We start from the raw sequence: 56,424 nt of genomic DNA, 5'->3' as shown, positions 1-56,424 counted from the left end.
ACAAGAATAGCTTGCGGCGGCAGCCCGTCCGCCACCCTGGCGATTTCGGCCGCGCCGATCATTGTTCCGGTCGGGTTATTTGGGTTGGCGATGAACACCAGCTTTGTGCGTTCGGTACAGCCAGCGAGGATTGCATCCACATCGGTGACACGGTCGCGTTCGCGGACCTCGACGGGGGTGGCCCCTGCGGCCAGCGCGCTGATCCGGTACATGGCAAACCCGTGTTCGGTATGCACGACCTCATCCCCCGGACCGGCATAGGCCTGACAGAGAAAGGTGATGATCTCGTCGCTGCCAACGCCACAGATGATCTGCTCGGGGTTCAGCCCGTGCACCGTACCAATCGCGTTTCGCAGTGCCGTGTGGTCGGTGGAGGGATAGCGGTGGATCTGCGCGGCGCTGTTCTGCACTGCTTCGATCGCCTTGAGGCTGGGGCCGAGCGGATTTTCGTTGCTTGAGAGCTTGATGACATTGCTCATGCCGGGTACATGCGCCGCGCCGCCCTGATACAAGGCAATGTCCATGATACCGGGTTGCGGCGTGATCAGGCTCATATCGGGGCTCCCAGAAAATTGCCCCCTCATAGCCTCAGACCGGCCCGGAGAAAACCCGCAAAGATCAGGCGGCGATTGTCCCGTGTCGGAACCGGGCGGTTGCCGGGTCGACTTGGTAGTGGTGCACGTAGTCTGCGGTGGATCGGCTCAGCGCGATGACACTGTCGATGATGTATTGCACGGTGGCGTCATCCATCAGATAGCTGAAGTTAAGCCGAACCCAGCCCGGTTTGCGCAATTCCTTACCCGCTAGCAGCTCGTCATGCAGCGCCCGTGACTCGGCCTCGTCAATGCCCAGCAAGCGGTGGGCATATGGTCCCGCACAAGCACATCCGCCGCGCGCCTGAATGCCATAAATGTCGCTCAGCATCCGGGTAAAGAGTTGCTGGTGGACCGGCGCGCCGACTGCATCGCGCACCATGAAGGAAAAGATCGGTAAGCGGTGCGCTTTGTCAGCGCCCAGAAGTGTCAGATGCGGGTTGTCTGACCATGCCTCCAGCGCCATCTGGTTGAACCGTGCCTCACGCTTGGCGATGGTCTCGGCGCCCACAGCGTCCTTGACGATAAATGCCAGTGCCGCGCGGATATCGCCGACGACGTTGGGGGTTCCTGCCTCTTCGCGGGCGGCGAGGTTGGTGGAGTAGTCATGACGCCAAGGGGACACAAAACTGACCGTACCACCGCCGGGCCAGCATGGGGTCTTGCGCCGTACGGCTTTGGTATTGACGACTAGAACGCCCGAGGCACCCGGGCCACCGGGAAACTTGTGTGGCGACACGACAATGGCATCCTTGCGGACCATTTCACCGTCGGCCATGTCAATCGGCAAGTAAGGGCCAGCCCCGGCAAAATCCCAGACGGACAAGGCGCTATGCTGTTTCAAGAGCCGGGTGACGGGCCCGGTGTCGGTCACGATCCCGGTGACGTTTGAGGCCGCTGAAAAGCTGCCGATCATCAGATCACTGTCGGTGTGCTGTGCCAGCGCGTCGGCCAGACAAGCCAGATCAGGCCCGCCATCTGGACCCTCGGGAATTTCGATGATCGTCGCCTTGCTTTCCCGCCATGGCAGGATGTTGGAGTGATGTTCATAGGGGCCGATGAACACGACCGGATTGACGGCTTCGTTCACGCCGAACAATCCGACCAATCGGTTCAGACCTGCAGTCGCACCGGACCCGGCAAAGATCACCGCGTCATCCGTCCCGGCGCCGACCTGCGTGGCAATCTCGGCCCGTGCATCGGCACGCAGTCGAGTCATGTAAGCGCCGCAATAAGAGGCCTCGGTATGGCTGTTGGCATAGTAGGGTAGCACCTGCGTCGAGATGTAATTCTCGATCTGGTGCAATGCCCGCCCCGAGGCGACGTAGTCCGCGTAAACCAGCGGTACGTCCCCGTTCAGTCCCGGTATCAGGATATTGTCCCCGATAACGCTCTTTCGCAGGCTGTCGTCGTGAGTGGCGGCTTGGATAGTCTTACGAAAATCGGACAGTGACATGATCGGGCCCCTTATTACGAGACCAATATGATGGGGTTTAGATCAATAAGCCGCACCTAATTATCTGGATTATCCTGAATTATTGGGTCATATAATCGGAAATGAAGGAAAAGATAGATCAAATTGATCGGCGGATTCTGCGCGAGCTGCAAGAAGACGCGTCGGTATCGCAACGCGACCTAGCGGACCGGGTCGGGATTTCGCAGAATGCCTGCTGGCGACGACTTAAGGCCCTGACCGATAATGGCGTTTTGGGCGGGTCGACCGCGCGCGTCGATCGCCGCAAACTCGGACTGAGCCTTGTGGTTTTTGTGATGCTGCGCACGCGGCACCATTCGGCGGATTGGCTGCGCGCCTTTCGCCGCCATGTCCTGACCATTCCGGAAGTCGTGGATTTTCACCGCATCGGCGGTGACTACGACTATCAACTCAAGGTCGTGACCGAGGACATGGCGAGCTATGACAAGGTGTATCAGCGCCTGATCGAAGGCGTCGAACTGGACAGCGTGACCTCGTATTTCGCGATGGAGGCCATTGCCGAGAATCGTCCGCTGCCGCTCTAGGTGGCGAGCACGTTCCTGAACTGCCAAGGGTCGGATTCGTCGATATCCTCGGGAAAATGCTCCCACCGATCGTGAAGCGGGGTCCAGTCAGTGTAATGCGCCTCGACCGGGCCGAGATAGGGGCGTTGCACCTCAAGACAGCGGGCATGGTCCATCTCGTCGGTTTCGACAATCCCGGCCTGCGGGTTTTCCAGCGCCCAGACCATTCCGGCGAGAACGGCGCTGGTGACCTGCAAACCCGTGGCGTTCTGATAGGGGGCGAGTTTGCGGGCCTCTTCGTTGGACAGGCGTGACCCGTACCAGAGCGCGTTCTTTTCGTGCCCGTAGAGCAGCACGCCAAGTTCATCGATGCCCTCGACGATCTCGTCTACATCAAGAATTTCGAATTCGGTCTGTTGCCGACCCGACCCGAACATTTCATGCAGTGACAGCACCGCGTCATCCGATGGGTGATAGGCATAGTGACAGGTCGGGCGAAACTCAGGGTTCGCCGGATCGCCGACGGTGTAATAGTCGGAAATCGAGATCGCCTCGTTGTGGGTGACAAGAAATCCGAATTGCGGCCCGGGAGTCGGGCACCACGTATGAACGCGCGTGATCGCGCCGGGCCGGTCTAGCCATATCCCGGCCATACAGCCGGCTGTCGGGCGGTGCCCGTTGTCGGGGAACCAGGTTTCATGGGTGCCCCAGCCCAGTTCGGCGGGCTGGAACCCTTCGGCGATGAACCCTTCGACGGACCATGTGTTGACGAATGTGCCACGTGGGCGTGGCTGGCGGCGGGCTTGCGTGTCGCGTTCAGCGATATGCACACCTTTGATGCCGAGGTCTTGCATCAAGGCGGCCCAACCGGCCTTGTCGGTCGGGGCCGAAACTTCGCGGCCCGTATCCTTTGCCAGCGTCAGCAGGGCCTCTTTGACGAACCAGCTGACCATGCCGGGGTTGGCGCCGCAGCAATTGACCGCCGTGGTGCCGCCGGGATTGGCCGCCTTCTCATCCCGCACCTTCTGGCGCAGGGCATAGTTGGTACGTTCGGCGTTGTCCTGCGTGTCAAAGTAATAGCCGGCCCAAGGCTCGACCACCGTGTCGATATAAAGAACACCCAGTTCGCGGCAGAACTTCATCAGGTCCAATGATGACGTGTCGACGCTGAGATTGACGCAAAACCCATTGCCATCGGGGAACATGCGGCCAAGCACGTCCTTGTAGTTTTCCGGCGTGATGGCGATCTGTTCGTGGCGCACATTGTGCTGCGACAGGAACAGGTGTGTGTCGGGGTTCGGGTCGATGACCACCAGCTTGTCCGCGTCGTGATCGAAATGCCGCTGGATCAGGGGCAGGGTGCCTTTGCCGATCGAGCCAAAGCCGATGATGACGATGGGGCCGTCGATGCGGCCGTAAACTGGGTGCAAGGCGGACATAGGGGGCTCCATCATTTCCGGGCAGAGGCGGGAACAAGAAAGGGGTTGCACCGATTCGGTACAACCCCCTGCTATTGGTTTTGGTGGTGCGTCAGTTCTTGGCGTAGAATTCGACGACCAGATTCGGTTCCATCATCACCGGGTACGGCACATCGCCCAACTGTGGGGTGCGCACGAAGGTGGCTGTCATTTTCGAGTGATCCGCATCGATATAGTCGGGAACGTCACGCTCGGGCAGGCCAACGGCTTCGAGAAGCGCAGTCATCTGCTTGGAACGGTCACGAACTTCGATCACATCACCTTCTTTAACACGGTAGGAGGGGATGTTGACCTTTTGGCCGTTCACACGGACGTGGCCGTGGTTCACGAACTGACGTGCGGCAAAGACGGTCGCAACGAATTTGGCACGGTACACAACCGCGTCCAGACGACGCTCGAGCAGACCGATCAGGTTTTCACCGGTGTCGCCCTTAACCCGCTCTGCTTCGGAATAGATGCGGCGGAATTGCTTTTCGGTCAGGTCGCCATAATAGCCCTTGAGCTTTTGCTTGGCACGCAGCTGAATACCGAAGTCGGACAGTTTGCCCTTGCGGCGCTGACCGTGCTGGCCGGGGCCATATTCACGACGGTTGACGGGGGATTTGGGGCGGCCCCAAATATTCTCGCCCATGCGGCGATCGAGTTTGTACTTGGCAGACGTGCGTTTGGTCACGGCTGATCTCCTTCTTGAATCGAAGCCCGGATGGGCCACTATGAAGGGCGTTGTCCTCTGGATTGCTCCTGACAGGCATCCCCTTGCAGGGGCCACCAACACCAATGAAGCCGCGCTTATAGACGTGGCCTGCGCCGTGTCAACAGCATTCGTCACCGCTTGACATGGTCGCGGCGCGCCGACCAACTGCGACGACCAAAGAGGGAAGGGGCGCTGTATGGGCAAGGTTGTCATTCTGGGGGTCTTTGTTGCGGATGCGGGGTTCCGGGCAGATCGGATGCCACGGATGGGAGAAACGCTGCTCGGCAACTCGTTTTCGCTTGGTCCCGGTGGCAAGGGATCGAACCAGGCAATGGCCTGTGCCCGCAGCGGAGCTGACACGCATTTCATCACCAAGCTCGGTCAGGACGATTTTGCCGAGATGGCGCAGGCGTTGTGGGATAATGCAGGAATCACGGCCCATGCCGAGCGCTGTGCCGACAGCTATACCGGCGCGGCGTTCATCTTTGTGCTGGAGAGTTCCGGGGACAACGCGATCATCGTTTCACCGGGGGCGGGGGCGACGATCACGGCGGCGGATATGGATACGCAGGCTGATCTGATCCGGGGTGCCAGTGTTTTTGTCACCCAGCTTGAACAACCGATGGACGCCGCGATCCGCGCTCTGCACATTGCCAAGGAGGCGGGAGTCGCCACGATCCTGAACCCGGCCCCAGCCGCCGCATTGCCGGATGGAATGCTGGCGCTCTGCGATTACGTAACACCGAACGAGACCGAGACCGAAGCGTTGACCGGAATCGCCGTCGCAACCCCCGAGGATGCGGCGCATGCGGCTGAGCGGTTGTGTGAATTGGGCGTCGGCACGCCGATCATCACGATGGGAGAGCAGGGCGCCTACCTGCAAGGTCATGGGATGGTGCCAGCGATACGGGCCGGAAATGTGGTTGATACCACCGGGGCCGGGGATGCGTTCAACGGTGGTTTTGCCGCTGCATTGTCACGGTGCGAAACGACGTTACGCGCGGTTCAGATCGGTTGTGCCACAGCGGGTCTGTCGGTGACGCGCGCGGGTGCAGCAGCGTCGATGCCAAATTGGGACAAGGTCGAGCGGCTTCTCTAACTCTTGCGGTGTCGGATTACCGGTGGCTCAAACGTATGGACTGGCGGCGGTGTGCCGGTAAAGCGTTCGACCTCAATCAGGCAGCTATGCGCAGTTGGGCCTTGCCCGAGTGACGAGGTGCCCAGATCGCGAGTCAGCGCGTTGGGGTTGCCATGGCGGCACATCCCGTCGTCATCCGGATCCCACCATGACCCGGTGCTCATCTGGACGACGCCGGGGCGAATGTTCTCCGACACCTGTGCTACGCCTAAACATGCACCCCGTTCGTTGAAGAGACGAAGTAGATCACCTTCTGTGATTCCGCGCTGTGTCGCGTCGGCAGGGTTCAGCAACACAGGCTCACGCCCGTTAATCTTGCTGCTGCGGCTGACGGACCCTTGGTCTAGTTGTGAATGCAGCTTTTTGGACGGTTGGTTCGAGATCAGGTGCAACGGATGTTTTCCCACGCTCCCCAGCCATTCATAGGGTTCCATCCAGGTCGGATGCCCCGGACAGTCGGCATAGCCAAAATCGGCGACGGTCTTGCAGAACACCTCAATCTTTCCAGAAGGCGTTGCGAGCGCATGCCCCTCGGGATCCTCGCGAAAGGCCTGCATCATTACGGTGGGCGTGTCGGGCGGCGGTGTGCGATGCCAGCCCTTGTCCTGAAGTTCGTGCCAGTCGGGTAGGCCAAGCCCCTCGGCACCGGCATTCTGGCGGGTCTTGTCATAGAGCCAGCGCAGCCATTCGCCTTCGTCCATCCCGCCGGAAAACTCTTCTTCAAATCCCATGCGCGCTGCGAGACCGCGAAAGATGTCGTGGTCATTGCGCGCGCCTCGCGGTGGCTCAGCGGCCTTTTTCATCGCGATGACATAGGGGTCGCGCAAGGACATCATCAGGTCGTTACGTTCCAGATGCGTGGTAGATGGCAATACGATGTCGGCGCGTCGCGCTGTCGCTGTCCAACACCAGTCGTTGACGATCACGGTTTCGGGCTTTTCCCAGGCGCGGGCGAACCGGTTCAGATCCTGATGATGATGGTAAGGGTTCCCGCCGGCCCACCACACCAGTCTGATATCGGGATAGCGCAGAGCCTGCCCGTCAAAATCAAACCGCCCGCCGGGGTTTTCCAGCATATCGGTGATCCGCGCCACCGGTATGAAGCTGTCGACCGGGTTTTGTCCTTGCGGCACCGACGCGCCGGGCATCTGCCGATAGTCGCCGCCGATGCTGTTGCTGGCGGCATAGCCAAAGGTGATGCCACCGCCGGGCAACCCGATCTGGCCCAGCATCGCGGCGAGGGTGATGCCCATCCAGAACGGTTGTTCGCCGTGATGGGCGCGGGTCAGGGACCAACTGACCGAAATCATCGTACGCTGTTTCGCCATGCGCCGCGCCAACGCGCGGATATCCTCGGCGGAAAGTTCGCTGATTTCTGCGGCCCAAACGGCGGTCTTGGGCTGTCCGTCGGTTTCACCAGTCAGATAGGGCAGAAACTGATCGAAGCCGACGCAATAGCGCTCCATGAAATCCGGGTCATGCAGGCTTTCGGTATAGAGCGTATGGGCGAGGCCCAGCATGATTGCTACATCGCTGTTGGGGCGCGCTGGCAACCATTGGGCGTTCAGCTCCGGAAGCATGTCGCCCGACATTGGGCTGATGTTCACGAACGAGACCCCGGCCTCAATCGCGTTGCGTAGTCCGGCACGTTGCGTATGGGCTCCGACGCCGCCGCTTTCGATCTGGGCGTTCTTGACCGGAATGCCGCCAAAGGCGACCACGAGCTCGCCCGATTGTGCAACCGACCGCCAGCCGGTCGTGGTGTTCATGAACTCCCGATAGCTGCCCAGCACATGCGGCACCATCGCTTCGGCGGCGGCAAAGGAATAGGTGTACAGGGATCGGGTAAATCCGCCTGCACAGTTCAGAAAGCGTTTCATCTGACTTTGCGCATGATGGAACCGCCCGGCGCTGGCCCAGCCGTAGGAACCCGCATAGATCGCCTGTGACCCATGGGTGTCACGCACCCGGGTCAGTTCGTCGGCAACCAGCGCTGTGACCTCATCCCAACTGACTTCGACAAATGCATCTTTGCCGCGCTGATCCGTATTTGAACCCGGCCCGTGGTTTAGCCAGCTTTCCCGGACCATCGGCGCGGTTATCCGGCTGGGTGCGTTCAATGCATCGACGATCCCGTGTCCGATATCGGAGGGATCACCGTCCTGTTCGAAATCATGCAGGGCGGTGACACGGCCCTCGGAAACCTCGGCGCGATAGACGCCCCAATGGTTGGCGGTCAACGGCAATTCCCGTGTCATCTTGACTCCGTGCGTTTCATGGATCGAGTTTCCGCAGATCGCCCGTGGCTTGTCCAGCGGTTTCGGGAACGCTCAGCGATTTGCGCGGCAGCTTGCGGTCGCGCTTTCATCAATCTTTGGGGGCGAGCCATGCAATACAACGCCAAACAGATCACGCGCTTGCTCTGGCGTGTATCGTTCCAGTTCCACGTCGAGGCGCACCGCCTCGGGTGCGCGGGCAAACGGGTCGCCATAGCCGCCACCGCCTGGGGTGCACACATGCACGCGGTCGCCGGGTGACATCTGGATGTCTTGTTCCTTGGAAAGGTGAGCGGGGGTATAGGGTTTGCCGGATTGCCAGACGGTTACCCTGTTTACGCCGCCATCGCCACCACCCTGCACGCCCTGCGGCCCAAATCGGCCATGATCCATGACAAAGCTCGCCGTTGCGGTGCCACGCCGAAGTTCCACTTCGTAGTCAAGGCCAAAGCCGCCCCGGTGCAGGCCTGCACCGGCTGATCCGTCGTGCAAGGCATAGTGATGATAAAGCACCGGAAACGCCTGTTCCATGATCTCGATTGGCGGAGCCTTGGAGATGCCGATGGTGGAGCAGCCATTGGACAGCCCGTCATGATCCGCATTGCCGCCATAGCCGCCACCGGAAATCTGATACATGACAAAACCACGTCCCTTGTCCGGATCTTGCCCGCCAAGTGCAAAATTGCCGCTGGTTCCCGCTGGCGCTGCCGTAACACGATCGGGAAGCGGATCGACAAGTGCGGCAAAGACCGCTTCGGCGATCCGCTGACTGACCTCGGCGGCACAGCCGGACACAGGGCGGGGATATTGCGCATCCAGAAACGTGCCTTCGATGCCGGTGACCGTCAGCGGCTCAAACGCACCCGCACTCATCGGGACCTCAGGGAAAATGTGGCGCATGGCCAGATAAACGGCGCTTAGCGTGGTGGCCCGGACCGAATTCATCGGCCCTGCACAGGGCGGGCTTGAGTCGCTGAAATCAAAGGTCAGCCCGGTGTCATCGCGATCAATGGTCAACCGGATCGCCAAGGGGTCGTTGACCACGCCATCGCTGTCAATCCACGCGGTTGCGCGATAGGTGCCTGCGGGAATTTCGTCGATAAAGGCACGCATCTGGGTCGCTGCACGACGGCGCAATTCCGCGATCGCCTCGGCCACCGTGCCATCGCCATAGCGATCCATCAGCGCATTCAACCGGTCCTCGCCAACCATCAACGCCGCCGCCTGCGCCTTGACATCACCGATCCGCTGATCGGCGACCCGGATGTTGGACGAGATGATCGCCATGATTTCGGGATCGAGCTTGCCCTGTTTGAACAGCCGCACCGGTGGTAGGCGCAAACCTTCCTGCTCGACCGCCGTGGCGCTGGCAGAGAAACCGCCGGGCACTGCGCCGCCTGTATCGGGCCAGTGGCCGGTGTTGGACAACCAACAGAATATCCGTCCCTCGCGGTAAAAGGGCCGGGCAAAGCGCACATCCATTAAGTGGGTGCCGCCGAGATAGGGGTCGTTGACGATATAGATGTCGTCCGGTTGCGGCTCTGCAGCTTTACCATCGCGGATCATGTCGATCAGGATGCGCGTGGATTCCTGCATTGTGCCGACAAAGACCGGCAACCCGCTCGCGCCCTGCGCGATCAGCGCACCGTCATCGGCGGCATAGACGCCGTCGGACCGGTCGTTGGCCTCGGCTATGACCGGGGAAAAGGCCGCCCGGGAAAAAGACAGGTCCATTTCATCGCAGACCTGCTGCAATCCGGCCTGAATGACCGACAGGGTGATGGGGTCGATGCTCATGCGCGGGCTCCGATCCGGATCAGGATGTTTCCGTCGGCATCCCCGGTGGCGGTGTCACCGGGTTCGATCAACAGGGTCGTGTCCATTTGCTGGACGATCGCGGGGCCGGGCAGCGTGAAATCGATGGGCAGATGATCGCGCCAGTAAATCGGCGTGTCGCACCATTGCCCGTCTGTATAGACAGGCCTCGTACCGGTTTGGGCCCGATCCAGTGTGGCTTTGCGCCCTGCGGGATCGATCAGCGCGCCAAGGTCCAGTTCTGCGCGCTTGCCGATGACCGAGGTATTGGCGTTTACCAGATTGGCGCGGATATCCTCCAGTTCGACGCGGAAGCGGCGGAAGTAGGCGGCCTCGAACAGAGTCTGTAATTCGGCTGTGGTGACGTCCGGATTGTCCAGCGGAACCCGCAGCAGGTGGGTTTGACCGACGAACTGCATGTCGACGCTATAGAGTTTCCGGGTGGCCGTGATGTCGATGGCTTCGCGGGCGATCAAGGCCTCGCCCTCGGCGGCCTGTGCGGCAAAGATGCTGGCGAGATGTCCGAGGTCGAGACTGTCCAGCGGCGCGTTGATCGTGTTGACAAAATCATGTCGCAGGTCGGCGACGACACAACCGATGGCATTGGTGATGCCGGGACGGCTTGGCACCAGAATGCGGGGGATGTTCAGCTCGCGCGCCAAAGCCGCCGCATGCAGCGGACCCGCCCCGCCAAAGGCAAACAAGGCAAAGTCGCGCGGATCGGCCCCTAGGGATATCGACACCATGCGGATCGCCCCGGCCATTTTCATATTTGCAATTTCGATCACTGCTGCGGCGGCTTCGTCCGCACTCAGGCCCAATGGTTCGCCCAGCGTGCTGGCGAACACCTGACGCACATGCTCCAATGACACGCCACCCTTGACCGCGTTCAATCGCGCGGGGTCCAGTCGCCCCAGCAGCAGGTTGGCGTCTGAAATCGTCGGTTCTGTCCCGCCTTTGCCATAGCAGATCGGTCCCGGATCGGCCCCTGCACTGTCTGGTCCGACCTCTAGCAATCCGGCGGGATTGACCCGGGCAATCGACCCACCTCCGGCCCCTACCGTGCGCACGTCGACCATCGGCACGTGGATCGGCATGGCGTATTCAATCTCGATCTCGTTTGACACCGATGGCTCGGCATCGCGGATCAGCGCGACATCCGTTGACGTGCCGCCCATGTCATAGGTGATCAGGTTTTCGATCCCGGCCTTGCGCCCTGTATAGGCCGCCGCCATCACGCCCGATGCGGGGCCGGACATCACGGTCTTGGCAGCCTCTTTAGCGACGCGCGCGGAGCTGACCATGCCGCCATTGCCGTTCATCACCAGAACGTCGCCCTTGTACCCGCCGCCCTGCAATTCCTGCACCAGTCGGCGGATGTAGCGATCCAACAGCGGCTGTACCGCCGCATTGGCGGCGGCCGTCACGCCGCGCTCAAATTCCCGGCTTTCTGAAAGCAGGGCGTGGCCCATGGTGATGTGGTCGTTGGGCCAGACCTGTGAAACGATCTCGGCGGCACGGCGTTCGTGTTCGGGGTTGGCGTAGGCATGCAGAAAGTGGATCACGGCTGCTTCGCATCCCGCGTCAAGCAGCGCCTTTGCAGCATCGCGCACGGCATCTTCGTCCAGCGGCACGATGACTGCACCTGCCGCGTCCAGACGCTCCGGCACTTCCAGTCGAAGATTACGCGGGATCAGCGGCGTGAAGGTGCCGGTCATGCCATAAGGCTGCGGGCGGGTGCGGCGGCCAAGTTCCAGCACGTCACGAAAGCCGCGTGTGGTGATCAGCCCGGTTCTGGCCAGTTTACGTTCCAGGACCGCGTTGGTCGTCGTTGTGGTGCCATGTACGATCAGGTCAAGCGCTGCCAGATCGCATCCCGCTTCGTCCAAGGCGGCTATTACACCGTAGGCTTGATTGTCGAGTGTACTAGGCACCTTGGCCAGTCGCACATGACCCGTAGATTGGTCGAGTTCCACCAGATCGGTAAATGTGCCGCCGACATCGACACCCACGACCGCGCCCGAAGTTTTGCCCGCCATCAGGTTTCCCGGCTCCAGAAATTGTTTGTGTGCAAATGGTGTTCGCAAGCAGGCCGTGTTGTCAACGCACGATGATCTCGGCCGTTGCAGAGACGGGCAGGTCATCGACCACATAGGCGCGGTGGTTGTTGGTGTTCAGTGTCACACGCACCTGATGCTTGCCTGGCGGCAAGGCCCCGATCCGTGCCTCTGATTCATACAGCCGCTGAAGTTTGAGCCCGTCCAGATAAAGATGCCCATGACCGGTGCCGGGCACATGCAGACCGTCCACAAGATCGGGTTCAAAGTTGAATTCCTCGGTCAGAACCCGCACGATCCATCCGTCACCATCCGGTTCCACTTCGATTGCGATTTTGGGGGCGGGTTCGCCGTCTTCGACGGTGCAGATATCGCCCAGTCCAAACAGCCCGAAATCAGTCGCGCTTCCTCGGCTTTGTGGGGAAACCAACCTTGCTTGCGTACGAAATTCACCGGCGTTTTCAAACCGCAGGGTCAGGGGGATCATCCTGCCTTCCTGCAAATCGCCGCCCATTCCGTCCATCAGGATAAACGCCCCGTCAGGTGCCAGCGACGGCTCGCTGTCTGCGGGAATGGCAAGCCCGGCACCCGCAACGGCGTGATCAAATCGGGCCCGTTGCGCCACGATGGAACGCGCCGATACCAGCCGGTCCGGCCCGCCGGAATTGTGGATCGTCATGAAAACGCCAACGCTGCCCTTTGCGCCTTCGATTGGCGCTGCGGTGACGTCGGTCAGCAACAGGTCGGTTTGCGCGGCACGCGAAAACAGCAGATATGCCGCAGCGGCGACAGCTATTAGGATAACGATTGCGACAACGGGTTTTGCGGCTTTCATCCGGACCTCCTCCGGGTATCATCGCAGCAAATGAGCATGTTGCAATATAGGTCTCGAATCCTCTGGCTGGCAAATTCAGTTCTCTGGGGGGTGTCATGCGCCACCCGGGCCGATGCGCATGCGTCAGAACAGGGCTTTGTGCTGTTGCTCCCGACCGACATCTATATATCGGCAGGTGTTGCAAGCGTTGCCCTGACGGTCCTTTTGCTGACTGTGCTGCCCGCCCGCAGACTACGCGCGGTGTTTCGCCCCATACCTCTTTGGCGGTGGAGCGCCCGTCCCATTGGATCGAACCTGACGAGTTGCTTGGCCTTCCTGTTGCTTTGCACCCTGATCTGGCTTGGCATGACCGGCCCGCGCGATCCGCTGACCAATCCGCTGCCCTTGGCGATCTGGACGGTTTGGTGGGTTGGGCTGGTCAGCCTGCAGGGCGTGTTGGGAGACCTCTGGCGCTGGGTCGACCCCTGGCGCGGGCCGGTGGCGTTGACCCGCCACGTGTTGTGGCAAGGGCCGCTTCTGCGGTTGCCTGCTGCGTTGGGACAATCTTGTGCGATCCTGACCTTTCTGGGATTCGTGATCATATTGCTGGCTGATCCGGCCCCGTCGGATCCGGCAAGGCTTGCCGGATATGTCGGTCTTTACTGGCTGTTCACCTATCTGGCGTTGCTGGTCTTTGGTCCACGCTGGCGCTGGCGGGGCGAAGGAATTTCCATGCTGATGCGCAGCTATGCGGCGGTGGGCATATTTGGCCGGTATCGCGACCGGTTCGCTGTGGGCGGAATTGGCTGGCAAGCCACGCGCAACCGCACCCCGGCCATCGGCGCGGCGATTTTCATGCTTGTGATGCTGGGCTGCGGCAGCTTTGACGGCCTGAACGAGACATTCTGGTGGCTCGACCTGCTGGGGATCAACCCGCTGGAGTTCCCGGGACGCTCGGCAGTCATTTGGCAGAACATTGTGGGGCTGATCGTCGCGAACATGGCCCTGATCGCGGCCTATGCGCTTGCGATCTGGCTGGGTCTGACGCTCGCTGGCGGCGGGCTAGGCTGGGCGCGGGCGTTCTGCATCTTTGCGCCATCCATTCTGCCGATCGCCTTGGGGTATCACATCGGTCATTACCTCACGAGCATGCTGGTCAACGGGCAATACGCGCTCGCCGCCCTGAACGATCCGTTGGCACGGGGCGACAGCCTGTTGGGGCTTGAGACGTTCTACGTCACCACCGGTTTCTTCAATTCACAGGACAGCGTTCGGGTGATCTGGCTGAGTCAGGCCAGTGCGGTGGTCATCGGGCATATTCTCGCGATCCTGATGGCGCATTTTTCGGCGCTGCGGCATTTCGGAACCAATCGCCGAGCGACGCTCAGCCAGTTGCCATTGGCTGGTTTCATGGTGCTTTACACGCTGTTCGGCCTCTGGTTGCTGGCCGCGCCGCGCGGGTTCTAGCGGTTGCCGTGTACTTGAAAACACTGGACAATGCGCGGGCAGGTCCGCACTCTTGCGGCAAAAGGGATCGGCGAAACAGCCGGAACGAATTTACAGGGGGTATTTCTGATGACCAAAGACACCACAAATCCGGCTGCCACGACGCGTCGCGGCGCGCTGAAAACGCTTGCCGCCGGGGCCGCAGTGGGCAGCCTGCCGCTCTGGGCGCGGTATTCGCAGGCTCAGACGTCTGAACCGATCCGCATCGGGTTTCAGGTGCACCGCACCGGCATCGGCGCGGCCTATGGGCGTTGGTACGACCGGACGACAAATGCTGCCGTCCAGTTGATCAACGACGCTGGCGGCATTAACGGGCGCATGGTCGAGATCGTGGCTGAAGATGATGGTACGGACCCAAAGCGTGGAGCCGAGATGGTCGAAAAATTCGCCACTCAGCACAATTGCGATGTCGGTTTTGGCACATTGTTTTCCCACGTCGTCATCGGGTCTGCCCCACGTGCGGGTGAACTCAAATTGCCGTATTTTGTGGTGTCCGAAGGACATCATGTCGCCAGCGGTATGCTCAACCGGTACACGCTGCAGCCCGGCATCACCGATGTCAAAAGTCAGGTTCAAGCAATGGCGCCGTTTGTGTCGTCAAATCTGGGCAAGAAGGTCACCATGATCTATCCGGACTTTGCGTTTGGCCATGACCACCGCGATTATTTCACCGAAGCCATCGCCGCACAGGGTGGCGAGGTTGTGGCACAGATTGCCATTCCGCCAACAGAAACCAGCTTTACCAAGTATTTCCCCAAGATTCCGCGGGAAACCGAGGTGGTCTATCACGTCATGGTCGGCCCTGCGGTTCTTACTTTCGTCAAGGAAATGGGCGAGTTCTTTGGGCCGAGCCGTCCCGAGATGTTCGGATATATCGACTCGCTTGAGGCTGTGGACCTTGCCAGCCCTGGATTGGAGTTTCTTGAAGGCACCTATTTCTGGGAGGGCATGCCGCGCTATGCGCAGGCCGGCCAGACCGAGTTTGACAAGCATTATCGCACCGCTGTGGGTGTTGACGAAAACGGCGCGTCGGTAAGCGACCCAAAGGATATTTCGACCTATTCGCATATGTTTGGCTGCTGGGAAACGCTGTATACCATCAAGGCCGGGATGGAGACAGCAGGGTATCAGGGAACGGGCGACCGCGCCAAACTGATCGAGGCGGTCGAGGCGATGACCGACATCCCCGCATCCAACGAACATCCGCAGGGGGCCAAGCAGTTCAACGGCAAGACGCATCAGGTGTTTGGCCATCAATACATCAGCAAGGTGGTCGATGGAAAACTGATGCTGCAACACACCACGTCGATCGAAGATACGCTCTATCCGGACGAGGTCGACTATACGCAGCAGAGTTTCTGAACGCGCTCAGTACTGTGGAGGCGGCGGCAGAGTCGTGCAATCGACCTGCTCCGCTCGGGTATAGGACAAGCGATCCAGCACAGCACGCTGTCCGCAGTTTGTCTTCTTGCAGGCGTGGTTGGCATCGGTCACGCGAATCCCGCCCTCGGGCGTGATGCCAAGGCCAAGGCGACAGGCCTGATCCTGATAGGTCCAGCCGTTTGAATTTGGCTGGGCCTTGCCCTGAATGAGACAGGTATGGCCATTGGTCTGCCAGCTCTCGAGACGAAAATCCGCAACGCCGCTGGCACCGACATAGATACGCAAATCATCCGCATCCTTTCGATAGCAATAGCTGCCGGTCGTCGGGGATGCGGCACTGGGGGCGGGTTTCGGTGTGCAGGGTATCAGCGAGACGCGCCAGCCGGGGCCTGCAATGTCGTCGATCCGCATGAACCCGTCCTCGGAAATAAAATCATAAACGATCTGTGCGGGTTGCCCAAAGGTCATAAATGATGCGGTGACGGTTGGTCGATCTGGCTCGCCAGTGCTTGACAGTGACAGCGTGCGTGCAATCTCTTGCGGATCAAGGTCCTGGCCGGGAATATCGAGCGCAAAATCCAGACAGGCGGTGGCGAGATCGTTGCCATAGCTGTCATTTGCCTCAAAGAACGCCACCATACGCCGTGAAAAGAACTGTGCACGCTGCGCCGGTGCTGTCAGGTGATGAATGCCAGTCGAGGGCCCCGTTTGGGCGTGAGACTGATAGACCCAGCGAATGATGTCTTCGGGCGTCTGTGCCAGCGCCGCCGTCGTTGCGGACCCGGCCCAGAGCAGCGCGGCCACCAATCTTGTTTTCCACCACATCTCAAGCGCCCCCTGCCTTTACCGCACCTACGATACCCCGACCTCTTGGCCGAACAAGGGCTTCTTTGCAGGCAGGTTCTGGTTTTCTCGCGGCGAAACCCAGACGCGCTCTTGCCCATGGCGCGTTCCTGGGCAATCGTGCGCGGCAATGGAAATTGGTCCGTATCTTTTGCTCGCCTCGCTGGAAGGTGCCGTTACCGCCGCCGTGCTGGCTCTCACCGCGGTGGGCCTGTCGCTGGTCTTTGGCGTCATGCGCGTGGTCAATGTGGCGCATGGCGAATTCTTCATGCTGGGTGCGGTGCTGGCGTGGTGGATCACCAGCATGATCGCCGGGCATCCGGCCATCGGCTTTGCCATTGCGCTGGTGCTGGTACCTGTGCTTGTCGGTGGACTGGCGGCGCTGGCGGATATGACGATCCTGAAACGCATCACCTATGATCCCGAACGGACCATCGTCGCAACAATCGGGATTCTCTATATTATTCAACAGGTCACACTTATGACCTATGGTCCCGATGCGCGCCCGGTGGAGCCGCCGTTCAACACACGCCTTGCGCTCCCGTGGTTTGAATTTGTTGACGGCAAGCCGCAGCTTTATTGGCCCTGGGGTCTTTCGACGACGACCTACAAGCTCGGCGTGATCGCGGCTGCGGGACTGGTTCTGGTTGGTGTCTGGTTGATCATGGCGCGCAGCAAAATTGGCCTGATCATGCGCGCCACGCAGCTTGACCGTGATATGGCGCTCGCCTTCGGGATCCCGGTCGAGCGTGTCTATGCATTGGTCTTTGGCCTTGGGGCAGGACTGGCGGCACTGGCGGCGGTACTGATCGTGCCGATTCAACAGGCGCATTACCTGATGGGGGGCGATCCGTTGTTGCTGTCGTTCATCGTGGTGATCATTGGTGGGTTGGGCAGCTTGCCGGGCACCGTGGTCGCGGCGATCCTGATCGGCTTGTCAGATGGTATCATCTCGGTGTTCTTCTCGCCAACGCTTGCCAAGATCCTCGCCACTTTGCTGGTGGCATTGGTGCTGGTCTTTCGTCCGCAAGGCCTGTTCGGGGTGCGCAAGGCATGAGCGACGCCACCAAGACGCTGATCCTGCATGGCGGGCTGCTGGTCTTGCTGTTTGCGCTGCAATTCGTGCTGCCCGCGTATCATCACGGCAATCTTGCGCGGATCATGGTGCTCGCCAGCTATGCGATCGGCTTCAATGTGCTCTTTGGCTATACCGGGCTGCTCAGCCTTGGCCACGCACTGTTCTTTGCGGCTGGCATGTATGGCATGGGGCTCGCCGTCCGCCACTTTGGTTTCTCCCCGGCGCCAGCGCTGATCAGCGGTGTGCTGGTCGGGGTGGTCGTGTCCGCGATCGCCGGCGTGCTGGCGTTGCGCACGGTCGGAGTCGGCTTCATGATCGTGACGCTGATGTTCGCGCAGGCGGGGTATCTCACGATACTCTACTTTGGCGAATACACGCGCGGTGACGAAGGGTTCGTGATTCAACAGGCCGAGCGAATGCTCTGGGGTCTGGACCTGTCTGATCCGACCAATCGCTATTATGCCGCGTTCTCCCTGTTCGCCATCTGTCTGTTGCTCACGCTTTGGCTTGTGCGCGCTCCGTTTGGCAAGGTTTTGGTGGCAATCCGGGAAAACGAAGAACGGGCACGCATGCTGGGGTATGACGTGTTCGCGCACAAGCTGGCGGCGGTTGTGGTATCGGGTACGCTTTCGGCGGCGGCGGGCGCGGTTTACGGTCTGCTTTTTGGCTATGTGGGTGCCAGTTTCGCGTCGGTGCAATATTCGATCTTTCCGTTGCTCTGGGTGCTCTTGGGCGGAGCAGGCACGGTGCTGGGACCGTTCATCGGCACCTTGTTCATGTTTTATCTGATCGACCTCTCAAGCGGCATCACCACGGCCTATATGCTGATTGCTGGGGTGGTTCTGGTGGCGCTGACCCTGTTTGCACCACAGGGGCTGATGGGTGAGGTTCGCAAACGCCTGTGGCGGGGACTGCCATGACCCTGTTGGCGACGCGCGGCTTGTCCAAGCAGTTTGCAGGTCTGCATGCGGTCCAAGATGTCGACTTTGATCTGCCAAAGGGGCAAATCCGGGCGCTGATCGGTCCAAACGGGGCGGGCAAGACAACCTTCGTCGGCATGCTATGCGGGCGGATCGAACCGTCGTCAGGTACCGTTCGGTTTGATGATCAGGACATTTCAGCGCTGCCAGCGCATAAACGCATCAATCTGGGTATGGCCTATACGTTTCAAATCACGTCGGTCTTTGCCAATCTCACGATTGCCGAGAATGTCGCGCTGGCCGCACGGCGACGAATGCGCGGCGCAGCGGTGGACGCGGCAGTGGCAGAGGCGCTGGAGCGTGTTGGCCTGAATGAGCCACCCAACCAGAATGCGGGAGATCTGTCCTATGGCCACCAACGTCTGCTGGAAATCGCGATGGGGGTGGTGCAACAGCCACGTCTGCTCATACTGGATGAACCGACTCAGGGGCTCGCCGACAGCGAGATCGACGCGTTCAAGGCGCTGATCCGGGACCTGTCCGCCAGCGCCACGATCCTGCTCATCGAACACAACATGGCGGTGGTCATGGAAACCGCCGACAAGATTACGGTTCTGAATTTCGGTCGGGTCCTGGCCGAAGGCACCCCGACCGAGATTCGCGCCGACAAGGCGGTGCAATCCGCCTATCTGGGAACCGGCTGATGTTGGAGGTCTCTGCCATCAACGTCGCCTATGGCCATGCCCAGATCCTGCGCGATCTGACATTTTCGGTCAAAGCTGGCGAAATCCTCTGCCTGCTGGGCCGGAACGGGGCTGGCAAGACCACGACGATGAAGGCGATCATGGGCCTGTTGCCGCTGCTTTCGGGTGAAATTCGTCTTGATGGCCAATCCATCAGCGGTCTACCTGCGCATCAAATTCCGAAGGGGGGTATCGGGTATATTCCTCAGGGGCGGAGACTGTTCACCGAACTAACTGTGTCTCAAAACCTCGAAATCGGTCTGATGGCGCGCGGCTCTGGTCCCGAGGTGCTGGAAGACGTGCTCGCGCTTTTCCCGCGCCTGCGCGAACGCTATCACCAGCACGCGGAAACGCTGTCTGGTGGGGAACAGCAGATGCTGGCCACGGCCCGAGCGTTGTGTTTGCGGCCCAAGGTGTTGCTGCTGGACGAGCCCACCGAAGGGTTGCAGCCTTCGATGATCGACGCGATCCGCGAGGTCATCACCGTGATGCGCGACCGGGGCGTTGCGATCCTGCTGGTCGAACAGCGCGTGGATGCAGTGCTGTCTGTTGCCGACCGCGTGGCGTTCATCGAGAACGGCCAGAATCTTGAAACGCTGGACGCGGAGGTGCTGCGCAACGATCACGCGATACTGGAGCGCCACCTCGGTGTCTGAGGCCTAGCGCAGCTTGGACAGCAAGCGCAGGAAGTCCGTCTGTTCCGCGTCGCTGAGCGGAGCCAATGTTTCTGCGGTAATCCCATGTGCCAGCGGGGCCAGTGCGCGAAAGGCCGCCAGCCCCTCGGTCGTCGCCGTCAAATGCACGCGCCGCTGGTCGTCTGGATCCGGTGACGAGGCGACATAGCCCCTGCGCCGCAAACGGTCGACCACGCCCTTGATCGTCGCCGCGTCCATTGCCGTCGCCCGCCCCAGGGCATTCTGAGACACCCGCCCCAACGCACAAAGCTGTGCCAGCGCGGCAAACTGCATCGGCGTCAGGTCGGGGATGTGTCGGGCAAAGATGGCCAGATGCCGCTGATTGGCTTGCCGCATGATGAAACCGACCTGTTGTTCCAGCACGTATTCCGCGTCTTTGCTTGGCTGCTGATCCATTCAGGCGCCCTCCGCAGGGGTTTTTGTTGACAGGTCGCGGATGCTTCCGCAAAATCCATTTGTACACTAACAACTTTGCGATCCCAACAGCCAAGGATTTGTCGTGCCCAGCTACTACCGGCCCGCCACACTGACCGACGCGCTCGGCGTGCTGGCTGAAACGGGCGCGGTGATTGCCGCAGGGTGTACCGATCTCTTTCCGTCGACGGATAGGCAAGAATTGGCTGGGCCGGTGCTGGACATAACGGCGATCACCGGATTGCGCGGTGTGTCGCGCACAGACGCAGGTTGGCGTATCGGCGCGACAACAACGTGGAGCGATCTGCTTGCCGCAGAATTGCCGCCTGCTTTCACCATGCTGAAAGAGTCGGCGGCCGAGGTCGGCTCGGTTCAGATTCAGAACGCGGGAACGGTTGCAGGCAACCTCTGCAATGCGTCGCCAGCAGCGGACGGTGTGCCGCCGCTCTTGGCGCTGGATGCAGAGGTGGAATTGACCGGTGCGAACGGCGCGCGCCGCCTGCCGCTCGCTCGTTTTTTGACCGGCGTGCGGCAGACACAACGCCGCACAGATGAGCTGCTGACGGCGGTGCTCGTGCCTGAAGCGGCAACGCGAGGCTCAAGCCGGTTCCTGAAACTTGGCGCTCGGAAATACCTTGTGATTTCCATCGCAATGGTTGCGGTTCGGCAGCATGTCGTGGATGGGGCTATTGAGGATATCGCGCTGGCTGTGGGGTCTTGCAGCGCCGTGGCCGTGCGATTGCGCGATCTGGAACGCAGGTTGATCGGGTGCCCTGTCGACGGACTATCAGATCTTGTGACCGACGCCGAGGCGGCCTCTTGTCTTTCACCGATCTCTGACATCCGTGCCGACGGCCCCTATCGGGCCGGTGCCGCCTCCGAGCTTTTGCGGCGCGCGCTGGACGATTTGGGGGATAGGCCATGAAAGACGTCGCAAACCCGCACATGACCGTCAACGGTACGCCGGTCACGCTTAACTGTGCGCCGGGGCGGCGGTTGTCGGATGTACTGCGCATCGATCTGGGCCTGACCGGAACAAAGGTTGGCTGTGACGCGGGGGATTGCGGGGCCTGCACCGTGCTAATGGATGGCGCGCCGGTCTGTGCCTGCCTGACCCCGGTGGCTCACGCTCGGGATGCGCGTATCGAAACGGTCGAAGGTCTGTCTCGCGATGGGACGCTCTATGCCTTGCAACAGGCGTTTCAGCGTCACGGCGCAGCGCAATGCGGCATCTGTACCCCGGGCATGTTGATGGCGGCGACAGCGCTTTTGCGCAATCAGCCTACACCGACGCGGGAAGAGGTCGAAGCGGCGCTTGGTGGAGTGCTGTGTCGCTGTACAGGGTACGCCAAGATCATCTCGGCGGTGATGGACGCAAACCAAGCCGGTGGAGCCAGTTCGCCAGAAACGGGTGCGGCGATTGGGGCGCGGCTTCCTCGGGTTGACGGGGCTGCAAAGGTTGCAGGGACTGAGATGTTCGGGGCCGATCATGTTCCGCCCGATGCCCTCTTGGTGCGCGCCATTCGATCTCCACACGCAGCTGCGCGGTTCAGCTTTGGCGACATCGCGGGCTGGGTGGCGGCGCAGCCCGGCGATCTGCACGTGTTTACTGCCGCTGATCTTCCCGGCGAGAACAGCTTTGGCGTGATTCCACAGTTTGCCGACCAACCGGCGCTGGCCGAGGACCATGGGCGGATGCGGGGAGAGGCCGTGGCCATCGTCGCGGGGGATGCCGCGGTGATGGAAACGCTCGATCTTGGCAGCTTTCCGGTGACGTGGCAGGTGACCGATGATCTCGCCACGTCCGAAGCGTCACAACAGCCGGACGCGCCTCTGATCTACCCGGGTCGCGAGGGCAACATCCTGATTACCGGCAAAGTGTGCCGGGGCGATCCCGAAGGTGCTATTGCAAATGCGGCACATGTGGGTGCCTTGGAATTTCGGACGTCCCATGTGGAACACGCCTATATCGAACCCGAAGCCGGGGTCGCCTGGATGGACAGGGGTACACTGGTCATTCAGGCCTGCACCCAGGCACCGGTCATGGACCGCGACGACACTGCCCGGGTTCTCGGGCTCGCACCCGAGCAGGTGCGTATTATCCCGTCTGCCACCGGCGGCGGATTCGGGTCCAAACTGGACCTGTCATTGCAGCCCCTGATTGGTCTAGTCGCGTTAAAGACAGGGCGTCCCGCACGCATGGTCTATACCCGCGCGGAAAGCATGCGTTCGACTACAAAGCGGCACCCGGCCAAGATGACCGCACGTATTGCGGCGGACGCGCAAGGCCACGTGACCGGCATGAAATTTGATGGTGATTTTGATACCGGGGCCTATGCCAGCTGGGGACCGACGGTCGCCGTCAGGGTGCCGGTGCATGCGTCAGGTCCTTACCGGGTCCCACATTACCACGCCGAGGCGCGCGCCGTGCATACCAACGGACCGGTGTCCGGCGCGTTTCGAGGCTTTGGTGTGCCGCAGGCGGCGATCGTGCAGGAAACGCTGTTTGATGAGCTAGCGGAAAAGGCCGGAATAGACCGGCTTGCGTTCCGGCGGCTCAACGCATTGCAGGATGGTGATCTGTCAGTCTGTGGTCAGCAATTGCAGGGTGTCGGAATCGCGGACTGTCTTGACGCATTGAAAGACCCTTGGGCGTCGGCCGTGCGCAAGGCGGCAGAGTTGAATGCGCAAGGGGGTGCTGTCCGGCGTGGTATCGGCGTGGCGTCGTGCTGGTATGGTTGCGGCAATACCGCCTTACCTAACCCTTCGACCGTTCGTCTGGGGATCACGCCGGACGGGCGACTGGTTCTGCATCAGGGGGCCACGGATATCGGGCAGGGATCAAACACCGTGATCGCGCAGATTTGCGCCGACGCGGTGGGTCTGCCGGTCGAGCAGGTCGATTTGGTCGGCCCGGATACCGCGCTGACGCCCGATTGCGGCAAAACCTCGGCGTCCCGTCAAACGGTGATTACCGGCAAGGCGGCGATGCTGTCCGGAGCGGCTCTGAGGGCTGATATTCTGGCGCGCAGCAACATGGGCGATGACGCAAAGATTTCGCTTGTTGGCACCACGCTGCTGGTGACCGAAGGCGCGGGTCGGCGCATGATTGATCTGACGGGTTTGCCGGTTGACGCGCATGGCTATGTGCTTATGGCCGAGCAGAGCTATGATCCACCGACAGCGCCTCTGGATGACAACGGGCAGGGTCGTCCTTATGCGGTCTATGGCTATGGGGCGCAGTTGGTGGAACTGGATGTCGACATGGCATTGGGAACGGTGAAGGTGCAGCGGATCACAGCGGCGCATGATCTGGGACGGGTGATCAATCCGCTGCTGGCCGAAGGACAGATCGAAGGCGGCATCGCGCAGGGCTTGGGCATGGCGTTGATGGAGGAATACATCCCCGGTCGCACCGAAAACCTGCATGACTATCTGATCCCCACCACCGGTGACATGCCGGAAATCCAATCGATCCTGATCGAGAAGCCCGACCCCGAAGGCCCAATGGGTGCCAAAGGGTTGGGCGAACATGTTCTGATCCCGACGGCGCCGGCAATCCTGAACGCGATCCGTGATGCAAGCGGCGCGCGGCTCACGCAATTGCCGGCACTGCCGCACCGGGTGCTGGCGGCAATCCGCGCCGCGCAAGAGGGGGCGGCGGATGGATAGCAAACGCACGATACCGGCGGACAAGATACGCTGCGATGCCTGCCCGGTCATGTGCTTTATCGCCGAGGGCAAGGTTGGGGCATGTGATCGCTATGCCAACCAGAACGGGCGGATCATCCGCTGTGATCCGCTGACCGTCTTGGATCGGCGGATCGAGCAGGGCGGCGAAATCCGCCCGTTTCTCAAATCCGACTGGGACGGCGATTTGGTTGCCGGTGATGATCTGTTCGTGACCGCAATCGGGTCCGGCACCACCTATCCCGATTACAAACCGGCGCCGTTTATCGTCAGCCGCGAAATTGACGGGGTGGATTTTGTCACCGTCGTGACCGAGGCGATTTTTTCCTATTGTGGGGTCAAGGTAAAGATCGACACCGACCGACATATCGGGCGCGAAGGTGCGGTGGTGCGGTCCAAGGGCGAGCCTGTCGGCCTCATGATCACGTCTGAATATGGCAGCCAGATGATGAGCCTGGGCGGCGTCGACCACCTGACCGGAGCCAGCAAACCCGAAGGCCGCGTAACCTGCGATACGCTGAAGCGGCTGTGCAATCGCGAGGCCGTGGAACTGGTCGTGGATGGCGGCGCAGCGGTCATTGTTCAGGCTGGACAGGCCCCGGTTGTCGATGGTCACCGGGAAGAACGGATGCGGGTCGGTTGCGGGTCGGCTACCATCGGGATGTTTGCGGTGCAGTGGCAGGGGCTGGTGGACGAGGTGGTTGTCGTTGATGATCACATCACCGGCGTGGTCAGCGAACATCAGGCGGGCAAGGTTCTGGGCTGGCCCGACACCGGCATACGCATCAAGGGACGGCGCTCGACACCGGGGCGGTATTTTCAGGTCGCTGAACCGGGGCTTGGCTGGGGCGGGACAGATGTGCAGGATCCGCTGACCATTCTGGGCGACTGGAACCCCAAGAAGGGCGCGCGGCCCGGTCTGACCCTGTTGATGGTTTCGACCACGGGTGAGCAATACGGATATTACGTGCTGGATGACGATCTTGTCCCGCAACCCGCAGCGTTGCCCAAGGCGCTGAGCCCGTCGGTTGATCTGATCGCCGAGAACTGCGAACCGGCGCTATGCACCGTGATGTTCATGGGCGGCGCGGGCGGGTCCTTGCGCTCGGGTGTCACGAAGAACCCGGTGCAGCTGACCCGTTCCGTTCAGGCGCTCAAGACGCAGGTGACGGTGGGCGGCGCCCCGGCCTATGTCTGGCCGGGAGGTGGCATCACCCTGATGGCGGATGTAACGCAGATGCCGGACAATGCATTTGGCTATGTGCCGACACCTGCAATCGTCGCGCCGTTGGAATTCACGGTGAGCCGCGCCGATTATCAGGTGCTGGGTGGGCATGACGGGTCGGTTCGCACCGTTGATGACGTGCTGGAACATGGCGGCGAATATGGCTCTGGTGCGCGCGCCGTGGCCATGGATCACGGCTGAGATGCAGGTGCCGCAGATAACTGTCCTGCATGATGGGCATAGACTGCACTTCCATCACGGGCCCATTGATCTGATCGTCGAGGCGACGGGGACTGGGCGCGAGGCAGGGCTAAGCCGTGCGGCGGGTCGGTTTCACACTGTTCTGTCAGAACTAGTGTCAGAACTGGAGGCCCTGCGCCATCCCATCAACGAAGTTCACCCGGTAACGGGCAGGATTGCGTTGGCCATGCAACACGCAGCGGCACGACATCTGCCGGGCTTTGTCACCCCAATGGCGGCCGTCGCGGGTGCGGTCGCGGATGAAATTTTGCGCCAGATCTGCGCCGAGGGCGACGTTTGTCGCGCCTATGTCAATAATGGCGGTGACATCGGCTTTCACCTATCGCCGGGAGAGAGCTTTACCGCTGTGATCGCAGCAGGGTCTGACACGCAGATCACGCTTTACTCCAACAGCCCGGTACGTGGCATCGCGACCTCGGGATGGCGAGGGCGCAGCCATTCGCTGGGGATTGCCGACAGCGTGACGGTGCTGGCTGAGACTGCCGCGCAAGCAGATGTGGCGGCTACTCTGATCGCCAACGCAGTGGACCTGCCGGGGCATCCCGCAGTTCAACGCGTGCCGGCCAACGATATGGCACCGGACAGCGATCTGGGTATGCGGCTTGTGACCGTGGATGTCGGTGCGCTATCGCCTCACGACATTGCAACGGCGCTGGACGCTGGCGAGCGCTATGCGGCACGCTGCCTATCGCGCGGGCACATCATTGCGGCCTATCTGCAACTTGGCGAGACCTACCGCGTGGTTGGCGCGCCCGAACTGCTGACACAGCCTGAAAAGGATCGACTTCATGCCTGATTTCACCCTGCGAAAGACGATGATCTTTATCGAGGATATTCACCATGATGGCGGGCCTGCGCCCGCACTGCCCAGACGTCGCGCCGCAATTGTGGCGCTGGTACGCAATCCTTTTGCCGGGGGCTACGCCGCTGATCTGCAATCTGCGATGGACGATCTGAAACCACTCGGATTGCAGATGACAGATCGATTGATTGAGGCGATGGGCGGGCCTGACGGTATCGACGGGTATGGCAAGGCTGCCCTTGTTGGTGAGGGCGGGGAACTGGAGCATACGGCGCTGTGGCATGTGCCCGGTGGCTATGCGATGCGAGAACGGTTGGGTGAGGCCAAGGCGATTGTTCCATCCTCGATGAAAATGGGCGGCGTTGGGACCCGGATCGACATTCCGCTCGGCCACATCAATGCTGCCTATGTGCGCAGTCATTTTGACGGGATGGAAGTTGGCGTACCCGATGGACCACGCGCGACAGAATTGCTGTTTGCGCTGGCGATGGCGCGAGGGCCGCGCATTCATCACCGGATGGGCGGGCTTCAGGCCGAGGACGTCAAAGGCGAGGACGGCCTGCGCTGATCACCCCTTGAGGTCGGCCCGCATCAGCCCTAACGATACGTCGTCGGGGTTGGCGGCAATCGCACGATCCACCGTTTCCAGTGCCGCGTCGCGGTCGCCAAGCGCGGCATGGATTCGAACCATCATCGTCCAGGCCTGCACCAATTGCGGGTCCATTTCGACGGCCTCGCCGAACGCACCCAGTGCTGCGGGCATGTTGCGTGTGGTCAGGCCGATGCCTGCCAAAACCATCTGGATCTCGGGGAAATCGGCATTGGCATATAGCGCTCGCTGCCATTCTGTCATCGCGCTGTTCAGAGCCTTGGTATAGCTGTCAGGCATATGCGCCACGCGCAGGGCGAGGAATTCACGTGCTGCGGCAATGCGAACCGATTTCACCGGATCGCTCAGCAGATCAACGATGCGGCTCAGGATATCTGTCTGCCCGGCTGCGCGTTGCACAGGGATCGCGGCGGCGCGCACAAGGGGGTCGGGATCGGACAGCACCGGAACCATGCGGGCGGCGATCTCTGGCGTGCTGGCCTGTGCCAACAGGTCGAGCGCGCTGGCACGTACGATGCCGGGCAGATCGCCATGTTCTACGATACCGATCAGCCCTTCGATTTGACCCGCAGGATTCTGGCGAGCCGGGGCGATCACCTGCGAGAAATGCGGGCCGCGATGGCTGCTGTCAGGATACCATTCGGCGACAGCCTCTGCTGCCCACTGCGCGGAGTTTTCGGCGTGGCAATCGGTGCACGCGTTGGGCGCACCCGTTTCTGCCGTAAGGTCAGGGCGCGGCACGCGGAATGAATGATCGCGCCGCCCGTCGATGCCCATATAGACCCGTTCGATCATATGGCAGCTTTTGCATTGTGCGCCTTCGCTGCCTGTTTCATGGAAATGGTGGCTGGGGTCGTCATAAAGTGCTGTGCGCAGTGAGGGGAAACGCTCATTGCCAGCGGGCGAATGGCATTGGGTACATACGGCGTTGCCCTCGGCCACGCGCTCGCCGGTATGGGCGTTGTGGCAATCGGTACAGGCGACGCCATTTGCGTACATCTTGGATTGCAAGAACGAGCCATAGACATAGACTTCGTCAAGAATCTGACCATCCGGATGGTACTGCGCGGGCCGCAGAGTCGACAATCGATAGGCATCGTGAAACGGGGTGCCGGGCAGGGGATTGCCCTGACCAAAGGGTTCACGCCGGGAATGACAGCCTGCGCATTGCTGAATCTGTGCTTCGGCTCCGGCATTGAAATCCATCGTCAGTCCGAATTCGGACAGGTGGTTCCACTGTGCGGGGTCATAAGCGTCATTCGCCAGTGCCCAATCCCGATGCGCCGCGCCCGGGCCGTGGCAGGCCTCGCAACCGACACCGATCTCGGACTGGGTGCTGGCATAGCTGTCGGCGCTGGCATCATAGTTCTTTTTGAAATCGGTCGCATGGCATTCCGCGCAGCGGCCGTTCCAGTTCTTGTAGGGACCGGACCAGTGCATCCCGTTGCCCGGCGGCAAGTCCTGATCCGGGTAGAGGTGGTACCAGCGCTTACCCTCGGCATCCCAGACCAGATCAAAGGATTGCTGACGACCGGGTTCGGTTTCGAGTAGATATTGCTGCAGCGGCGCGATCCCGATGACACCGGTGACGGGGAGGGTCGCAAGTTCACCATCCGGCCCTGCGGTCTCGATGGCCGGGCCGGTTGATGGGTTCAGGAAACGCGCTTCCAATCCTCCGGGAGCAATCGTTTGGCCGCTGAAATCGCCAAGAACGTGATCGCCATCGGGCGCGGTCCAAGCCAGTTGGTGGTGTGAACCAGTCCACGCCTCAGTCTCGTCAGCGTGGCAGTCGGCGCAGGCATCGCTGCCGATATAGGCAGGATGATCCGTGGCTTGTTGCGCCGACACCGCGTCCGGGATGGTCGCAATCATTAGAGCTGTGAACGTCCAGGTGAGAAGGTCGCGCATTGCTGTCCCTGCTTGTTTTGGCCGTTATCCGCGGTCTTGTCGTTGGGTACAAGCCGCTTCCGGGTGTCCGACGCAAGTAACGTAGGTGCTCAGGATCTGCTGAACGCGAGGAGCTTGTCGTGATTTGTCACGCGCACCCTGCCATATCCCAACTCGATCAAACCATTGTTCTCAAGCCGTTTGAGCAATCGGCGAATGGTTGGCAGTGACATCGCGTTCTGCATACCGATCTGTTCTTGCGAGACCTCAATCCAGTTGCCGGATTTTGGCAAACCGTCATTGGAAAAGAGCAGCCAGGCCGCAAGGCGGCGGGTATTGTCGGGTATCGCGAGGTTGGCCATGATGCGCATCGACGTCGCCATGTTCCGATGTGACAGTGCATAGAACATGCTGATCAATTCCGGCTCGACCCTGACCAGTTCATGCAGACGTGATTGTGGCAAGAACCAGCTGGACACGTCTGTCGCTGCCGACAATGAAACGAGCCGTGTCGCTTTGGAAAACAGTGCGAGATCGCCGACCCAAAAGCCAGGTCTGCCAACATAGCAGTCATAGATCGTGCCTGCGTCGCTTGGAATCGACACGGTGACCCTGCCGTCGATGATTCCATAGATACCGTCTGAGGTATCTCCGAGGCGATAGAGGGTGTCAAAGGCTGAAAACTTGCGTGGGCGACCACAGGCCAGAACCTTGCTGCGCACCGATTCCGGATAGGACGAGAGCCAGCCATGGCTCTGGAAAACGGTGTTTGCGGTCTTAAGCTCCAGTGTCATAAAAAATTTTTGTCAGAAACCGCTCAAATGATCAATTCCGAAAATTGCAATTCATGTCACAACGCATGGGGGACTTCGTAAATGATGAATTAGCGCTGGGTTGAGTTTGGTATGTCTGGCGACAAGTGTTGCGCACGCGTTCAAGTGTGCCCCGTTCACAGGCATCGTCGCGCAAGCGCGAAACACAACCCCTCAAAAACAAAGCGCCCCATAACGGGCCTCGAATAAAAAAAGCAGCTACGACCAAGGAGAATTGCTTATGAAAACAGAAACCTCACCTTCTGGGCGTTGGTTACGTCCGCTAAAACAAGCTGCTGCGGTTGCGTGCGCCGTAACGTTGGCCGCGCCCGCCTGGGCGCAGGAAGATAAACCGAACATTCTGGTGATCTGGGGCGACGATATCGGTCAGTCCAACATCTCGGCCTATACGATGGGGCTGATGGGCTATCAGACGCCGAATATCGACCGTGTCGCCAATGAAGGCATGATCTTTACTGACTATTATGCAGAGCAGTCCTGTACCGCAGGTCGGTCGAGCTTTATCACCGGGCAATCGGTGTTCCGTACCGGTCTGTCCAAGGTTGGCATGCCCGGCGCGAATGAAGGGATGCAGATCGAGGACCCGACCATCGCTGGCCTTCTCAAGGCGCAAGGCTATGCCACTGGTCAGTTCGGCAAGAACCACCTCGGCGATCGCGACGAGATGCTGCCGACAAACAACGGTTTTGACGAGTTTTTCGGCAACCTGTATCACCTGAACGCCGAAGAAGAGCCCGAGCTTGAGGACTATCCGAAGAATCCGGAATTCCGCGAAATGTTCGGCCCGCGCGGCGTTGTGCATTCCTTCGCAGATGGTGAAATTCAGGATACCGGACCGCTGACTAAAAAGCGTATGGAAACCGTTGACGAGGAAACCCTCGGCGGCGCCATCGACTTTATCAAGCGCCAGGAAGAAGCCGGTGTGCCTTGGTTCGTCTGGTGGAACGGCACGCGTATGCACTTCCGCACGCACGTCAAAGAAGAGATGCGCGAACTGGCAGACGAGATCGTTGGCAGCCATGTGGATGAATACCGCGCCGGCATGATCGAGCACGACATGCAGGTGGGTCAGCTTCTCGACCTGCTGGACGAACTCGACATCGCGGACGAGACATTCGTGATGTATTCGACCGACAACGGTCCGCATATGAACAGCTGGCCTGACGCGGCGATGACGCCGTTCCGTGGCGAAAAGAACACCAACTGGGAAGGCGGCTTTCGCGTTCCAGCGATGGTGCGTTGGCCCGGCAACATCGAAGCCGGTCAGGTGTCCAACGAAGTCATGCACCACATGGACTGGCTGCCTACTTTCCTTGCGATGGCGGGCGTTCCTGACATCAAGGAGCAGCTTCTGGAAGGCGTCACCGTGGCCGAAGTTGGCGGCGGTCGTGACTACAAAGTGCACCTGGATGGCTACAACACGTTGCCCTATCTGCTTGGCGAAGAAGACGAAACTCCACGCAAGGAGATCTTCTACTTCTCTGATGACGGTGATCTGACGGCGCTGCGCTATGGTCCTTGGAAAGCGATCTTCCTTGAGCATCGTTTCCCGCAGACCCTGCGCGCCTGGGCTGAGCCTTGGACCGAGCTTCGTATTCCGTTGCTGTTCAACCTGCGTCAGGACCCCTACGAGCGGGCAACGATCACGTCGAACACCTACTACGATTGGTATCTCGATCACGTGTTCCTGCTGCTGCCAGCGGCCGACTATGTGGGCAAGTTCCTCGCCACGTTCGAAGAGTATCCGCCACGGCAAGCACCGGGCAGCTTTACGATCGGCGATGCAAAGGACAAGATCCTGGGGTCGCTCGGCTCCAAGTAAGGGCTTGAAATCAAATTGCGGGCCGTCCCTTTCGGGCGGCCCGTTCTCGTTTCTGGATCAGCGCGTTCCGCGATGATGCAGCACCCGGCCGATGGTATTCATCAACAATTGCGCGGCCAGAATCGCGGTGCTGCCTGTGCGGTCGTAGTCGGGGGCGACCTCGACCAGATCAATGCCGACAATATCGCCGCGCTGCGCCAACCCGTCGATCAGCTCCAGCACTTCGTAATAGAGAAACCCGCCATGGCTGGGCGTGCCGGTACCCGGTGCGATCGAGGGATCGAACGCATCAATGTCGATGCTCAGGTAATAGCGCGCGCCTTCAGGGATGCGATCCAGCATCGCCGCCGTGCCCATGCGCCTTACGTGGCGCACAGACTGGATATCGGACCCCATGCTGCGGGCGTCGACATATCCGTCCCGCGCAGTCGACGAGACATTGCGAATGCCGATCTGGCTGAGGCCCGTGACATAGGGCTTTTCTGCGGCCCGGCGCATCGGGTTGCCATGGCCGAACCGCACGCCGTGTCGTTCATCCACAAAATCCAGATGGGCGTCGATCTGCACCACATGAATCGGAGCCTGATCGTCAAAGGCGTTGATGCAGGGAATGTTGACCGAGTGATCGCCGCCCAGAACCACGGGCAGGGCACCGGCGGCAAGCATCTTGCGCACGCCGTATTCGATGTTTGCATGGCTTTGCAGCGTATCGGTATGGATTATGTCGGCATCACCAATATCGACGATGCTGACCTCGGCGGGATCGAGATAGGTAATGTCGTCTTCGAAATCATAGGCCCCGGCGTGGCCAAACGAGAACAGTGTCGAGGCCTCGCGGATCGCGCGCGGCCCCATGCGGGCGCCGGAACGCCATTGCGCCCCAAAATCAAAGGGCGCCCCCATGATCGCGGCGTCGGCTGTGATCGCATCCCAATCCTGAATGTAGGGATATTTCCCAAAGGTGCATATCCCAACAAATGGCAGGTTCAACCGCCCGCCTTCGTAACCATGTTCTGACATGCAGCCCTCCTGATCTGGTTGCAATATCAGTGGCACGAATGCCGCCGCGCCACAACGCGGCGGCGGTCCGGTCAGATCAGTATAGGGCCACGGGGTTGATGATCATCTGAACAGTGCCGCGAATACGTGCCTGCCCGAGAACAAACATGAACTCGTTCACGCCTTCGCGCAGCAGCGGACCGGTGTTCATGGTCTCCAGCAGATAGACACCGTTTTCCTTGAGCAGAACAACGTGCCCGTAGAATGCGCCATCGCCCTCGGCTGGGGGAATGGGTTCAACACCCCAAGTGTCGGCCCCGACGGCCATCGGATCCAATGATGCGAGATAGCGCGCGCCTTCGACGTTCAGGCCGGGTTCGCCCGAGACCCAAGCGGTTGGATCGCTTTCCAGTTTGCCGTCTGTCCAGCCGGTGTGGAACAGGATCACGTCACCTTTGCCAAGCGTCACGCCCTGGGCTTCGGCGGCAGCCTTGATATCAGCCTCGCCGAAATTGGCACCAGCTTCCATCGTGTCGACCCCGAAATGCTTGGCCATGTCGAGGATCACGCCACGACCGACGAGAGGCGGAATGTCGTGTACGCCCAGCCGGGTCAGGCCGGTGATCGCCGAAATTTCCTTTTCGTCGTTGCAGTTATAGTAATACCCCTTTTCGCCCAGATGCCCCAGCCCGTCGATCTGGCTGCCTATGCCGACCCAGGTTTGCAGTACATCGTCGTTGTAGTTGCCGGGATAGCCGAACTGGTCGAGCTTTTGGCCGCCCTGCTGGTTGGGTTGCACCACCTGAAGGCTGAGAGACCGGGGAGAGAACGCGGGGGTGCTGGAATCGATGACAATGCCAAGAGGCAAGGATTTGCCCTGCTTGATCAGCGCCGCCGCCAAGAGCGTGTTCTCTGGCGTGACGAGGTTGGCCGATCCCAACTGATCGTCTTCGCCCCATTTCGAGGTATGACAATCCTGCGCAACAGCAGCGGTCGCAGAGAAGCAGATGGCGCAGGCGAGGCCCGCAATAAGGTGACTTTGCAATGTGAATCCTCCCAGATTTCCTGCGGAGCGAGAAAATCGCAGGCACAGGCAACCTGAGGGTAGCACGACATTGCGATCTGCAAAGACCGATTATTTGCCCTGTGAATTAGGCGGGTTTGCACGCGTCCGGGTGGGCGGCCGCAAAGGCCGGATGGGTGGCGCAGGCCTGCTCGACTGCCGTGGTGCGTGCCAAGTCGCCGATTTCGACACCCCAGCGGCGGGCATTGTAGACCTGTGGCATGAGGCAGATATCGGCGAGACCGGGGGCTGTGCCGCAGCAATATGGTGACTGTGTGAACGTGCCCAACAGGGTTTCAAAAGCCTGCATGCCGGGCCGGATAAAGCGTTGCATCCAACGCTCTACACCATCCTCGCGCCCGGAAATCTCTTTGGCGTATGCGGCCACCGAAGAGTTGCAGACCGGATGGATGTCAACCGCAATGGCATGGGCCAGCGCGCGGACCTTTACGCGAAGGGCCGGGTCTTTGGGGAGCAGGCCCAACCCGCGAGTCTCGTCAAGATATTCGATGATCGCCAAGGATTGCGTCAATCGCAGCCCATCGATTTCCAGTGCCGGTACAAAGCCTTGCGGGTTGCGGGCGAGATGCTCGGGCGATCGCTGTTCGCCCTTGACCAGATCGATTGGGACCGACACATAGTCAATCCCTGCGAGGTTTAATGCAATCCGCACCCGATAGCTGGCTGAGGACCGCCAGTAGTCATAGAGGACTGTTTCAGTCATCCGAATAGCTTTGAGCTGTCGTGATCAGGTCAGTCAGAACATCCAGATCACCAATCCGGTTTGCCATCAGCAGGATCAGACGTGCGTTCAGGGCGTGGCTTTGCTCGGCGCTCAGCCCATCATGGGCATGGATCAGCGTGTTGTAGAAATCGTCCTGATCCGGGCTCAACCTGTCGGGAGCGATACTCATGCTGCGTCCTCCTGAAGCTCGGCGCCCAATGCGCGCGCCCGTGCAGCCAATACGGCCTGTTCGGTGGGATTATCAAAGACAGCGCAGACATGGCCATCGGGACGGAACAGATAGGCTTTGGCCGACCCATAGCGACGGATCGCATGCCCGCCGGCTGCTGTGAAACAGGGGTATTCTGCCCGTTGATTGATGCCGATCCGGCGCACGGTTGGCAGGTCGGGCAATTGAACGTCACCAAAGCCGACAAGCGTAAAGTGACCCTGCACTTCGTTCAGAAGCCAACTGTCGCCGGTTTCGCCAGTCAGGGGGGCGTCCAGAATTGCGCGGCCCGGTGCGACCTGCGCAGTCCCGGGCGTTTGCAGGTCCATGCCTTCAAGCGAGCAGGGCACCGAAAGCCGCCCGGAATTCAGCAGTTTCTGTGCAAAAGGCTGGTCTTGGGCAAGCCGCAGGGCCTCGGCCCGGAACAACGCTTCGACGGGTGTTTTGGGCGTCATGAAATTGGTGGACCGCGAAGAATTCTTGATGTTCTCGGCCGATCCGTGCCCGCGCTCTTGTTGATAGGTTTCGATCAGCGCCGGCGCAGCATTGCTGTTGAGAACGGCCGCGAGTTTCCATGCCAGATTGTCGACATCCTGAATGCCACCATTGCCACCACGCGCGCCAAAGGGGCTGACCACATGGGCGCTGTCTCCGACAAAGATCACCCGGCCATGTACGAACTGGTCAAGTTTGATACAGCGAAATTTGTAGACGCTGACCCAATCGAGTTTGAACGGTTTATCCCCCACGATGGCCTTGATCCGAGGAATGACCTTGTCATCTGCCGCTTCGACCTTGCCATCGGCATCCACGTCCAGTTGCAGGTCGATGCGGTAGATGTTGTCAGGCTGCATGTGCAGCAGGGCGGACTTTCCCGGATGAAAGGGCGGATCAAACCAGAACCAACGTTCGGGTACATCGTCGTCGCCAAAAGGGCTTTGTTCCATCTCGATATCGGCGATCAGGAACTGCTCTTCAAAGGTTTGACCCGTGAAGTCCAGCCCCATCCGTTCACGCGTTGCCGAGCCAGCGCCGTCACAAGCAATGAAATAGCTGGCTTCAATCTCGTAGGGGCCTTCGGGGGTTTCAACCGTCAGCGTGACATAGTCGCCGTGATCCTTGTGACCTGTGACCTTGTTCTTGAAACGCAGGTCAATCATTTCGGGGAATTCGAGGGCGCGTTCCACCAAATACTGTTCGACGTAATATTGCTGAAGATTGATGAAGGCCGGATACTTGTGCCCGTCCTCTGGCAGGAGGTCAAAATTGTAGACCTCCTTGTCGCCATAGAACTGCCGCCCGATCTTCCATGTGACGCCTTTCTCCAGCATCCGTTGACCGATCCCCAACCGATCAAAGATCTCCAGCGTCCGTTTGGACCAGCAGATTGCCCGGCTGCCGACTGACACCACGTTGTTGTCATCCAGCACCACGGATTCGATGCCGCGCTGTGCCAGATCGACCGCCATCGCCAGCCCGATCGGGCCGGCGCCGACAATCGCCACCGCATGGCGCGGTTCAGATTCTGTCAGCCCCGGGGGGCTGACATATGGGAAAGGGGTATAGTCATAAGCCATCGGATTCCTCCATTCCAACAGATGTACGGCGCGTTCAGCTCTGAAGCGCTTCCCACATCTCGATGTCACGCTGCGCGGTCCAAATCCGGGGCGTATCGATGCCTCGGGCTTCGTCATACGCACGGGCGACGTTGAAGGGCAGGCAGTGTTCGTAGATCGCGTAGTCGGCAAATTTGGGATCGCATTCGGCACGCACGGCATCCCATGCTTCCTTGAGGCTGCCACCGCGTGCGGCAACACGGGCCGCGGGGCGATAGGTGCTTTCCACAAAATCACGGGTGTTTTCGATCGCGGCATTGACCATGTCCGGCCCGACCAGCGCGTCGCCGCGCCCCGGTGCGATGGCATCCACATCGAACCATTTGATCGCGTCGAGCGTATCGCTCCAGTCAGAAAAGTGACCGTCGCCGCAATAACATGCGCTGTGGTATTCGACGATGTCGCCGGTGAACATGACGTTCTGATCGGGAACATGGATGACGATGTCGCCGGCGGTATGCGCGCGGCCCACATGCATGAGGTCAACACGACGATTGCCGAGGTAGACGGTCATGCTGTCGCTGAATGTGGTGGTTGGCCAAGTCAGACCTGGAATGCTCTCGTGACCTTCGAACAAGCGTGGGAAGCGTTGGAATTCGCTGTCCCAGTCTTCTTGCCCACGTTCGACAACCATGGCGCGGGCGGTGTCAGACATGAGGATCTGGCTGGCACCAAAGGCCGACGCGCCCAGCACTCGGACGGCGTGATAATGGGTCAGAGCCACATGGCTGATCGGTTTGTCGGTGATCTCGCGCACCTTTTCGATGACCTTGTTGGCGAGACGTGGCGTGGCCTGCGCCTCGACGATCATGACGCTGTCATCGCCGATGATGACACCGCTGTTGGGGTCGCCTTCGGCGGTAAACGCCCAGAGCCCGTCGCCAATTTCATCAAAGGTGATCTTCTTTTCAGTCATGTCACCTTGCGATGCGAATGCCTTGGCCATGTGTCGTATCCTTCCAGAGTCTGTGCCGGTTGCAAGAATGGGTGCCTCCGGCGGGAGTATTTTTAGCAAAGATGAAATGTCAGCGTGCGTAAGGGTCGGCCAACGCGGGCAGGATCTTGCCGCTGCATGTGCCGAAGCCAATGCGATAGCCTTCGCCCTGCGCGTGGCCCGCCAAAGTGAGCATGTCGCCATCAAGCAGGAAGCTGCGTTCATCTCCGGTGTCGAGTGTGAGAGGTTCCTTGCCGCCCCAGCTGAGTTCCAGAAGGCTGCCGCGTTCGGATTTGGTGGGACCCGAAATGGTGCCGGAACCGAGCAGATCACCCACATTCATCGGACAGCCTGACGTGCTGTGATGCGCCAGTTGTTGCGCCGACGAATAGTACATCTGATCAAAGTTGGTCTGCGCGATGTTTGTCGCGTCCTTGCCTTCGGGAGCCAGAGAAACCGTCAGGTCGATGTCATAGAGCATCGGGCCACAGTCCTTGAGGTGATCAAGCAGTTCGAATTCACGTTCGGGCGTATTGGTGCGGAACGGTTCGAGCGCCGGTTTGGTCACGATCCAAGGGCTGATCGATGTTGCGGTGGCTTTGGCCTGAAATGGCCCCAGCGGTTGGTATTCCCATGCCTGAATGTCGCGGGCAGACCAGTCATTCAACAGCACGTAACCAAAGATTGCGTCATCGGCTTCTTTGACGGTGATCGGCCCTTCACTTGCAACGCCGACGATGGCCCCCATTTCGAGTTCCAGATCAAAGCGGCGGCAGGGCAGGAAAGCGGGCAGATCGTGATCCGGCGATTTCAACTGTCCCCACGGACGGCGGATGTCGGTGCCGGAGACCACCACCGAAGAGGCGCGACCGTTGTACCCGATCGGGATGTGCAACCAATTCGGCGGGAGCGCGTTTTCTGGCCCGCGGAACATCGTGCCGACGTTGAACGCATGGTTTCGACCGGCATAGAAGTCGGTGTATTCGCTGACCATGAATGGCATGTGCATCTCGGCCTGATCCATCGGCATCAGCAATGCCTCGGTCTTTGCCTGTTCGGTTGATCCTTCGGAGAGGAGGGCGGTCAGCCGTTCGCGCAGGGCGGCCCAGACGGCGGGGCCTTCTTCCATCAGATCATTCCAGAAGGGCACGTCAAACAGGGCCACGTCGCCAAGGTCGATCAGGCCGGATTGCTCTGCGGCCTGCATGTCGAGGATCATGTTACCAATGGCCACACCACAGCGCGGGTCTGTATCTGCCGTCGAGAAGACGCCGTAGGGCAGGTTGTTCAGCGGGAATGGGTGGTCGGCGGAATTGGCCGAGGTTACCCAGGATTTCAATAGCGTCATGTCTTGTCCTGTATCTGGTGGGTGCGCGCGGATGCGCGCGCCGTGATCAAGAGGTGCATCTTGTAAGGTGCAAGGTCAACAGAGGGGCGATCCAACCACGGCGGCCACCCCGATAACCCGCTTGTTATTTCTTGCCCGGAGTCCCGTCGAATTTCTTTTCGATGTCGTCCCAGCAATCGATGTAATCGTCCTGCAGAGGTGCTTCGTTCGCGGCAAAGGCGGTGAGGTGCTGCGGAAAGCGGGTCTCGAACATGAACGACATGGTGTTGTCGAGCTTTTCAGGTTTGAGGTCCGCGTTGCTGGCGCCTTCAAAGGCGTTCTTGTCCGGGCCATGGGGCAGCATCATGTTGTGCAGGCTCATGCCACCGGGGGCAAAGCCCTGCGGCTTGGCGTCATACTGACCATAGATGTTGCCCATCAGCTCCGACATGATGTTCTTGTGATACCAGGGCGGGCGGAAGGTGTCTTCCATCGTCATCCAGCGCTCGCGAAACAGCACAAAGTCGATGTTTGCGGTGCCGGGGACTCCACTGGGGGCGGTCAGAACGGTAAAGATCGACGGGTCGGGATGGTCGAACAGGATCGCACCGATAGGGCAGTAGTTGCGTAGATCGTATTTGACTGGCGCATAGTTCCCGTGCCAGGCCACCACGTCGAGCGGGCTGTGCCCGATCTTGGTCTCGTGAAACTGGCCGCACCATTTGATGGTCACGGTGCTGGGTGCATCGCGGTCTTCGTAGGCGGCGACAGGGGTCTTGAAGTCGCGGCGGTTTGCCATGCAGTTCGCACCGATCGGACCACGGCCAGGGAGTTCGTATTTCTGACCGTAGTTCTCGCAGACAAAACCACGCGCGGGACCTTCGAGCACTTCGACACGGTAGAGCAGGCCACGGGGAATGATCGCGATTTCCTTGGGTTCAAGATCGATGATGCCCAGTTCTGTGCAAAACCGCAGCCGACCTTCTTGCGGCACAACCAGCAACTCGCTGTCGGCGGAATAGAAATAGGCGTCCTGCATTGAGGCGGTGACGAGATAGATGTGGCTTGCCATACCGACCTGCCTATTCACATCCCCCGCGGTGGTCATGGTGCGCATTCCAGAGAGCCAGGTCAGCTCTTCGTCGGAATGCGGCACCGGATCCCAGCGGTATTGACCAAGAGAGATCACATCGGGATCAATATCCGGGGCGGACCGCCAATAAGGCAGATCAATCTTTTCATAGCGTGCCGAATGTTTGACCGATGGCCGAATACGATAGCACCAGGTTCGTTCATTCTGATGGCTGGGGGCGGTAAACGCCGTGCCGCTTAGCTGTTCGCCATAAAGGCCGTAGTTGCATTTTTGCGGGCTGTTCTTGCCTTCGGGCAAGGCGCCGGGCAGCGCTTCGGTTTCGAAATCATTGCCAAAGCCGGGCATGTAACCGGGGGTTGTTGCTGTCGGGCTGGCTGCCTGGATCATCGTTTGCGTATCAGTTGGACGATTCATCGCGGTTCCTCCGTTTGTCGAAGGCAGAGGTAGTAGTTGATTATGTAACTAACAACGCAAAATTTCGCAACAACCGGGAAATTTCCGGCGTGGTTCGGTGTTCAGATATCGGCAGTGACGCCGGGCAGGTTCAGCGTCTTCATCATGTCGCGCAATTCCTGGCGGGCGGCGACATTCGAGATATTCAGTTGCTTGACCCCAATGTCCTTGAGATCGAGAAGGGTCAGACCGCGCGGGAACAGCTCTCGAAAAACCACGCGTTCACTGAAGCCGGGCGCGATGCGAAAGCCGATGCGCTCGGACAAGAGACGCAAGGCGCGCTCCATTTTTTCCTTGTTGACCATGCGCTGTGTGCCCACGCGGTTGCGCATGACGATCCAGTCGATCGGCTGCAGCCCGGCCTGAGCGCGCAGTTGACGGGACTTCCACACCATCTCTGAATAGACCGAAGGGCCGAGAATCTTTTCGCCATCCGCATTGATCCGCGCCAGCAGATCAAAATCGACAAAGCTGTCGTTGAGTGGGGTAATCAGCGTGTCCGCGAGCGAATGCGCGACCTGGCTGAGACGAGTATGCGAGCCGGGACAGTCGATCAGGATGAAATCACTTTCAGCCTCAAGCTCTGCAACGGCGACCGACAGACGATGGTCATAGATGTTCTCGCCGGGATCAAGCGTATCGGCGTCGATCTGGGGCAGATCATGACAGGCCGGGCCAAGCAGTTCGAGACGGGATTTGGCCATGAAATCACGCCGGTTCTCCACGTAACGTCCCATCGAGCGTTGCCTGAGGTCGAGATCCAATGCACTGACCCTGTGACCCATCCTCGCCAATGCGGTGGCGACGTGCATCGAAACCGTCGACTTGCCGGCCCCGCCTTTTTCGTTTCCGACGACGATGATGTGCGCCATGCCCGATCCTTCCGGTGCCGCTTGCTGCGGCTTAGAATTTGCTTGGCACTCTATATGTTGTGGACCTCCCGATGGAAAGCGCCCGAAACGAGATTTCCGCCTCTGGTTGGGCAGTTTCCGGTCTGTGCAAAGGTGGCGGGTCTCAGGCGAGCCCTGCAGCCGTAAGCGCGTTGGCAAGCGGAGCCAGTTGTACCTCGTATCGCCGCCAGTTCTCGTCACTGCCGCTATAAATCTTGCGTCGCACCTGAGAGGAACTGGCTGTCAGAACCGGACTATTTGCAGTCTGGGGGGCGAGGCATGCATCTGTCCATTCCAGACCGCAAGCGGCGACCAGCATGCGCAGCGTTTCATCCGTATCCGCGACTAGTGCGGCATAGTCGAGAGGGACAATCTGGCCCTCAAAGCGACTGGACCAGAACCGCATCATGTCCCGGTGCAGCATCATATAGGCGGCGATGTCAGCCATGTCATAGGCAAATCCATTGCCCTTTGACGAAAAAAGGTGGCGAAACAAGGACCATGCCACCGGCATCGGTGCACGCCGTAGCGAGACAACCCGCGCCTCTGGCAATGCAGCGCAGATGAGACCCGTCCAGCGGAAATTCAAAGGCATCTTGTCGATCAGGATCTGAGAGCCGTCAGAATAACGTTGAATGCCCTCAATCAATCGGACGCGCAACGCTTGTAGCTCCTGTAGGGTCGGAGCTGTGCGGTTTTCGGTTTGTAGCCTTCGCAACAAGGGCGAAATGGCATTGGACACAACCGATAGCTCGCCAGCTGTCTGCGTGCCGGGGGTCTGTCCAAGAATACGCTCAACCAACGTGGTCCCCGAGCGTGGCAGGCCGACTACAAAGACTGGACGTGGATTGCATTCTGAGGCGATCTGTAGGGGCGCAGGTGGGTCGGCAAACAGGGATTTGTACCAGGCGAACCGATGCGCCTCGCGCGTGATATCGAAATCAGAGCTTGCCTTGCGCAGCTGATTGCCACGCAACAGATGTGCAAAGGCGGCGTCGCGCTCGTCCGTATCATCCAAGGCCTTGAACAGCGCAAAATGCAGCGGCGCCTGCTCCGGACCGATCTCGCGATGGTCGGCTAATTGATCCTGCATCTGACGGATATGGGCATCGCCCGCACGGTAGGTCGTACAGCCTGCCAGATTGTGATGCAGCGACGCCGTGCCTGGGCTGAGGGCGATGGCTTTGCGAAAGAAGTTCGCAGCTTTGTCCAAGTCACCGTTCGCACGCACCAGGATCCCTAGGTGATTGAGTGGTCCGGCGTTGTGTTCGCTGTGTTTCAGAGCCTCGCGATGGCAGGACTGTGCCGCTTGCATCTGACCAAGGTCGCGCAATATGCAGCCCTTCGCATCCAGCGCCAGTGCGTTGGCGGGGTTATGTCTGAGCACCTGATTGACTGCGTCGAGCGCGTCGTGATTGCGACCCATATCCGAGAGGCAGCGGCACAGCGACAGCCCAAATCCGACATGTCCGGGGCGGAGTGCAACCGCGTTTGCCCAATGTTCGGCCGCTTCATCAAACTGGCGGTCAGCCTGACAGGACTGGGCCCTGTCCGCCAGAGCCGAAGCGGCAGAGGGGCCGATTGCATCCAGTGCCTTGCGTGCCCGTGGGTTGCCCGGAAATCGTGCGAGAACCGCGCCATAGTCGCGCGCCGCCCCTGTAAGATCCCCGGCGCGTCTGGCGCCTTCGGCACGCGCGAGGGTCTTGCGGACATCAAAAAGGGGCTCTTCGGCGTCGGCTGTCGTCTGGGAAGGCATGTCAGGACCGGTGCTGCATCGGGTTCAACCAGACCCTTGCAGCAAAGCCTTTCCAAATCGTCACCGCGTTGGCCAAAGTTCTCTGACTTACAAACGAAAAACGCCGCGGCAGATGCCGCGGCGCTTGATCGCAGGAACTGATCGCTTTGATCAGAAACCAAGACCTTCGTATTTCTTCTTGAACTTGGACACGCGGCCGCCGGTGTCCATCAGGCGGGTGCCGCCACCGGTCCAGGCCGGGTGCACGCTGGGATCAATATCAAGCGCCAGCGAGTCGCCTTCCTTGCCCCATGTGGATTTCATCTGAACCACGGTGCCATCGGTCATTTTGACGTCGATGAGGTGGTAATCGGGATGTGTATCTTTTTTCATGATTCCGCTCCTTAGGCCTGAGCGCCGGACTTGGGCTTGTAGTGCGAGTCTTCTGCGATCCGTGCGGATTTACCACGACGCGAGCGCAGGTAATAGAGCTTGGCGCGGCGAACACGGCCACGGCGAACCACGGTGATGCTTTCGATATTGGTCGAGTGCAGCGGGAACACACGTTCCACGCCTTCGCCAAAGGAAATCTTGCGCACGGTGAATGCACCGGCAATGCCGTCGCCGCCTTTGCGGGCGATGCAGACGCCTTCGTAGTTCTGCACACGGGTGCGCGACCCTTCGGTCACTTTATAGCCGACACGAACGGTGTCTCCGGCTTTGAAATCGGGGATATCATTCCCCAGGGCGGCAATCTGTTCCGCCTCCAACTGTGCGATCAGGTCCATCGCAGGTCTCCTACTTGTGCTCGCGGTTTATCCACGAAGATTTGCGCGTCCTCAGAGCTCTTGGTCTTCATCGGGTCCACCGCAGTGCCCGCCAGAGATCAGGTCGTCATTCCTTGGTCATTTCTTTGCAGCCAGACTCGCGTGAGCCGAAGAAAACAGGCGGTAGTTCAGACAGCCAAAGAATCCGAGTCGATTTCGCCACACGGAATTCGCGCGGTATAGGAGGTTTGACTGGTTCGATCAAGGGTGTCGTTGCAGGAAACAGGCCTTGATTTCAACGGTGCTTGCCGCTCGGCGCGCGTTTCAGAATGCGCCGTACGGGCGTTTCCGATTTGATCGCGAAACCGGCACGCATGTAAAAGCGGAGTGCGGGGTTCGTCCTCAGCACCGACAGGCTGACAGGAAGACCGAGATCGTCTCCCATCTCGATGACCCGCTGAAGCACATGTGTGCCAATTCCCAAGTTGCGAAAAGCGGGGTCCAGGTAGATCTTGTCGAGCTTCAGCAATTCCTCAAGCCGCGTTGTGGCAATGCAGCCAATGGCTTGTCCCTCAATCTCGACCATCTGGTGATTGCTGACGTCAATCTCTTTTACGGTTGCCGAAGGTCGCCACGAGCCCCAGATCGCGGTCGCATATTCTTTCATCCCGACTTCTTCCAGCCACAGGATCAGCGGTGCATCCGCTCGCACTGCCTGTCTGAGCTGAATGTCCTGAGGACTTATAGGTCTGCGCTCGTCAATCATGGACACCCCACACCTCTCAGCAATCACATCTTGTTGGTGCGGATTGCCTAGGAACCGTCGTTGTTGTCCCGGGTATGTTTGGCCCACAAATCCGGACGTCGTTCCCGGGTGAGTTTTTCGGACATTTCCCGCCGCCAGCGGGCGGTTTTCCCATGGTCGCCAGCCGTGAGTACACCGGGGATTTCACGCTCTTGCCAGATCGCGGGCCGCGTATATTGCGGATGTTCAAGCAACCCGTCGGAAAAACTCTCTTCCTCGGTGGACGCATCATTGCCCAACACACCAGGAAGCAGCCGCACGGTGGCGTCGATCAAAGCCTGCGCTGCAATCTCGCCACCGGTCATGACAAAGTCGCCAAGGCTGACTTCCTGCACGCCGTATTCCTCGAGAACCCGTTCGTCGACACCTTCAAACCGGCCACACAAAAGGGTGACGCCATCTGCGGTGGCCAGTGATTGCATGAGGTCCTGGGTCATTGGGCGCCCGCGCGGGGACAAGTAGATTAGTGGCCAATTTGCGGTTGCGTGTTTCTGTGCCGCCTCGATCGCGGGGCCAACCACATCCGCACGCAGCACCATCCCCGCGCCGCCACCCGACGGGGTATCATCGACATTACGGTGTTTGCCGATGCCAAAGCCGCGCAGGTCGATGGTGTCCAGTTGCCAGCGCCCTTCCTGCAATGCCTTGCCGGTCAGGCTTTCACCCAAAACGCCGGGAAAGGCGGTGGGAAACAGGGTGATCACCTTGGCCTTCCAGACGCCTTTCAGGTCCGGGGTCGGGGTCATCAACTCGCGTGGTTGCAATGAGGCCCGGATGGTTTTGCGGCCAAGAGACCTGGGTTTTGCTGCTTTGGGTTCGGTTGGGTCAGTCATGGCCGCGTCTTAGGGGAATGACGCGGCCATGAAAACGAAAATCTCTGGTGTCAGGCGATTGCGAAGACGCCGAGCAGCATCAACAGGAAGAGAACGAGGGCGATCACGATGAGAATCTTTGCGCCCGACAGTGCGACGCCGGACAGACGCCCAAATCCAAGAAAAGCAGCAATTGCCGCGACGACCAGAAGAATAAGGATCCACTCAAGCATGTTTGTACCTTTCTTTTGCCGGGCAATGCCCGTGCTTCTGGAAGTACAACTCGGAGTGGATCAAATGGTTCCGTCGATGGCCAGTTTAACTATGAGTTCGCGGTCGAAACCGGCTAATGCGGGTCCCGGTTTTTCGCGGCAGACAAGATCGCGCGCTTAGCGGCCTTCAACAAATCCGGATCGCTGTATTTACGGTTGGCGTCCAATAGTGCCTGAAGGATCGACGGATCGTATCGTGGATTTGCGGCCGCCTGCGGTAGCAATTGCGCCCGGGTCGCAGCAGGAGGATCGAGCAGATCGAGTAGCGGGGTGAGCGGGCCAAGCCGCTTGGGCGAGCTGGTTTCGAGCGCACACTGGCTGACCGATACGGGGGAAACCGCGTCGGTCACGGATTGGATTACCGCATCCAGTTTTGCAGAGGACCTGTAACTTTCGGCATAGGCCTCGCCATCCATCACCATTCGGATGGCACGCAGATGTTGTGCGTGACAGCTCGCGAGCCATGGGGCGGCGGCGCGGGTGGAAAAATAGAGCTGCAGATTGGCATCGGGATGCACTTGGGTGATGGTCTCAACCAATCCGCGCATCAGGGTCGGCACGGCATCGTATTTCGTCAGATTGCGTCGACCCGGCATCCGTCCGGCGAGATCTTCGGAGGCGAGAAGTATGGGGCGCGGGTCGTTTGCGTTCCAGCTCGCGGCGAGCAACTCGGCTTCATTGCGGAAACGGGCCATATCCTCCGAGTTCCGCGAAACGGACCAGATACGTGCAGACTCGCAAACTGCGTGCATCCGGTGCCGAAGAAAGACCCGCAGGTGTGGTTTAAGCAGCCGAGCATTGGCGCGCAGCGTTGTCTGAACCGTCGTCGTGCCGGTCTTATGAAACCCGGCATGAACGACAATTCGAAGCATGTCAGAACAGGCCGTCGGGAGGGTCGGCGATGATCCGACCGGCCGCGAGATCGACGGTTGGCACGGCCGCTAGGGTAAAGGGCAACAGCACGCTGTCCTTCAATCCCGGACCGTGAATTTCCAGAAGGTCGCCCGCGCCGTGGTTCATCACCGATTTGACCGTGCCAAGCGTCTGACCGCCAGTGCCGAGCACCGTCAACCCGATCAGGTCAGCGTGATAATATTCGTCGTCAGGCAGCGAGGGGAGCTGCTCTCGTCGTGCAAACAGGCGCAGTCCGCGCAGGGCGTCGGCCTGTTCCTTGGTGGTGATGCCGCCAAGGCGCGCGGTAAAGCCATTTTGGGCAACACCGGTCAGGGAAATTGTATAACTTTGACTGCCGTCTTCGGTGCACAGCGGTGAATAATCGGCAATGTCTTCGGGATCGGCACAAAAACTCTTGAGCCGCACTTCTCCCCGCACGCCAAAGGCGCCAGCCAATGCACCGATACAGACCAGATCATCAGGCATCAGGATCCTCCGCCTGCATAGCATATGCCGTCATCAATCTGACCGCCACTGTCATGACATCGTTCCGACTGATTGCTGCGCTCGTAAAAGACACCCGCCAGAAAGGCGAAGGCGATCAAGATGAGGGTGCGGACGGGACGAAACATGGCGGCCTTGTCGTCAGTCAAATGGCGCGACCCCGGATGAAGCCGGGGTCGCGCCGATGGTCAATCGATAGAAAGCCGCAATTACTCTGCGGCTTCTTCCGCAGGGGCCTCTTCGGCAGGCGCCGCAGTTGCAGCAGCGGCTTTTTCGGCTTTCTCTTCGGCGCGGGCCTTGGCCTTTTCGCCGGGTGTTCCTTTTTGTGGGTTGTTGCGCTCTGTCTTGTCACGGACACCAGCGGCTTCGAGCATACGCGCGATACGGTCGGTGGGCTGCGCGCCTTTGCCGAGCCAGTACTGAACGCGCTCCATGTCCATTTTCACGCGCTCTTCGCTGTCTTTGGGCAGCAGCGGGTTATAGGTGCCCAGCTTTTCGATAAAGCGACCGTCGCGCGGCATGCGGCTGTCTGCGGCCACAATGCGGTAAAAGGGGCGTTTCTTGGAACCGCCACGGGCGAGTCTGATTTTCATGGCCATTGGTATTTTCTCCTGTGAATGGCGTTGCACCAAAGGTGCACTACATTGTTACGATTGGTGTTTTTCATGGTGATGGATGACTTCCTGAATGATGAAATTCAGAAAAGCCTTGGCAAATTCAGGATCGAGATCGGCCTGCTTTGCCAGGTCTTCGAGACGTGCGATCTGATGCGCTTCGCGGGTCGGATCGGACGGGGGAAGGTCGTGTTCGGCCTTGAGGCGGCCAACCGCCTGGGTGTGCTTGAATCGCTCACCCAGAGTATAGACGAGGATCGCATCCAGACGATCGATGCTTTCGCGGTGCTCCTTCAGCAGCGCTGCGGCGCGGGCAACGGGGTCAGTCAAGAGCCCATCCTTTCGGTTTGAACAAGGGATCGCGATAGTGGCTGATCTCCATTTCGATGCCATGGGCGAGTTGGGTATCCACCAACCGCTCGGGCGCAGGGTGGCGATAGACTGCGTCGCTGCCGTCAATGGTTGCGGCGGCATGATCCTTGACCGCGCCAAGCCGTTCGGCCAGCCGGATGCTGTCGAGGTTCTTGGGGTCAAGATAGCTGACGGCGGTTTCCCACCCCATCACGCGGTACAGATACCGCCGCGCGGCATCGGTTGCCTCAAGCGCAATGCCGCGTCCGGCGGCGTCGGGCCAGATCACCCATGCGATCTCGGCTTCGGGCCATTTCGCCGGTTTCCAGCCGCCTGCCATGCCATAGGTTTCACCGCTGTGCCGATCATGGATCATCCACATGCCAAAGCCCCGGATCGCCCAATGGCCGATCTCGGCGGCATAGAGCATCCAGGATTCATATGCGTTCAGCGGCCCGCCCATGAAACGGGCGCGATAGCTGGTAAAGGTGGCCTTGAAATCCGGATAGTCCTCGGGCTCGGGGCCGCGCAGCAACAGCCGCTCTGTTTCGAGCGTGGGAATGGCGACGGTGCTCATGTGTAGGCCTCGCATCCGCCGTCCGCCAACTCTTTTGGCGCGGGGTGTCGCCAGATGGCCATTGTTCCGTGCCGTTCATGGGTGAAGGTGCCATCCGGACGGGCGCCCAGACGTCGGGCTACGGCAGCAGAACCATCATTGCCGGATTTCACAAGGCTGATCGCGGTCTGCCAGCCCAAGATGTCATAGGCATAGTCACGCGCGGCGCGACCGGCTTCGGTGGCGTATCCCTTACCTTCAAAACCGTTGAAAAGGTCCCAGCCGATTTCCGCCTCGGGCCAGCCTTCGGGTTCAAACAAGCCGACCATGCCGACGATGTCGCCCGTGGCTTTGGCTTCAACGATCCAGCGGCCAAATCCCTTGAGGGTCCAGTGGCCGATTTCCATAGCCAGCATGCGCCAACTGCCTTCCGCTGTCAGCGGCCCACCCACAAAGGACGACCGGTCAGACGCGTAGAATGCGGCAAACGGCGCGATGTCGCGTGCCTCCGGTGCGCGCAGCACCAGCCGTTCGGTTTCAAGGGTGGGAATCAAGGTCATTTTTTCTTGCCGAATCCAGACAATCCGGGGGGCAAACCCATGCCGCCGCCCAATCCGGGCAGGCCGCCGGGCATTTTGCCGCCCATCTGTTTGGCCGCCGCCTCAAGCGCCTTTGGGTCCATGTCGGCAGGCATGCCACCTTTGCCGAACATGCCCTTCATGGCCTGTTTCAGCATGCCGCCTTTGCCCATCTTGCCCATTTTCTTCATCATGTCGCCCATCTGGCGATGCATTTTCATCAGCTTGTTGAGGTCGCTGACCTGCATGCCCGATCCTGCGGCGATGCGCTTTTTGCGACTGGCCTGAAGGAGCTGCGGGTTGGCGCGTTCCTTTTTGGTCATCGACTGGATCATGGCGATCTGCTGTTTCAGGATCTTGTCGTCGAATCCTGCTTCCTCGACCTGTTTGGCCATCTTGCCCATGCCGGGCATCATGCCCATCATACCTTGCATGCCGCCCATCTGGATCATCTGCTCAAGCTGCATCTTGAGGTCGTTCATGTTGAACTGACCCTTCATCATGCGCTTCATCATCTTTTCGGCCTGTTCGGCCTCGATGGTTTCCTGAGCCTTTTCCACCAGCGACACGATATCGCCCATGCCCAGAATTCGGCCTGCGATGCGGTCGGGTTCAAAGGTTTCGATGGCGTCCATCTTTTCGCCAAGCCCGACAAAGCGGATCGGCTTGCCGGTCACGGCGCGCATCGACAGGGCGGCACCGCCACGGCCGTCGCCGTCCATCCGGGTCAGTACAACGCCGGAAACGCCAATCTTGTCGTCAAATTCGGTCGCGACGTTGACCGCGTCCTGACCTGTTAGACCGTCCACCACCAGCAATGTCTCGCGCGGGTTTGCGATGTCCCGGACATCGGCAGCCTGCTGGATCAGCTCGGCGTCGATATGCAACCGGCCCGCAGTGTCGAGCATATAGACGTCATAGCCACCTAGGCTGGCCTGTGTCTTGGCGCGCTTGGCGATCTGGACCGGGTTCTCGCCCTTGACGATGGGCAGGGTGTCAACACCAATCTGAACGCCGAGAATTGCCAGCTGTTCCATCGCGGCAGGTCGGTTGGTGTCCAAGGACGCCATCAGCACCCGTTTGCCGTCCTTTTCTTTCAGGCGCTTGGCGAGCTTGGCTGTGGTTGTGGTTTTACCCGACCCCTGCAGGCCGACCATCAGGATCGGCGCGGGTGGGTTGTCGATCTTGAGATTACCGGGATCATCCTCGCCGCGCAGCACATCAACCAGCGCGTCATGCACGATCTTGACGACTTGCTGGCCGGGCGTGACTGATTTGGTGACCGCTTGCCCGGTGGCTTGGTCCTGCACTTTCTTGACGAAATCGCGGGCAACCGGCAGCGAGACATCTGCTTCGAGCAGCGCCACGCGAACCTCGCGCAGGGCGGTTTTGACGTCCTCGTCAGACAGCGCACCCTGTTTGGTCAGCCGGTCGAATACGCCGGAAAGCCGCTCGGATAGGTTCTCAAACATGGCTTTTCAGCCTCCGTTCCGGTTGTCATCAGCCCCTATGTGGGTAGGGCCGGGTGAATGCGCAATTGCCCCCACGGGCGTAAAACGCTGGTGGAGGGCGATCCCCAAGAAAGGGGACCGGAAGGAGTGACTCTTCCGGATGTATTGTCGGGGCGATAAACAGACCTGAAGTCAGAGTCAAGGATGCGGTATGAAATGCAGTGGGATAATCAAAGGCTATGAGGCGGCGGCGCAGTCGTTAATCACCCCGTACGAGGACTTGTCGTGCGAGGACATCTATCAACACGTGATGGATCTGTTCCCAGCGTCTCCGGCGCAGGTGATAGATATTGGCGCAGGCTCCGGGCGGGACGCAGGATGGCTGGCGAGTCGTGGGTATTCAGTGACGGCGGTCGAGCCTGTACCTACTTTTCGTGCTGCGGCACGGCGGTTGCATGCCGGCAAGGGGATCGCGTGGGTGGATGACCGATTGCCTGATCTTGCCGTTACGCGGGCCCGGCAGGAACGGTTCGACCTGCTATTGCTTAGCGGTGTCTGGCATCACCTGCCGCCACCGCAGCAGGACGCCGCGTGGCGCGCCTTGGTCGCCCTGATGGCTCCGGGGGCCGTGACGATTCTGTCGCTGCGTCATGGGCCGGGTGTTGCCGGCCGCCCCGTGTTTCCGGTTGATGATGATCAGATCGAATGCTGTGCGCGTGAACTGGGGCTCAGCACATTGCGGCGCGTGCAGACCGGTTCGATCCAGCCAGGCAATCGCGCCGCAGGTCTGCAGTGGACGTGGTTTGCGTTTCGTAAGAACGTCGCGGGCAACGGCTCGCGAAGCCCGCGCATTGATCAGGCGGCGAGTGCAGAGATCGCCTCTTGAGCGGATTGCTCTGCCGTCTTGGCGTCGACGGCCATCCTGTCGGCGGCCACCAGCGTCACATCGGTGATGCCGACAAAACCCAGCATCTGGCGCAGGTATGGCCAAGCGAAATCGACGGGGCTTTCGGCAGGTGTGCCGCCCGAGGCCATTGCCACGATTGCGCGTTTGCCGGTTAGCAACCCTTCGGGACCGGCTTTGGAATACTGAAATGTGACTCCGGCGCGGGCGATCTGATCCAGCCAGTTCTTGAGTTGGGCCGGCACCGAAAAGTTATAGACCGGCAGTCCGATCACCAATGTGTCCGCGTTGCGGATTTCATTCACAAGAGCGTCCGAGACATCAATCAGTGCTTGTTGCTCAGCACTCGGCACGTCTGGTGTCTGGCGCACGGCGGCCAACCAGTCGCTGTCGATGGCGGGGACGCCAGACGTGACGTCGCGATACACGATGGTCGTGTCTGGCGCGGAAATGCGGGCGACAATTTCCGAAGTGAGGCGGCGCGTGACAGACTGGCTGCCGGTGATGGAACTGTCGATGTGAAGAATGGTCTGGGGCATTGAAATATCCTCGGTTTGAGCGTCTGTTTGGATAATTGGGCCTTGCGAATTTGAACACAACGGGTGAAACTCCGCCGGTACTGTGGAAATTTGCACATAAAAGTTGGTGACAATGGATAATTGGGATGAGGTTCGCACCGCTTATCAAGTCGCGCGCATGGGAACCGTGAGCGGGGCAGCGGATGTTCTGGGTGTGCATCATGCCACCGTGATCCGCCATATCGACGCGATTGAGGGTCGATTGGGCGTCAAGCTGTTTCAACGTCATGCACGCGGCTATACGCCCACCGAGGCGGGGACCGATCTGCTCCGGGTGGCGCAGGCCACGGACGATCAGTTGAACCAGCTTGCCGGACGTCTGAAAGGGCAGGGCGACGATGTCAGCGGTGAACTCGTAGTCACCTCGCTGGGAGCACTGTCAGGGTTGCTGGTGCCGGTTCTGACCGAATTCCAACTCTCCCATCCAGATCTCATCGTACGCTTTTTGACCGGCGATCGTCTGTTTCGATTGGAATATGGCGAGGCACACGTAGCAATCCGTGCCGGATCCCCACCAGAGCAGCCCGACAATGTTGTGCAGCCGTTCCTGAATTTGAATTCGGGTCTCTACGCCAGCCGAATCTATACCGAGGTGCATGGTGTGCCTGATGGTCCAGAGCAGTTTGCCGGGCATCGCTTTGTGGTCCACGACGATGAAAACAGCCGTGCGCCCTTCTTTCAATGGCTGCGCAAACATGCCCCGGCCGAGGTTGCGACCTTTCGGGCGACCGATCAGCATGCCATGCACCATGCGATTTTCGCAGGTTCCGGGATCGGCTTTTTGCCAACTTGGTTGGCCTCGCAGCGTGACGATATGGTTGAGGTGATGCCCTCACAACCGGAATGGGCGTCAGCGCTGTGGCTGGTCACACATGTGGACCTGCACAGGACGACCAAGGTTCAGACCTTTACCAAGTTCCTGAAACAGCGCGCGTCGGACTGGCGGCTGTGACACCACAGGCGCAGGGTCATGCCTGCATGTTGCTGTTCTCGGTGCTGGTGGCGGGGTCATTCTCGCTCGGATCGCTGGTGGCCAATGACATCGCGCCCATGGCGCTGACGGCGCTGCGGTTTGCCTTGGCATCGGTCATCATGGCGGCACTGGCATTTGCCACGACGGGCATGCCGCGCAGAACATTCCAGGCGCCGTGGCGCTACTTCATATTGGGTGGGCTGTATGTCATCTATTTCGTGCTGATGTTCGAAGGCCTCAAGACCGCACCGCCGGTCAGCGCATCCGCGGTCTTTACCCTGACGCCCATCATGGCAGGCGGGATCGGCTGGCTGGTGCTGCGCCAGATCACGACGCCCCGCATGGCACTGGCGTTGGCCATCGGTGCCGTCGGGGCGCTGTGGGTGATCTTTCGCGCCGACTGGGCGGCGGTGCGGGCCTTTGATGTGGGCGAGGGTGAGGCGATCTTTTTCTGGGGCTGTATCGCGCATGCGGCATATCCACCAGTGATGCGCAAGCTCAGCCGCGGAGAGCCCACTGCGGCATTTACCTTTGCCGTCATCGCTGCTGGCTGCCTGATCCTGACGGTGGTTGGCTGGACCGACATCCGCGCCACCGACTGGGCGGGTTTGTCGGCTTTGGTCTGGATCACGATTGCCTATGTGTCACTTTTCGCGACGGCCGGGACGTTTCTCTTGGTACGGATCGCAGCGCTGCGCCTGCCCTCGGCCAAGGTGATGGCCTATACCTATCTAACACCAAGCTGGGTAATTCTCTGGGAAATTGCCTTAGGTAACGGTGCACCGAGCGGAATGGTATTGGTCGGGGTCGCGATGACGGTGGTGGCGCTGCTGCTGTTGTTGCGGGATGACGAGTGACGCCGCTGGTCTGGATTTTGTGATCGCCAAGGATTGTTCTGAGGACAAAGCTGCCTCTTGCGTTAGCACAAAATTGGGTCAGGTTTTTGCCGTTTGGGCGCTAGAGATTCGCCAAACCGAACCAGCATCCTATGCTATCTGTTGTGAATGATGAGACCATCATTGGATGGGGAGAAAATCGCCTATGATCTTTAAAATCAGTCGCTTTGCCGCACTTGCGAGTGCAGTGCTTGCTGCAAACCCAGCTTCCGCGCAGGTCATTGCCGACACGATCTACTCGGGCGGCCCGATTATCACCATCAACGACGGGCTGCCGACGGCCGAAGCTGTTGCGGTTAGGATGGTCGAATACTTGGGGTTGGCGCACTTGCGGATATTGCGATCCATCAAGGAGATACGACAGAACTTTTCGATCTAGACGGTCACGCCATGCTGCCCGGTTTCGTCGACAGTCACGGTCACGCGATAATGGGCGGACTACAAGCTCTTTCAGCTAATCTTCTGGCCGCACCAGACGGTGACGTCACAGATGTTGCCAGCCTTCAGGACACCTTGCGCAACTGGAAAGTTGATAACTCAGAAATGGTGGACAAAGTGCAGCTTATAATTGGTTTCGGTTATGACCAATCGCAGTTGACAGAGTTACGCCACCCAACTCGCGAAGATCTTGATGAAGTGTCAACGGATATCCCTATCATTATTGTCCACCAATCAGGCCATTTTGGCGTCGCCAACTCCAAGGCGCTCAGGCAAACAAATGTAGATGCCGATACGCCCGATCCCGCAGGCGGTTCATCCGACGGCAAGCTGATGGTGAACCCGACGGCGTACTTGAGGAAAATGCATTTTTTATGGTCTTGACCAACCTGCTCGGTGGACTTGGCGAAGAGGGCTTGCGCGCTTTCGCTGACGCGGGCCCTAAACTTTGGGCGAGATTTGGCTATACAACTGCACAAGAAGGTCGTGCGGCTCCCTCTATTGTCGAAGTCATGAAGAGCGTCGCGTCCGAAGGCGGATTCAAAATTGACGTCGTTGCTTATCCTGACATCATGGTTGATCGGAACTATATCGCGGAAAATGTATCAGGTTCGTACGTGAACCGCATGCGTGTCGGTGCTGCAAAGCTGACCATTGACGGCTCACCACAAGGCTTCACGGCATGGCGCGACCGACCCTATTTTGACCCGGTGGGCGAATATGCACCCGGCTATCTTGGCTACTCTACTGTCACAAATGAGCAGGTGATCGACGCCGTCGATTAGGCGTTTGACAACAATATCCAGATCCTCGTGCATTCCAACGGAGAGGCTGCGTCCGACCTTCTGCTGGCGTCTATTCATCGTGCTACGAACAAATATGGACGAGCGGATCGACGTCCCGTTCTGATCCATGGGCAATTCTTGCGCGAAGATCAGGTTGATGCGATGCACAGGCTCAGTGTGTTTCCCTCATTGTTCCCGATGCACACTTTTTATTGGGGTGATTGGCACCGCGACCATACTGTCGGACCAGTCCTTACGGAGAACATATCCCCAACTGGCTGGGTGCGTGAGCGTGGCATGAGGTTCGGCTCACACCACGATGCGCCAGTGGCATTTCCTGACAGCATGCGTGTTCTGGATGCGACAGTGACCCGACGCACAAGGCCTGGTGACATCCTTGGCCCCTCTCAGCGCGTGGATGTACTAACAGCCCTTAACTCGATGACTATCTGGCCTGCATGGCAACACTATGAGGCGGACATGAAAGGCAGCATCGTAGTCGGAAAGTTGGCTGATTTCGTAATCCTTTCGGAAGACCCTACCTCGGTTGATCCCGAAAACTTGGATCAGCTTCGTGTGAGGGCGACGATCAAGGAAGGCGAAGTGATCTATGAAGCGAAGGATGGGGAACAGGAGACCCAGTTGAGGCTGTCTCCATTCATGAGCGATCCAGTGACGGCCCATCGCTTCCTGCATGCCATGTATCGTGGCGCAGGCGTTGAGAGGCCGGTCGCTGCATGCTTGCTCAGAGATAATGAATGCGAGCGCCTGATCGGTACGCCCTCGACACGCTTTGAATGACGGTGCCGAAGTCGCTGCTGCAACCTTCCGGAAGGCTACCGCACAGCGGCTCCAGAAACCATCGTGCCGATGGAACCCAAGCCAATCATGCACTAACATTCAAACTGGACCACAAAGGTGGGACTGATCACTGCAATCATGGCAGTTTCGATGTGGATCACTTTAGTGGTCTGCGGCTTGTCGTCCCTGATATCGTATTCAAAACTTGCCGCGCGGAACCGACTTGTCCGTCCATTGCGCAAGCAAAGCTCAGCGCAATCGCAAGGCATCTAAACGAACGCCCCCGCGAGACCTTGCGATATAAAACCCCAGCGGAGAAATTCGATGAATGGGTTGCGCCGATCAGTTGAGATCGCTGCCAAGGCAGGCATTCATTCCTGAACAATCCCTGTTTGATGCTATCCGTAGAGAATTGCAGAGAGCAATCCTTAGGTGCATCTAAAACGAAAATCTGCGAAAGGGAGTCAGTAGGAAATCTATGCGTCTTTTACCTAACTAAATCAGTTAGCATAGATCGGCGGAGTAGTCGTTAAAGAGGCTTCACTTGCCGAAAAAGAGCTTCGCAAACGCTGAGCCAACAATTGCTCCGAATGTAACTTCCGAATAGTATGCAGCTTCGTTTGGGTTGCCGAGCCACTCAGCGATCACAATTCCAACTATTAGACCTGTTAGGGTCAGGACTCATAGCCAATAGATGACGGTTGCCGCTAGCGCGATTGCGGAGAGGAAGACCTTCGGGCACCTGTCGTATCGGGTCGCGACCCGTCTCCAATCTTTCAACCTGCCGAACATGATCTCGATGCGATT

55 protein-coding genes and 2 pseudogenes (1 of these 57 only partly in view) are annotated in these 56,424 nt (G+C 59.7%); 21 read left to right on the top strand and 36 right to left on the bottom strand.

The annotated features are described in order from the left end of the window. Positions 1 to 554, bottom strand: the 5' portion of a protein-coding gene (hisC, locus tag ABJO75_RS03060) for a histidinol-phosphate transaminase (RefSeq protein WP_348130899.1). It extends 532 nt beyond the left edge of the window; only the first 554 of its 1,086 coding nucleotides appear in the window; the start codon lies at positions 552 to 554; its stop codon lies beyond the left edge, outside the window. Between the two features lie 64 nt (positions 555 to 618). After that, positions 619 to 2,049 carry an aminotransferase class V-fold PLP-dependent enzyme gene (locus ABJO75_RS03055; RefSeq protein ID WP_348130896.1) on the bottom strand — a complete coding sequence of 477 codons (1,431 nt, stop codon included), beginning with the start codon at positions 2,047 to 2,049 and terminating at the stop codon, positions 619 to 621. 101 nt (positions 2,050 to 2,150) lie between these two features. Here ABJO75_RS03055 and ABJO75_RS03050 point away from each other — a divergent pair, with 101 nt between their 5' ends. Continuing rightward, positions 2,151 to 2,612, top strand: coding sequence for an Lrp/AsnC family transcriptional regulator (locus tag ABJO75_RS03050; RefSeq protein WP_348130893.1), 462 nt, complete (start codon positions 2,151 to 2,153; stop codon positions 2,610 to 2,612). On the opposite strand, the gene ABJO75_RS03045 is transcribed toward ABJO75_RS03050, so the two are convergent. Continuing rightward, entirely contained in the window at positions 2,609 to 4,030 is a 1,422-nt protein-coding gene (locus ABJO75_RS03045; RefSeq protein ID WP_348130890.1) for a saccharopine dehydrogenase NADP-binding domain-containing protein, read from the bottom strand. The two genes, ABJO75_RS03050 and ABJO75_RS03045, sit on opposite strands and share 4 nt — an antisense overlap. 91 nt (positions 4,031 to 4,121) lie before the next feature. Then, entirely contained in the window at positions 4,122 to 4,742 is a 621-nt protein-coding gene (rpsD, locus tag ABJO75_RS03040; RefSeq protein WP_316772022.1) for a 30S ribosomal protein S4, read from the bottom strand. 217 nt (positions 4,743 to 4,959) lie between these two features. Between rpsD and ABJO75_RS03035 the strand changes: the two genes are divergently transcribed. Next, positions 4,960 to 5,862 carry a ribokinase gene (locus ABJO75_RS03035; protein WP_348130886.1) on the top strand — a complete coding sequence of 301 codons (903 nt, stop codon included), beginning with the start codon at positions 4,960 to 4,962 and terminating at the stop codon, positions 5,860 to 5,862. Here ABJO75_RS03035 and ABJO75_RS03030 read toward each other — a convergent pair. The 4 genes from ABJO75_RS03030 to ABJO75_RS03015 all read right to left on the bottom strand — a co-directional run bounded on the left by ABJO75_RS03030 (position 5,859) and on the right by ABJO75_RS03015 (position 12,884). Beyond that, on the bottom strand, positions 5,859 to 8,159 hold the full coding sequence (locus ABJO75_RS03030; protein ID WP_348130884.1) for a molybdopterin guanine dinucleotide-containing S/N-oxide reductase: 2,301 nt from the start codon (positions 8,157 to 8,159) through the stop codon (positions 5,859 to 5,861). The two genes, ABJO75_RS03035 and ABJO75_RS03030, sit on opposite strands and share 4 nt — an antisense overlap. Before the next feature lie 72 nt (positions 8,160 to 8,231). Continuing rightward, positions 8,232 to 9,974, bottom strand: a complete 1,743-nt coding sequence (locus ABJO75_RS03025; protein WP_348130881.1) for a hydantoinase B/oxoprolinase family protein — start codon at positions 9,972 to 9,974, stop codon at positions 8,232 to 8,234. Continuing rightward, complete coding sequence (locus ABJO75_RS03020; protein WP_348130878.1) at positions 9,971 to 12,031, bottom strand: hydantoinase/oxoprolinase family protein; 2,061 nt, start codon at positions 12,029 to 12,031, stop codon at positions 9,971 to 9,973. The genes ABJO75_RS03025 and ABJO75_RS03020 overlap by 4 nt, the downstream gene beginning before the upstream one ends. Positions 12,032 to 12,092: 61 nt before the next feature. Continuing rightward, positions 12,093 to 12,884 carry a copper chaperone PCu(A)C gene (locus tag ABJO75_RS03015; RefSeq protein WP_348130876.1) on the bottom strand — a complete coding sequence of 264 codons (792 nt, stop codon included), beginning with the start codon at positions 12,882 to 12,884 and terminating at the stop codon, positions 12,093 to 12,095. A 138-nt stretch (positions 12,885 to 13,022) separates the two neighbouring features. Between ABJO75_RS03015 and ABJO75_RS03010 the strand changes: the two genes are divergently transcribed. Further along, positions 13,023 to 14,330: a hypothetical protein gene (locus ABJO75_RS03010; RefSeq protein WP_348414093.1), complete on the top strand. Its 1,308-nt coding sequence runs from the start codon at positions 13,023 to 13,025 to the stop codon at positions 14,328 to 14,330. Positions 14,331 to 14,438: 108 nt separating this feature from the next. Next, positions 14,439 to 15,731 (top strand): ABC transporter substrate-binding protein, encoded by a 1,293-nt coding sequence (locus ABJO75_RS03005; RefSeq protein WP_348130871.1) that lies wholly within the window; start codon positions 14,439 to 14,441, stop codon positions 15,729 to 15,731. A gap of 6 nt (positions 15,732 to 15,737) precedes the next feature. Here ABJO75_RS03005 and ABJO75_RS03000 read toward each other — a convergent pair whose 3' ends face one another. Then, entirely contained in the window at positions 15,738 to 16,577 is an 840-nt protein-coding gene (locus ABJO75_RS03000) for a hypothetical protein (RefSeq protein WP_348130868.1), read from the bottom strand. Between the two features lie 148 nt (positions 16,578 to 16,725). On the opposite strand from ABJO75_RS03000, the gene ABJO75_RS02995 reads away from it, so the two are divergent. From ABJO75_RS02995 to ABJO75_RS02980, 4 genes are read left to right on the top strand one after another with little or no spacing between them, the layout of a single operon-like run. Beyond that, positions 16,726 to 17,652 (top strand): branched-chain amino acid ABC transporter permease, encoded by a 927-nt coding sequence (locus tag ABJO75_RS02995; RefSeq protein ID WP_348130865.1) that lies wholly within the window; start codon positions 16,726 to 16,728, stop codon positions 17,650 to 17,652. Further along, positions 17,649 to 18,593, top strand: coding sequence for a branched-chain amino acid ABC transporter permease (locus ABJO75_RS02990; RefSeq protein WP_348130862.1), 945 nt, complete (start codon positions 17,649 to 17,651; stop codon positions 18,591 to 18,593). Before ABJO75_RS02995 ends, ABJO75_RS02990 begins: the two co-directional genes overlap by 4 nt. Continuing rightward, a complete protein-coding gene (locus ABJO75_RS02985; RefSeq protein WP_348130860.1) occupies positions 18,590 to 19,297 on the top strand; it encodes an ABC transporter ATP-binding protein in 708 nt (235 codons plus the stop codon). The genes ABJO75_RS02990 and ABJO75_RS02985 overlap by 4 nt, the downstream gene beginning before the upstream one ends. Then, positions 19,297 to 19,992, top strand: coding sequence for an ABC transporter ATP-binding protein (locus ABJO75_RS02980; protein WP_348130857.1), 696 nt, complete (start codon positions 19,297 to 19,299; stop codon positions 19,990 to 19,992). Before ABJO75_RS02985 ends, ABJO75_RS02980 begins: the two co-directional genes overlap by 1 nt. A 3-nt stretch (positions 19,993 to 19,995) precedes the next feature. Here ABJO75_RS02980 and ABJO75_RS02975 read toward each other — a convergent pair whose 3' ends face one another. Further along, complete coding sequence (locus ABJO75_RS02975) at positions 19,996 to 20,427, bottom strand: MarR family transcriptional regulator (protein ID WP_348130854.1); 432 nt, start codon at positions 20,425 to 20,427, stop codon at positions 19,996 to 19,998. 103 nt (positions 20,428 to 20,530) lie between these two features. On the opposite strand from ABJO75_RS02975, the gene ABJO75_RS02970 reads away from it, so the two are divergent. Genes ABJO75_RS02970 through ABJO75_RS02950 form a run of 5 tightly spaced genes read left to right on the top strand, consistent with a single transcriptional unit; the run spans position 20,531 to position 26,991 of the window. Then, positions 20,531 to 21,370 (top strand): FAD binding domain-containing protein, encoded by an 840-nt coding sequence (locus tag ABJO75_RS02970; RefSeq protein WP_348130851.1) that lies wholly within the window; start codon positions 20,531 to 20,533, stop codon positions 21,368 to 21,370. After that, positions 21,367 to 24,117: a molybdopterin cofactor-binding domain-containing protein gene (locus ABJO75_RS02965; protein WP_348130848.1), complete on the top strand. Its 2,751-nt coding sequence runs from the start codon at positions 21,367 to 21,369 to the stop codon at positions 24,115 to 24,117. The genes ABJO75_RS02970 and ABJO75_RS02965 overlap by 4 nt, the downstream gene beginning before the upstream one ends. Continuing rightward, on the top strand, positions 24,110 to 25,561 hold the full coding sequence (locus ABJO75_RS02960) for a 6-hydroxynicotinate reductase (protein ID WP_348130846.1): 1,452 nt from the start codon (positions 24,110 to 24,112) through the stop codon (positions 25,559 to 25,561). Before ABJO75_RS02965 ends, ABJO75_RS02960 begins: the two co-directional genes overlap by 8 nt. Next, positions 25,521 to 26,417: a UPF0280 family protein gene (locus ABJO75_RS02955; RefSeq protein ID WP_348130843.1), complete on the top strand. Its 897-nt coding sequence runs from the start codon at positions 25,521 to 25,523 to the stop codon at positions 26,415 to 26,417. Before ABJO75_RS02960 ends, ABJO75_RS02955 begins: the two co-directional genes overlap by 41 nt. Beyond that, entirely contained in the window at positions 26,410 to 26,991 is a 582-nt protein-coding gene (locus ABJO75_RS02950; protein ID WP_348130840.1) for an amino acid synthesis family protein, read from the top strand. The genes ABJO75_RS02955 and ABJO75_RS02950 overlap by 8 nt, the downstream gene beginning before the upstream one ends. On the opposite strand, the gene ABJO75_RS02945 is transcribed toward ABJO75_RS02950, so the two are convergent. Together ABJO75_RS02945 and ABJO75_RS02940 are read right to left on the bottom strand one after the other, a co-directional pair. Continuing rightward, positions 26,992 to 28,941, bottom strand: coding sequence for a multiheme c-type cytochrome (locus ABJO75_RS02945; protein WP_348130838.1), 1,950 nt, complete (start codon positions 28,939 to 28,941; stop codon positions 26,992 to 26,994). It abuts the gene before it with no gap. A gap of 89 nt (positions 28,942 to 29,030) precedes the next feature. After that, positions 29,031 to 29,714 carry a Crp/Fnr family transcriptional regulator gene (locus ABJO75_RS02940; protein WP_348130835.1) on the bottom strand — a complete coding sequence of 228 codons (684 nt, stop codon included), beginning with the start codon at positions 29,712 to 29,714 and terminating at the stop codon, positions 29,031 to 29,033. Between the two features lie 259 nt (positions 29,715 to 29,973). Here ABJO75_RS02940 and ABJO75_RS02935 point away from each other — a divergent pair, with 259 nt between their 5' ends. Next, the gene (locus ABJO75_RS02935) at positions 29,974 to 31,575 is read left to right on the top strand and encodes an arylsulfatase (RefSeq protein WP_348130832.1); all 1,602 of its coding nucleotides are present in this window, start codon (positions 29,974 to 29,976) and stop codon (positions 31,573 to 31,575) included. A 57-nt stretch (positions 31,576 to 31,632) separates the two neighbouring features. On the opposite strand, the gene ABJO75_RS02930 is transcribed toward ABJO75_RS02935, so the two are convergent. The 22 genes from ABJO75_RS02930 to ffh all read right to left on the bottom strand — a co-directional run bounded on the left by ABJO75_RS02930 (position 31,633) and on the right by ffh (position 50,263). Then, positions 31,633 to 32,595, bottom strand: a complete 963-nt coding sequence (locus tag ABJO75_RS02930; protein WP_348130830.1) for an agmatinase — start codon at positions 32,593 to 32,595, stop codon at positions 31,633 to 31,635. Positions 32,596 to 32,671: 76 nt separating this feature from the next. After that, a complete protein-coding gene (locus ABJO75_RS02925; protein ID WP_348130827.1) occupies positions 32,672 to 33,619 on the bottom strand; it encodes a cyclase family protein in 948 nt (315 codons plus the stop codon). 106 nt (positions 33,620 to 33,725) lie between these two features. Further along, complete coding sequence (gene maiA / locus ABJO75_RS02920; protein WP_348130824.1) at positions 33,726 to 34,361, bottom strand: maleylacetoacetate isomerase; 636 nt, start codon at positions 34,359 to 34,361, stop codon at positions 33,726 to 33,728. Next, positions 34,354 to 34,551, bottom strand: coding sequence for a DUF2783 domain-containing protein (locus ABJO75_RS02915; protein WP_348130821.1), 198 nt, complete (start codon positions 34,549 to 34,551; stop codon positions 34,354 to 34,356). Before ABJO75_RS02915 ends, maiA begins: the two co-directional genes overlap by 8 nt. Beyond that, positions 34,548 to 36,167: an FAD-dependent oxidoreductase gene (locus ABJO75_RS02910; protein WP_348130818.1), complete on the bottom strand. Its 1,620-nt coding sequence runs from the start codon at positions 36,165 to 36,167 to the stop codon at positions 34,548 to 34,550. The genes ABJO75_RS02915 and ABJO75_RS02910 overlap by 4 nt, the downstream gene beginning before the upstream one ends. Positions 36,168 to 36,201: 34 nt before the next feature. Then, positions 36,202 to 37,152 (bottom strand): MBL fold metallo-hydrolase, encoded by a 951-nt coding sequence (locus ABJO75_RS02905; RefSeq protein WP_348130815.1) that lies wholly within the window; start codon positions 37,150 to 37,152, stop codon positions 36,202 to 36,204. A gap of 79 nt (positions 37,153 to 37,231) precedes the next feature. Further along, positions 37,232 to 38,488 carry a fumarylacetoacetase gene (gene fahA / locus ABJO75_RS02900; protein WP_348130813.1) on the bottom strand — a complete coding sequence of 419 codons (1,257 nt, stop codon included), beginning with the start codon at positions 38,486 to 38,488 and terminating at the stop codon, positions 37,232 to 37,234. A 124-nt stretch (positions 38,489 to 38,612) separates the two neighbouring features. After that, a complete protein-coding gene (hmgA, locus tag ABJO75_RS02895; protein ID WP_348130810.1) occupies positions 38,613 to 39,974 on the bottom strand; it encodes a homogentisate 1,2-dioxygenase in 1,362 nt (453 codons plus the stop codon). A gap of 101 nt (positions 39,975 to 40,075) precedes the next feature. Further along, complete coding sequence (locus ABJO75_RS02890; RefSeq protein WP_348130808.1) at positions 40,076 to 40,885, bottom strand: division plane positioning ATPase MipZ; 810 nt, start codon at positions 40,883 to 40,885, stop codon at positions 40,076 to 40,078. Between the two features lie 142 nt (positions 40,886 to 41,027). Beyond that, entirely contained in the window at positions 41,028 to 42,659 is a 1,632-nt protein-coding gene (locus tag ABJO75_RS02885) for a sulfotransferase (protein ID WP_348130805.1), read from the bottom strand. Between the two features lie 150 nt (positions 42,660 to 42,809). Next, on the bottom strand, positions 42,810 to 43,031 hold the full coding sequence (gene rpmE, locus ABJO75_RS02880; RefSeq protein ID WP_348130803.1) for a 50S ribosomal protein L31: 222 nt from the start codon (positions 43,029 to 43,031) through the stop codon (positions 42,810 to 42,812). Positions 43,032 to 43,042: 11 nt separating this feature from the next. After that, on the bottom strand, positions 43,043 to 43,426 hold the full coding sequence (gene rplS / locus ABJO75_RS02875) for a 50S ribosomal protein L19 (RefSeq protein ID WP_348130800.1): 384 nt from the start codon (positions 43,424 to 43,426) through the stop codon (positions 43,043 to 43,045). Positions 43,427 to 43,700: 274 nt separating this feature from the next. Further along, complete coding sequence (locus ABJO75_RS02870; protein ID WP_348130797.1) at positions 43,701 to 44,171, bottom strand: GNAT family N-acetyltransferase; 471 nt, start codon at positions 44,169 to 44,171, stop codon at positions 43,701 to 43,703. A 47-nt stretch (positions 44,172 to 44,218) separates the two neighbouring features. Next, on the bottom strand, positions 44,219 to 45,043 hold the full coding sequence (trmD, locus tag ABJO75_RS02865; RefSeq protein ID WP_348130795.1) for a tRNA (guanosine(37)-N1)-methyltransferase TrmD: 825 nt from the start codon (positions 45,041 to 45,043) through the stop codon (positions 44,219 to 44,221). A gap of 50 nt (positions 45,044 to 45,093) precedes the next feature. After that, complete coding sequence (locus tag ABJO75_RS02860) at positions 45,094 to 45,255, bottom strand: DUF1328 family protein (protein WP_316772115.1); 162 nt, start codon at positions 45,253 to 45,255, stop codon at positions 45,094 to 45,096. Positions 45,256 to 45,368: 113 nt separating this feature from the next. Next, positions 45,369 to 46,166, bottom strand: coding sequence for a hypothetical protein (locus tag ABJO75_RS02855; protein ID WP_348130791.1), 798 nt, complete (start codon positions 46,164 to 46,166; stop codon positions 45,369 to 45,371). A 1-nt stretch (position 46,167) separates the two neighbouring features. Next, entirely contained in the window at positions 46,168 to 46,674 is a 507-nt protein-coding gene (gene rimM, locus ABJO75_RS02850; RefSeq protein WP_348130789.1) for a ribosome maturation factor RimM, read from the bottom strand. A gap of 227 nt (positions 46,675 to 46,901) precedes the next feature. Beyond that, the gene (rpsP, locus tag ABJO75_RS02845; protein ID WP_348130786.1) at positions 46,902 to 47,291 is read right to left on the bottom strand and encodes a 30S ribosomal protein S16; all 390 of its coding nucleotides are present in this window, start codon (positions 47,289 to 47,291) and stop codon (positions 46,902 to 46,904) included. 48 nt (positions 47,292 to 47,339) lie between these two features. Then, positions 47,340 to 47,636, bottom strand: coding sequence for a chorismate mutase (locus tag ABJO75_RS02840; protein ID WP_348130784.1), 297 nt, complete (start codon positions 47,634 to 47,636; stop codon positions 47,340 to 47,342). After that, complete coding sequence (locus ABJO75_RS02835; protein ID WP_348130782.1) at positions 47,629 to 48,234, bottom strand: GNAT family N-acetyltransferase; 606 nt, start codon at positions 48,232 to 48,234, stop codon at positions 47,629 to 47,631. The genes ABJO75_RS02840 and ABJO75_RS02835 overlap by 8 nt, the downstream gene beginning before the upstream one ends. Then, the gene (locus tag ABJO75_RS02830; RefSeq protein ID WP_348130779.1) at positions 48,231 to 48,773 is read right to left on the bottom strand and encodes a GNAT family N-acetyltransferase; all 543 of its coding nucleotides are present in this window, start codon (positions 48,771 to 48,773) and stop codon (positions 48,231 to 48,233) included. Before ABJO75_RS02830 ends, ABJO75_RS02835 begins: the two co-directional genes overlap by 4 nt. After that, entirely contained in the window at positions 48,770 to 50,263 is a 1,494-nt protein-coding gene (gene ffh, locus ABJO75_RS02825) for a signal recognition particle protein (protein WP_348130777.1), read from the bottom strand. Before ffh ends, ABJO75_RS02830 begins: the two co-directional genes overlap by 4 nt. 190 nt (positions 50,264 to 50,453) lie before the next feature. Between ffh and ABJO75_RS02820 the strand changes: the two genes are divergently transcribed. Continuing rightward, a complete protein-coding gene (locus ABJO75_RS02820) occupies positions 50,454 to 51,128 on the top strand; it encodes a class I SAM-dependent methyltransferase (RefSeq protein WP_348130774.1) in 675 nt (224 codons plus the stop codon). On the opposite strand, the gene ABJO75_RS02815 is transcribed toward ABJO75_RS02820, so the two are convergent. Further along, on the bottom strand, positions 51,098 to 51,685 hold the full coding sequence (locus ABJO75_RS02815; protein WP_348130771.1) for an NAD(P)H-dependent oxidoreductase: 588 nt from the start codon (positions 51,683 to 51,685) through the stop codon (positions 51,098 to 51,100). The genes ABJO75_RS02820 and ABJO75_RS02815 overlap by 31 nt on opposite strands. 112 nt (positions 51,686 to 51,797) lie before the next feature. Between ABJO75_RS02815 and ABJO75_RS02810 the strand changes: the two genes are divergently transcribed. The 6 genes and pseudogenes from ABJO75_RS02810 to ABJO75_RS02785 all read left to right on the top strand — a co-directional run. Continuing rightward, the gene (locus tag ABJO75_RS02810; protein WP_348130768.1) at positions 51,798 to 52,676 is read left to right on the top strand and encodes a LysR family transcriptional regulator; all 879 of its coding nucleotides are present in this window, start codon (positions 51,798 to 51,800) and stop codon (positions 52,674 to 52,676) included. Further along, complete coding sequence (locus ABJO75_RS02805) at positions 52,673 to 53,554, top strand: DMT family transporter (RefSeq protein ID WP_348130765.1); 882 nt, start codon at positions 52,673 to 52,675, stop codon at positions 53,552 to 53,554. The genes ABJO75_RS02810 and ABJO75_RS02805 overlap by 4 nt, the downstream gene beginning before the upstream one ends. Positions 53,555 to 53,738: 184 nt before the next feature. Next, positions 53,739 to 53,972, top strand: a complete 234-nt coding sequence (locus tag ABJO75_RS02800) for a hypothetical protein (protein WP_348130762.1) — start codon at positions 53,739 to 53,741, stop codon at positions 53,970 to 53,972. 11 nt (positions 53,973 to 53,983) lie between these two features. After that, positions 53,984 to 54,415, top strand: a complete 432-nt coding sequence (locus ABJO75_RS02795) for an amidohydrolase family protein (protein WP_348130759.1) — start codon at positions 53,984 to 53,986, stop codon at positions 54,413 to 54,415. Beyond that, a pseudogene (locus tag ABJO75_RS02790) lies at positions 54,406 to 55,617 on the top strand (amidohydrolase family protein). The gene ABJO75_RS02795 and the pseudogene ABJO75_RS02790 overlap by 10 nt, the downstream one beginning before the upstream one ends. A 208-nt stretch (positions 55,618 to 55,825) precedes the next feature. After that, positions 55,826 to 55,967, top strand: a pseudogene (locus ABJO75_RS02785) (IS30 family transposase); the annotation flags it as partial. Positions 55,968 to 56,298: 331 nt separating this feature from the next. Here ABJO75_RS02785 and ABJO75_RS02780 read toward each other — a convergent pair. Then, on the bottom strand, positions 56,299 to 56,424 hold a 126-nt coding region (locus tag ABJO75_RS02780), incomplete at its 5' end, for a transposase (RefSeq protein WP_333483634.1).

The sequence above is a fragment of the Sedimentitalea sp. genome (genome assembly GCF_039973035.1).
Classification (GTDB): Bacteria; Pseudomonadota; Alphaproteobacteria; order Rhodobacterales; family Rhodobacteraceae; genus Sedimentitalea.
The sequence above is the reverse complement of the archived record's forward strand: the minus strand, read 5'-3'. Positions and strand labels throughout refer to the sequence as shown.

Excerpts from the sequence above, each read along its gene's own strand:
- ABJO75_RS03055 (WP_348130896.1), bottom strand. The coding sequence starts at position 2,049 with ATGTCACTGTCCGATTTTCGTAAGACTATCCAAGCCGCCACTCACGAC.
- ABJO75_RS03050 (WP_348130893.1), top strand. The coding sequence starts at position 2,151 with ATGAAGGAAAAGATAGATCAAATTGATCGGCGGATTCTGCGCGAGCTG.
- ABJO75_RS03045 (WP_348130890.1), bottom strand. The coding sequence starts at position 4,030 with ATGTCCGCCTTGCACCCAGTTTACGGCCGCATCGACGGCCCCATCGTC.
- ABJO75_RS03035 (WP_348130886.1), top strand. The coding sequence starts at position 4,960 with ATGGGCAAGGTTGTCATTCTGGGGGTCTTTGTTGCGGATGCGGGGTTC.
- ABJO75_RS03030 (WP_348130884.1), bottom strand. The coding sequence starts at position 8,159 with ATGACACGGGAATTGCCGTTGACCGCCAACCATTGGGGCGTCTATCGC.
- ABJO75_RS03025 (WP_348130881.1), bottom strand. The coding sequence starts at position 9,974 with ATGAGCATCGACCCCATCACCCTGTCGGTCATTCAGGCCGGATTGCAG.
- ABJO75_RS03020 (WP_348130878.1), bottom strand. The coding sequence starts at position 12,031 with ATGGCGGGCAAAACTTCGGGCGCGGTCGTGGGTGTCGATGTCGGCGGC.
- ABJO75_RS03015 (WP_348130876.1), bottom strand. The coding sequence starts at position 12,884 with ATGAAAGCCGCAAAACCCGTTGTCGCAATCGTTATCCTAATAGCTGTC.
- ABJO75_RS03005 (WP_348130871.1), top strand. The coding sequence starts at position 14,439 with ATGACCAAAGACACCACAAATCCGGCTGCCACGACGCGTCGCGGCGCG.
- ABJO75_RS03000 (WP_348130868.1), bottom strand. The coding sequence starts at position 16,577 with ATGTGGTGGAAAACAAGATTGGTGGCCGCGCTGCTCTGGGCCGGGTCC.
- ABJO75_RS02995 (WP_348130865.1), top strand. The coding sequence starts at position 16,726 with ATGGAAATTGGTCCGTATCTTTTGCTCGCCTCGCTGGAAGGTGCCGTT.
- ABJO75_RS02990 (WP_348130862.1), top strand. The coding sequence starts at position 17,649 with ATGAGCGACGCCACCAAGACGCTGATCCTGCATGGCGGGCTGCTGGTC.
- ABJO75_RS02985 (WP_348130860.1), top strand. The coding sequence starts at position 18,590 with ATGACCCTGTTGGCGACGCGCGGCTTGTCCAAGCAGTTTGCAGGTCTG.
- ABJO75_RS02980 (WP_348130857.1), top strand. The coding sequence starts at position 19,297 with ATGTTGGAGGTCTCTGCCATCAACGTCGCCTATGGCCATGCCCAGATC.
- ABJO75_RS02975 (WP_348130854.1), bottom strand. The coding sequence starts at position 20,427 with ATGGATCAGCAGCCAAGCAAAGACGCGGAATACGTGCTGGAACAACAG.
- ABJO75_RS02965 (WP_348130848.1), top strand. The coding sequence starts at position 21,367 with ATGAAAGACGTCGCAAACCCGCACATGACCGTCAACGGTACGCCGGTC.
- ABJO75_RS02960 (WP_348130846.1), top strand. The coding sequence starts at position 24,110 with ATGGATAGCAAACGCACGATACCGGCGGACAAGATACGCTGCGATGCC.
- ABJO75_RS02955 (WP_348130843.1), top strand. The coding sequence starts at position 25,521 with ATGGCTCTGGTGCGCGCGCCGTGGCCATGGATCACGGCTGAGATGCAG.
- ABJO75_RS02950 (WP_348130840.1), top strand. The coding sequence starts at position 26,410 with ATGCCTGATTTCACCCTGCGAAAGACGATGATCTTTATCGAGGATATT.
- ABJO75_RS02945 (WP_348130838.1), bottom strand. The coding sequence starts at position 28,941 with ATGCGCGACCTTCTCACCTGGACGTTCACAGCTCTAATGATTGCGACC.
- ABJO75_RS02940 (WP_348130835.1), bottom strand. The coding sequence starts at position 29,714 with ATGACACTGGAGCTTAAGACCGCAAACACCGTTTTCCAGAGCCATGGC.
- ABJO75_RS02935 (WP_348130832.1), top strand. The coding sequence starts at position 29,974 with ATGAAAACAGAAACCTCACCTTCTGGGCGTTGGTTACGTCCGCTAAAA.
- ABJO75_RS02930 (WP_348130830.1), bottom strand. The coding sequence starts at position 32,595 with ATGTCAGAACATGGTTACGAAGGCGGGCGGTTGAACCTGCCATTTGTT.
- maiA (WP_348130824.1), bottom strand. The coding sequence starts at position 34,361 with ATGACTGAAACAGTCCTCTATGACTACTGGCGGTCCTCAGCCAGCTAT.
- ABJO75_RS02915 (WP_348130821.1), bottom strand. The coding sequence starts at position 34,551 with ATGAGTATCGCTCCCGACAGGTTGAGCCCGGATCAGGACGATTTCTAC.
- ABJO75_RS02910 (WP_348130818.1), bottom strand. The coding sequence starts at position 36,167 with ATGGCTTATGACTATACCCCTTTCCCATATGTCAGCCCCCCGGGGCTG.
- ABJO75_RS02905 (WP_348130815.1), bottom strand. The coding sequence starts at position 37,152 with ATGGCCAAGGCATTCGCATCGCAAGGTGACATGACTGAAAAGAAGATC.
- fahA (WP_348130813.1), bottom strand. The coding sequence starts at position 38,488 with ATGACGCTATTGAAATCCTGGGTAACCTCGGCCAATTCCGCCGACCAC.
- hmgA (WP_348130810.1), bottom strand. The coding sequence starts at position 39,974 with ATGAATCGTCCAACTGATACGCAAACGATGATCCAGGCAGCCAGCCCG.
- ABJO75_RS02890 (WP_348130808.1), bottom strand. The coding sequence starts at position 40,885 with ATGGCGCACATCATCGTCGTCGGAAACGAAAAAGGCGGGGCCGGCAAG.
- ABJO75_RS02885 (WP_348130805.1), bottom strand. The coding sequence starts at position 42,659 with ATGCCTTCCCAGACGACAGCCGACGCCGAAGAGCCCCTTTTTGATGTC.
- rpmE (WP_348130803.1), bottom strand. The coding sequence starts at position 43,031 with ATGAAAAAAGATACACATCCCGATTACCACCTCATCGACGTCAAAATG.
- rplS (WP_348130800.1), bottom strand. The coding sequence starts at position 43,426 with ATGGACCTGATCGCACAGTTGGAGGCGGAACAGATTGCCGCCCTGGGG.
- ABJO75_RS02870 (WP_348130797.1), bottom strand. The coding sequence starts at position 44,171 with ATGATTGACGAGCGCAGACCTATAAGTCCTCAGGACATTCAGCTCAGA.
- trmD (WP_348130795.1), bottom strand. The coding sequence starts at position 45,043 with ATGACTGACCCAACCGAACCCAAAGCAGCAAAACCCAGGTCTCTTGGC.
- ABJO75_RS02860 (WP_316772115.1), bottom strand. The coding sequence starts at position 45,255 with ATGCTTGAGTGGATCCTTATTCTTCTGGTCGTCGCGGCAATTGCTGCT.
- ABJO75_RS02855 (WP_348130791.1), bottom strand. The coding sequence starts at position 46,166 with ATGCTTCGAATTGTCGTTCATGCCGGGTTTCATAAGACCGGCACGACG.
- rimM (WP_348130789.1), bottom strand. The coding sequence starts at position 46,674 with ATGCCTGATGATCTGGTCTGTATCGGTGCATTGGCTGGCGCCTTTGGC.
- rpsP (WP_348130786.1), bottom strand. The coding sequence starts at position 47,291 with ATGGCCATGAAAATCAGACTCGCCCGTGGCGGTTCCAAGAAACGCCCC.
- ABJO75_RS02835 (WP_348130782.1), bottom strand. The coding sequence starts at position 48,234 with ATGAGCACCGTCGCCATTCCCACGCTCGAAACAGAGCGGCTGTTGCTG.
- ABJO75_RS02830 (WP_348130779.1), bottom strand. The coding sequence starts at position 48,773 with ATGACCTTGATTCCCACCCTTGAAACCGAACGGCTGGTGCTGCGCGCA.
- ffh (WP_348130777.1), bottom strand. The coding sequence starts at position 50,263 with ATGTTTGAGAACCTATCCGAGCGGCTTTCCGGCGTATTCGACCGGCTG.
- ABJO75_RS02820 (WP_348130774.1), top strand. The coding sequence starts at position 50,454 with ATGAAATGCAGTGGGATAATCAAAGGCTATGAGGCGGCGGCGCAGTCG.
- ABJO75_RS02815 (WP_348130771.1), bottom strand. The coding sequence starts at position 51,685 with ATGCCCCAGACCATTCTTCACATCGACAGTTCCATCACCGGCAGCCAG.
- ABJO75_RS02810 (WP_348130768.1), top strand. The coding sequence starts at position 51,798 with ATGGATAATTGGGATGAGGTTCGCACCGCTTATCAAGTCGCGCGCATG.
- ABJO75_RS02800 (WP_348130762.1), top strand. The coding sequence starts at position 53,739 with ATGATCTTTAAAATCAGTCGCTTTGCCGCACTTGCGAGTGCAGTGCTT.
- ABJO75_RS02795 (WP_348130759.1), top strand. The coding sequence starts at position 53,984 with ATGCTGCCCGGTTTCGTCGACAGTCACGGTCACGCGATAATGGGCGGA.